Here is a 48,843-nt window from a genome sequence, read left to right on the forward strand (position 1 = left end):
GGAAGTGTCACGGGCGTTCAACCTGTCACTCAAGCGCCAGCTGGATGAAGCCGGGCTGGACCTGGCGACACCGCGCCTGAGCGTGCAGGTGGTGACCGCCGGTACGGTGCAGGAGAAAGATCAACAACAATAAACAAGGAGAGGTCTGTATGCGTTTGAACGGTCTGACACACCCATGGGTTTTCGGCATGCTCTGCGGGCTCGCCAGCAGCGCGGTGATTGCGGCCAGCAATGGCCAGGGCAATGACCTGGAGAGTGCCCGGGAAGCAATCGCCACCCAAGCCAAAATCCTCGAACCGGCGTTACTGGAAACCCGCCGCGATATCCACGCCCACCCCGAGCTGGGCAATACCGAAACCCGCACCGCTGAACTGGTCGCCAAACAACTGCGCGACCTGGGCCTTGAAGTCAAAACCGGCGTGGCCCGCACCGGCGTCGTCGCCATTTTGAAAGGTGCGCTACCCGGCCCGACCGTGGCCCTGCGTGCCGACATGGATGCGCTGCCGGTCAAGGAAGTCGCCGACCTGCCCTTCGCCTCCAAAGCCAAAGGCACCTACCTGGGCAAGGAAGTCGACGTGATGCACGCCTGCGGCCACGACGCCCACACGGCGATCCTGCTAAGCACAGCGAAAATCCTCACCGGCATGCGCGAGCGCCTGCCCGGCACCGTGGTGTTTTATTTCCAGCCGGCCGAAGAAGGCCCGAGCGACTTTATCCCCGATGGCAAAAACACCTGGGGTGCGAAAATGATGGTGCAGGAAGGCGTGATGAAGGCGCCCAAACCGGACGCGGTGTTCGGCCTGCATGTCTGGGCTGGTGTGCCTGCCGGGCAGATCGCCTATCGCCCTGGCCCGACCCTGGCCAGCTCCGATGACCTGCGCATCAAGATCCTCGGCAAACAGACCCACGCCGGCCGCCCGTGGGACGGCATCGACCCGATCACCGTCGGCGCGCAGACCATTGTCGGTTTGCAAACCGTGGTGAGTCGGCGCACCGACATCTCGTCATTTCCGTCGGTGGTGAGCATCGGCACCATCAATGGCGGCACCCGCTACAACATTATCCCCGAGTCGGTAGACATGAGCGGCACCCTCCGCTCCTACGACTACGGCATTCGCCAGAAGCTGCACGCGGACGTGCGCCAGACCGTGGAGAAAATCGCCGAAAGCGGTGGTGCCAAGGCCGAGGTCACGATCATCGAAAAATACGACCCGACCATCAACAACCCGGCACTCACCGAAAAAATGCTGCCAAGCCTGCGTTGGGCGGCCAAGGATGATGTGGTGCAAGGCCCACTGGTGGGCGGCGCCGAGGACTTCTCGTTCTACGCCAAGGAAGCGCCGGGGCTGTTTGTGTTTCTGGGGGTGACGCCGAGGGATCAGGACATGAGCAAAGCGGCGCCGAACCATAATCCGGGGTTCTTCGTGGATGAGTCGGCGTTGGTGGTGGGGGTGCGGACGCTGGCGTCGTTGGCGACGGATTACCTGTATACCAACACACCGCAGTAAGGCTTTTCTGTGGGAGATTCTCTGGCTGAGAGGCAACCCTCAACCATAGAATCTCCCACAGTTGCTCTGGGGTGTGTCAGCCGGCCAGCGCAGCGCCATCCATCTTCTGGCGCAGGCTCAGCGGGCGCATGTCAGTCCAGACTTCTTCGATATAAGCCAGGCACTCTTTCTTCATCCCGCTCTTGCCCACGGTGCGCCAGCCTTCGGGCACAGCCTTGTAGTCGGGCCAGATGGAATACTGTTCTTCGTGGTTGACCACTACCTGAAACAGGATGTCGTCGCGGTCAAATACTGAGGTCATTGCTGTTCTCCATCGCTGAAAAGCCGGCTGCGCACCACGCGCAGCACTGATATCTGTAGAAACGTACCAGGCCCGCTAAAAATTAGACGCTGGCGACCGCTGCCGTCAGCGCGCGCCCGAAGATCTCGGCCACGCGGTCGACTTCAGCGGCAGTAATCACCAGTGGCGGCAGGAAGCGCACCACGCTGCCGTGCCGGCCGCCCAGCTCCAGGATCAAGCCACGCTTGAGGCATTCGCGCTGCACCCGCGGCGCCAGTTGGCGATGCACCGGCGGGTGGCCCTGGGTATCGGGCGTGCCGTCGGGGTCAACCAGCTCAACACCCAGCATCAGCCCGCGCCCACGAATATCGCCCAGGTGCGGGAAGTCGCGTTGCAGGATGCGCAGGTGCTCAGCCAGGCGCTCGCCCATGGCTGCCGCGTGGCCGGCCAGGTCGTGTTCCTTGAGGTAGCGCATCACCGCCGAGCCTGCCGCCATCGCCATCTGGTTACCCCGAAAAGTCCCGGCATGGGCGCCCGGCAGCCAGGTGTCGAGCCAGTCGCGATACACCACCACCGCCAGCGGCAAGCTGCCGCCGATGGCCTTGGACATCACCACCACGTCCGGGATGATGCCCGCATGTTCAAAGGCAAACATCTTGCCGGTACGACCGAAACCACTCTGGATTTCATCGACGATCAAGGCCACTCCGGCCTGCTCGGTGATGCGGCGCAGGCCGCGCAACCAATCGAGATCGGCCGGGATCACACCGCCCTCGCCCTGCACCACCTCGACAATCACCGCCGCCGGCAAGAGCACACCGGCTTCCGGGTCGTTGAGCAGGTTTTCCAGGTAATGCAGGTTGACCCGCACGCCTTCCGCGCCGCCCAGGCCGAATGGGCAGCGGTAGTCATAGGGGTACGGCAAAAATTGCACGCCATTACCCAGCAGAGCGCCCAAGGGCTTTTTCGGCCCCAGGCTGCCCATCAGGCTCAGCGCGCCCTGACTCATGCCGTGATAACCGCCCTGGAACGACAACACCGTGCTGCGACCGGTGGCGGTGCGCACCAGCTTCAACGCGGCTTCCACCGCATCAGTGCCGGTGGGGCCGCAAAACTGGATTTTCGCTTCCTGTGCAAGCGTTGCCGGCAACAGGCCAAACAGATCCTGGACGAATTGGTCTTTGACTGGCGTAGTGAGGTCGAGCGTGTGCAGTGGCAGCTCGTCGCTCAGCACCTGCCGGATGGCTTCGATCACCACCGGGTGGTTGTGGCCCAATGCCAGGGTGCCAGCACCGGCCAGGCAGTCGATGAAGCTACGGCCTTCAACGTCTTCCACGTAGATGCCCTTGGCCCGCTTGAGCGCCAGCGGGATACGCCGAGGATAGCTGCGGGCGTTGGATTCCTGCAGGCGCTGGCGGGCCAGCAGCGGGGTTTCTTCGAAGTGGTAGAGCGTTTCCACCGGTGCTGCGCCTGCATGCACCGGTGCGTCTTCGATACGGCTGGTAGCGACTGACATCTCTCGATCCCTCAATACGCGGGTAGGGGTGACCAAACGGGCGATCCGCGTAGGTGCGGATTTCATGTTCTGGAGACGCACCAGCTCAGGGGGGATTTAGGCTTGTTATGGTTTTTGATCGAAAGCGGGACGCAGAGCGTCCGGGGCGGCATTCCCACGCTGAGCGTGGGAACGATCAAATCCCCCGGTAGCGCTCATTCAACGCATACAAAATCGCACACGTCTCCCCATCCAGCACTCCGCCATAATCGCGCGGCCGAAAGTGCATCTGAAACGCCCGCGTCCGCCATTCAAACGCTTGGCGATTCCAGGCCGGCTTATACCCGAACCGCTGAAACGCCCGCTCAACCTCCACCTCCGGCGGCAACCCCAGGCAAAACCGCCGCTGGTACATCGCCCGTGTTGCCTCATCAAACCAGGCGCCGATCCCGGCCTCGAACAAGCACCGCCAGGGCAACCGAGGCCCCGGATCACTCTTGCGCCAATACGCCACATCCGAATGCCCGAGCACATCCATAGGCCCCACTTGCGGGTAACGCTCAAGAATGTCGCGAACCAACGCGATCAACGTAGCAACCTGCTCACGGCCATACTCGGGAAAGGTAAACACTCCACCATCGTCCCGCGCCAGATTGACAATCTCGATGCCAATAGCACGGCTGTTGAGGTGATCACGCCCACCCCAATGGCTAACCCCGGCATGCCAGGCACGCTTATCTTCGTCCACCAGGCGAAACACCCGCAGCTCGTCATAACCGGCAGCGTGGTAGCTGGGTTCATCAGGATCAGGGAGCAAATAGTGCGCACTGACGCCCCCTCGGGTCAGCGTGCGTAAAGACGTTGCAAAGGGCGCTGCGGTGTAATGCAGGATGATCTGCCGCACGGGTTCGCCGTTGCGTTGATTAAAATCCTGGGCGGGGAAACTGCTGTCGATCACTAACACAAGAACCATCCTTTTCAATACAGGCCGAGTCATTCAGCCCGTTCAAACGCAAAAAAATTACCGCCATCCTGAAGGGATGGTTTTCAGGCTGGCGGTAACTATTTAAGGTTTGAAGAAAAGTATTCAACGCCGCAGCGGCATGCCCAAGTCGACCCGCAGGCCGTCCGGTTGACTGTCGAATTTCAGCGAGCAGGAGCAGCGCTGCACAATGGCTTGCACGATCGCCAGGCCCAAGCCACAGCCCTCGCTGCTGCCATTGCGCCAGAAACGTTGGGTGAGGTATTGCAGGTCTTCGGCAGAAATCTGCTTGCCATGGTCGCGCACGCGAAACACCACGGTGTCGGCGCTGGTGAACACGCTCAGCTCAACGCGAGTGTCGCCCGGCGTATGGCGCAACGCGTTATCCAACAGGTTACGCAGGGCCGCTACCGCCAGCGCCACCGGCATCTCCACCGGGGATTGTGTGAGGTTTTCCGCCAGGATCAGGTCGATACGGCGGTTATCACCCGCATTGGCATCCTGAATCGCCAGCCGCGCCACTTGTTCGGCGCTTGACTGCAAGCCATCGTCAAACGACAGACTGCCCTCGACCCGCGCCAGCAGCAGTAACTGCTCCAGGGTGCGATGCAAGCGGTCGGCGCCCTCTTCGGCGTGGGCCAGGGACTGGTCCCGGGCCGCGCCGTCGGTCATGCGGGCCACTTGCAGGTGGGTCTTGATCGCCGTCAGCGGGCTGCGCAGTTCGTGGGCGGCATCGCCGGTCAGGCGGCGCTCGCGCTCAATGGTCTTGGCGATGCGCTGCAACAGTTGGTTCTGGGTGTCGAGCAGCGGTTTCAATTCGCTGGGCAGCGGGTGAATCTGCAGCGGTTCGAGGGAATCGGCACTGCGGCGCATCAGGGCATCACGCATGCGGTTAAGGGGCAGCAGACTTTGGCCGATGCCCAGCCACAACAGGCACAGGCAACCCAGCAGGGCCACGCCCACCGGCACCGAGGCCGCCAGCAGGATCGACAGGTTCAGCGCCTCACGCTCCACCTGGCGGTCGGCGGTGGTGATCAGCAGGTCGCCACGGGACAAGGTGAAGCTGCGCCAGCCCACACCGTCAATCATCTGGTCGCGAAAGCCGCTTTTGCGCGACTCCAAACCTTCATCCGGGGTCATGTGGCTGCGCGCCAGGATTTCCCCGCGCAGGGAGCTGACCTGGCAGGCCATGCCGCCTGGCACGTTGAGTTGTTCAGTGCGCAAATGCGTAGGCGCGCCGCTCACACTGGCCAGGCCGGGCATCTGCTCGGTCAGCCCGGCCACCATGCGCGCCGATGCCACCAGGCGCTGGTCGAGGGAAAACATCATCTGGTTGCGCAGATCGTTGAGCATCCAGGCAGCTGCCAGGACCCAGATCAACACAAAAGCAGCGCCCAACTTGAACGTCAGGCGCAGGCGCAAACTCATCACGACGCGTCCTCTCCCCCATCCGCCGTGCCCAGGCGATAACCCAGGCCGCGCACGGTTTCGACGATGCCGTTACCCAATTTGCGCCGCAGGTGATGGATGTGCACGTTGAGGGCGTTGCTTTCCAGTTCGTCGTTGAAGCCGTAGACGCTGTCTTTGAGTTGCTCGCTGGACAGCACGCGGCCCTTGTTATGCAACAGCGCCTGCAACAAGGCTTGCTCGCGACGTGACAGGTCGACCGGCTGGCCGGCCAGGAAGGTTTCGCGGCTGCTGGGGTCGTAGGCCAGTTGGCCATGTTCGATCAGGTTGACCCGACGCCCCGCCACCCGACGCAGCAACGTTTGCAGGCGTGCGGCAAGTTCACGCAGGTCGAAGGGCTTGAGCAGGTAGTCGTCGGCACCGGCTTGCAGGCCGTCGACACGGTTGGTGACCGAGTCGCGGGCGGTGAGGATCAGCACCGGAATTTCCAGGCCCTGGCTGCGCTGTTGTTGCAGCAACTTGAGGCCGTCTTCATCGGGCAAGCCCAGGTCGAGCACCATGATGTCGAACGTGGCGGCCTTGAGCATCGCGCGTGCGGCGGCGGCCGAGGCCACGCGCTCGACGGTAAAACCCTGGGCGCCAAGCCCGGCCACAATGCCGCTGGCGATCAGTTCGTCGTCTTCACAGACCAGTACGTGCATGGTTAACCCTTCATGAAAGATGGGGGAATTAAAGGTCGGGCGGATTAAGCGCCGATTATGCCGTGAAAACCGACAGGCTCAGTTTAGAATAGCGCCCGGTTAATCATCGGTTAATCAACACCACACATTGTGTGCCTAACTTGCATCGAACTAAGGCTTGACCATGCGGCATCTGTTTACCTTTCTGCTGGTGTTATTCGCAGGGTTCGCCCAGGCCGCGCCGGGCAATCCATTCGAGACCAAACCCGACTTCCTGCCGGTGGGCAAAGCGTTCACCTTTACCTCCGAGCGTCTTGAAAGCGGCGAAACCCAGCTGTATTGGCAGATTGCCGACGGATATTACCTTTACCAGCAACGCATGAAGTTCGACGGCCTGGCCGAAAAACCCGTGCTGCCGCAAGGCGAAGCCCATAGCGATGAGTTTTTCGGCGAGCAGCAAGTGTACCGCCAGGGCCTCGAAGTGAAGATCCCGGCCGGTGCCACCGGCCAGGTCAAGCTGGGCTGGCAGGGCTGCGCCGATGCGGGCCTGTGCTACCCGCCGCAGTCGATCACCGTGGACCTGGGCGGCAACCCGGCCGTAGCGGCCACCGCACAAGCCCAGGACCAAAGCCTGGCCAGCGGCCTGCAACAGCGCAGCCTGGGCTGGAGCCTGCTGGTGTTCTTTGGCCTGGGCCTGCTGCTGGCATTTGCCCCGTGCTCGCTGCCGATGCTGCCGATTCTCGCGGGCCTGGTGGTCGGCAGCGGTGCCAGCCCGCGTCGTGGTTTTGCCTTGGCCAGCAGCTACGTGGTGTGCATGGCGCTGGTGTATGCGGCGCTCGGCGTATTGGCCGCGCTGCTCGGCGGCAACCTTGCCGCCCTGCTGCAAACGCCGTGGATCCTTGGCAGCTTCGCCGCGCTGTTTGTGATCCTGGCCCTGCCGATGTTCGGCTTCTTTGAACTGCAACTGCCGGCTTTCCTGCGTGATCGCCTGGACAACGTCAGCCGTCAGCAAAGCGGCGGCAGCCTGGTCGGCGCCGGGATTCTCGGTGCGCTGTCCGGCCTGTTGGTCGGCCCGTGCATGACCGCACCACTGGCCGGTGCCCTGCTGTATATCGCCCAGAGCGGCAACGCGCTGCACGGCGGTTTGATCCTGTTCGCCATGGGCATCGGCATCGGTATTCCGCTGTTGCTGCTGGTGACCGTAGGTAACCGTTTCCTGCCCAAGCCGGGCACCTGGATGAACGTGCTCAAGGGTGTCTTCGGTTTCCTGTTCCTCGGCACCGCCGTGCTGATGATTCGCCCGGTGGTCGGCGAAAGCCTGTGGCTCGGCCTGTGGGGCGTCTTGGCGCTGGTGATGGCCTACTGCGGCTGGACCCTGGCCCGCGAATACGGCCTGGCGGCCAAGGTATTCGGCGCCGGCTCCCTGGTGCTGGGCCTGTGGGGCGCGCTGCTGGTAGTCGGCGCGGCCGGTGGCAGCGACGACCTGTGGCAACCGTTGAAGGTCTACAGCGGCTCGAAGATGGCTGCTGCGCCCAGCGCCCACGACGCCTTCATGACCATCAACGACCCGGCCGTGCTGCAAAGCCAGCTCGACAGCGCCAAGGCCCAGGGCCAATGGGTGCTGGTGGACTACTACGCCGACTGGTGCGTGTCGTGCAAGATCATGGAAAAACAAGTCTTCGGCCAACCCCAGGTGATGGACGCGCTTAAAGACGTGCGCCTGTTGCGCCTGGACGTCACCGCCGACAACGCCGCCAGCCGCGAACTGCTCGGGCGCTACAAGGTGCCGGGGCCACCTAGCTTCGTGTGGATCGGCCCGGACGGTGAAGAACGTCGCGCCCAACGCATCACCGGCGAAGTGGATGCCGCCGCCTTCCTGCAACGCTGGACGCAAACCCGAGACGCGCGCTGATGCTGACCCTGACCATCGGTACGTTCGCCATCGCCCTGAATCACATCCTGCTGATCAGCGCGCTGATCCTCGCCACGCTGGTGGGCTGGCGCGTGGCCAAGCGTGGCGGTGAAAACCCCGAATCGGTGCTGTTCAGCCTGTTTTTGCTGGGCATGCTGGTGGCACGCTTAAGCTTTGTACTGATGTACTGGAGCGACTACAGCCACGACCCACTGCAAATGGTCGACCTGCGCGACGGCGGCTTCCTGGCCTGGCCCGGCGTGATCGCACTGGTGCTGGGCGCCGTGTTCTACGGCTGGCGCCGCCCGGCCATGCGCACCCCGCTGAGTGCCGGGGTGGTCACCGGGCTGGTGTTCTGGGGCCTGACCAGCGTGTCCCTGAGCCTTTACGACAAGGGCTCGCAACTGCCGGACATCACCTTGCGTAACGCCAATGGCGACGTGGTGCAACTGGCCGACTACAAAGGCGGCCCGCTGGTGATCAACCTCTGGGCCACCTGGTGCCCGCCGTGCCGCCGCGAGATGCCGGTGCTGGAGCGTGCGCAACACCAGCGCCCGGACGTGACCTTCCTGTTCGTCAACCAGGCCGAAAGCATGCAAAGCGTCAGCACCTTTCTCGCCACCCAGGGCCTGACCCTCGACAACGTGCTGTTCGACGCCAGTGGCCGTCTTGGCCAAGCCGTGGGCTCCATGGCCCTGCCGACCACCCTGTTCTACCAAGCCGATGGGCGCCTGATCAACAGCCACCTGGGCGAGTTGTCCCAGGCCAGCCTGGCCCGTGCCATGGAACCCTTCGACACTGCCCCTGCTGCCACAAGGAAACCGACATGCCAAGACTCCGCCACCTGCTGACCCTGCTGCCGCTGACGCTTGCGGCCACACTGGCCCAGGCCGAAGACTGGCCGGCGCCGATCAAACAGATCGAAGCCAAGGGTGCCAAGATCCTCGGCAAGTTCGACGCGCCCAGCGGCCTCACCGGCTACGCCGCGCAATACCAGAACCGTGGCATGGCCCTGTACCTGACCGCCGACGGTAAAAGTGTGCTGGCCGGTAACCTGTACGACGCCCAAGGCAATGACCTGAGCAGCGCGCCCCTGGAAAAACTGGTGTACGCGCCGATGGCCAAGGAAGTCTGGGCCAAGATGGAACACAGCAACTGGATCCAGGACGGCGACAAAAACGCGCCGCGCATCGTCTACCTGTTCAGTGACCCCAACTGCCCGTACTGCAATATGTTCTGGGAACAGGCACGCCCGTGGGTCAAGGCCGGCAAGGTGCAATTGCGCCACATCATGGTCGGCATCATTCGCGAAGACAGCCCAGGCAAATCCGCCGCGCTGCTGGCCGCCAAAGACCCGCAAAAAGCCCTGGAAGCACACGAAGCCGCCGGCAAGGGCAGCAAATTGCAGGCGCTGGACAAGATCCCGGCAGATATCGAAGCCAAGCTCGATGCCAACATGAAGCTGATGGAAGAGCTGGAACTGTCGGCAACACCGGCAATTTTCTATCGCGATGACAAGGGCGGTTTGCAGCAACAGCAAGGCGCGCCGTCGCCGGACAAGCTGGTGAAGATTCTCGGGCCAAAATAGCCCATCAGATCGTTCCCCACGCTCTGCGTGGGAATGCCTCAGGTGACGCTCTGCGTCACGCTTTGGGACGCAGAGCGTCCTGGGCTGCATTCCCACGCAGAGCGTGGGAACGATCAGTTACAAGCCTTCCAACTCCGCCATCAAATCACTCAACCGATCCACCTTTTCCGCACTGATCTCATTGGCCGCCAGCCCGTCGATGTACTCGGCCAACTCCGCCACCGTGCTGCATTCGAACATCGCCCGCAGCGGCACATCCCGTTGCAGGGTTTTCTGCACCCGCGAAGCAATCTGCGTGGCCAGCAATGAATGCCCGCCCAACTCGAAGAAGTTGTCCTGCACGCCCACCCGTTCAACCTTCAACACCTCGGCCCAAATCGCCGCCAAGGTGGTTTCCAGTTCGTTGCGCGGCGCCAGGTAGTCCTGGCTGTGCAGTTGGCCAATATCCAGGGCCGGCAGAGCGTTGCGGTCCAGCTTGCCATTGGCGTTCAGCGGCAAGCGGTCGAGCCATAGCCAGTGCAGCGGCACCATGTATTCCGGCAATTGCGCGCGCAGACGTTGCTTGATACGGTCCATGCGCTCACCTGGGTTCAAGGCTTCATCGGCCGCCACCAGGTAACCCACCAAATGCTTGCCGTTGACGCCTTCCTGCACGCCGACTGCCGCGTCCCGCACTTCTGGCTGTTCATGCAGGCGGGCTTCGATTTCACCCAGTTCGATGCGGTAACCGCGAATCTTCACCTGATGGTCGATACGCCCGACATATTCCAGCACGCCATCGCTGCGGCGCCGCGCCAGGTCGCCGGTGCGGTAGAGCCGCTGGCCCGGCGCGCCAAACGGGTTCGGCACAAACACCTGGGCGGTGCGCAATGGGTCGCTGACATAACCACGCCCTACGCCCGTGCCTGCCACACACAACTCGCCCACAGCCCCTTGCGGCACCAACTCCAGCGCACCGTCGAGCAGGTACAAACGGTTGTTGTCGGTTGGCGTGCCAATCGGCAGGTACGTGCCACGGGTCGACGCCAGGTCAACGCGGAAGAACGCCACGTCATCCGAGCACTCCGCCGGGCCATAAGCGTTGACCAAGCCGATCTCGGGGTAACGCAGCAACCACTGGTGCGCCAGCTCCGGCGGCATGGCTTCACCCGTCGGCAGCATCCAGCGCAAGCCGTCCAGGCTCATGCGTTCTTGAGCGAGCATGCCCTGGATCAGCGACGGCACACTCTCCAGCACAGTGATGCCCTGGGCCTGCACATGCGCCAGCAAACCCTGCGGATCATGGGCGATGCTGTTCGGCACAATATCCACCCGCGCGCCAAACAGCGGCGCGGCGAGGAACTGCCACACGGAAATATCGAAGCTCTGCGAAGCGGTCTGCGCGATCACATCTGCCTCTTTCAGTTGCAGATACGGCACCTTGCTCAACTGGTTATTGAGCATGCCGCGCTGTTCCACCATCACGCCTTTGGGCAACCCCGTGGAGCCGGAGGTGTAGATCACATAGGCGAGGTTATCCGGCGCGCTGTAGATGCCCGGGTTTTGCCCACGGCCGGGCACTTCTTCCCAGACCAGCAGCTGGCAGTCGGTGCCGTCCAGCAATTCAATCGCCTGCTCGCGGCACGCTTCAGTGCACACCAGCAACGGCGTGCGGCTCAGGTCGATGATGCGGCTCAAACGCTGGCTTGGCAGGCCAGGGTCCAGCGGCAGGTAACCGGCACCGGCCTTGAAGCTGCCGATGATCATGCCGAGCAAATCCAGGTTACGCTCGGCCAGCAGCGCCACCGGCTGATCCAGCCCGACACCGGCCTCAATCAGCGCGTAGCCCAGGCCGTTGCTGCGGCGGTTCAATTCATCGTAGGTCCATTGCTGGTCGAGGCAACTGGCGGCGATGCGCTGCGGATGCTGCGCCACCTGCGCTTCGAACAGCTCGATGTAACTGCGCGCCAGCGTGTAGTCATGCTCGCTCTGGTTGCAACCGTCGACCAGGAACGCCCGCTCCTGCTCACCGATCAGCGGCAGGTCGGCCATATCACCATGGAAGCCCTGCACCAACGCCAGCAACAGACGCTTGAACTCGCCGAGCATGCCTTGCACGGTGGTTGCATCGAAATAACGCTGGTCGTAGGACAGGTGCAAGCCGAGGTCATCGCCCGGATAACACACGGCCGTCAACGGGAAGTTGGTGTGGGTGCGGCCGGAATCCGAGGTGGCATTCAGGCTTTGCGCACGGTCCAGCACCGACACTTCCACCGGCGCGTTTTCAAACACGAACAGGCTGTCGAACAGCGGCTGGCCCTTGGGCAGTTCGCTGTGTTCCTGGATAGTCACCAGCGGCAGGTACTCGTATTCGCGCAGTTGCATATTGCTGTCGAGCAGGCCGCTCAGCCACTGGCGCACGCTGCAAGGCTGGTCGTCTTGCGGCAGTTTCACCCGCAGCGCGATGCTGTTGATGAACAGGCCGACGGTGCGTTGCATCTCGGGCATTTCCACTGGGCGCCCGGCCACCGTGACGCCGAACAACACGTCTCGCTCACCGCTCAATCGCCGCAGCACCAAGGCCCACGCCGCCTGGGCGAAGGTGTTGACGGTGAGTTGATGGGCCTGGGCCAGTTCGCGCAATTGCGCACCGTCGCGGGCATCCAGGCGGGTGTAGCAATCGCCCACCACCATGCCGCCGCTGTGGCCGGCGTGTTCACGCAGGAACGGCCGGTCGCTCGGGATCGGCGTGGTGCGCTCAAAGCCTTGCAGGTTCTGTTGCCACCACTGGCGTGCTTCATTCAGGTTCTGGCGTTGCATCCAGGCGATGTAATCGCGGTAGCGCGGCGGCGTGGCCAATTGGGCATCGCGACCCTCGCCCAAGGCCATGTAGATATCGAAGAAATCATTCATCAGCAACGAGCGGCACCAGGCATCGATGAGGATGTGGTGGTTGCTCATCATGAACCAGTAGCGCGCTTCACCGACGCGGATCAGGCGCAGGTGGAACGGCGCCTGGTTGAGCAGATCAAACCCGGCCTCGCGCTCGGCCTTGAGCAAGGCTTGCAGACGCGGCTCCTGTTCGGCTTCGGGGTCATTGCTCCAGTCCAGGTAGTCAATCGGCGTGCTGCCCGGCTTGTGGATCACTTGCAGCATGTCCTCGCCGACGTTCCAGCAGAACGACGCACGCAAGGCTTCATGCCGGGCGATCACCGCCTGCCAGGCTTGGGCGAAACGCTCGGGGTCCAGAGCGCTGTTGATGCGGTAGCGGTCCTGCATGTAATAGAGGCCGGTGCCCGGTTCCAGCAAGGTGTGCAGCAGCAGGCCTTCCTGCATCGGCGTCAGCGGGTAAACGTCTTCGATGACATTGGCCGGCACCGGCAGGCTGTCGAGCTGTGCTTGAGTCAGGTGCGCCAGCGGGAAGTCGGACGGCGTCAGGCCGCCCGCCTCGTCGTTGAGGCAATGCGCGATCAGGCTTTGCAGCTCGCTCAAGTACGCCTGCGCCAGTTCACGGATGGTCTGTGGGTCATGGCGCTCACGGCTGAAGGTCCAGCGCAGCAGCAACTCACCGCCATACACCTGGCTGTCGACACTCAGCTCATTGGGCAGCGGCGCATCCGGGTCGTGGGCCAGGCCCGCCGATTCATCCAGCGGGTGGAACAGTGCATCGGCGCCGAAGCTCTGGTCGAACTGGCCGAGGTAGTTGAAGGTGACCTGCGCCGTCGGCAGCGCGGCCATGGCCTGCTTGCACTGGTCGTCCGCCAGGTAGCGAAGCACGCCATAACCCAGGCCTTTATGCGGCACGCCGCGCAGTTGTTCCTTGATGGCCTTGATCGAGTCGCCCTGCCCGGCGTGCGGTGTCAGGCGCAGCGGGTAAGCGCTGGTGAACCAGCCGACGCTGCGGGTCAGGTCGATCTCATCGAACAGGGGTTCACGGCCATGGCCTTCCAGTTGAATCAAGGTCGAGGCGTGCCCCGTCCAGCGGCACAGCACGCGGGCCAAGGCGGTCAGCAGCAGGTCGTTGACTTGGGTGCGATACGCGCTCGGCGCCTGTTGCAATAACTGGCGGGTGTGTTCGGCGCCCAGGCGCACGCTGACGGTCTCAGCCTCGCGGTTGCGCAGCGAACCCTGTGCCCGCGCCACTGGCAGTTCCACCGCAGGACCGGCCAGTTGGTCTTGCCACAGGCTCAACTCTTCACGCAGGGATTCGCTGCCGGCATAAGCGCGCAAGCGCGCAGCCCAATCGCGCAATGCGCTGGTTTTGGCCGGCAGGCTGACGGACTGGCCGTCGCTCAACTGGCGGTAAACCGTTTGCAGGTCCTCCAGCAGAACGCGCCACGACACGCCGTCCACCACCAGGTGATGAATCGCGATCAACAGGCGTTGCTGGCCTTGCGGGCCGTCCACCAGCAAAGCCCGTAACAGGGGGCCATGCTCAAGGTTCAGGCTGCGTTGAGTGTCAGTGAACAGCGCGGTGCAACCCTGCATGTCGCGCACTTGCGCCTGCATCAGCACGCCGCCTTGGGGCACGGCCAAGTGCTCGGCATGCCAGTGTGCGTCGCGCTTGGAGAAGCTCAGGCGCAAGGCGTCGTGATGTTCCAGCACCGCCAGCAGCGCTTGCTCCAGGCGATGGGGCTCCAGCAATTGCAGGGGCTTGAGCAACAATGCCTGGTTCCAGTGCTGACGGTTGGGGATCTCGGTATCAAAGAACCAGTGCTGGATCGGCGTCAGGCCCGAGCTGCCGGTGAGCAGGCCTTGCTCGGCGGTCACCTGTTCGGTACGCGTGGCCACAGCGGCCAGGGTTTGCACGGTCTGGTGCTGGAACAAATCCCGTGGGCTGAAATGAATCCCGGCCTGCCGCGCACGGCTGACCACCTGGATCGACAGGATCGAGTCACCGCCCAGCTCAAAGAAGTTATCGTCCAGGCCGACTTGCTGCACGTTCAACACCGCGCACCAAATGGCCGCCAGGCTTTGCTCCAGCTCATTGCGCGGCGCCACGTAGGTTTGGCGATTGGCCTCAGGGTCGGGCTGCGGCAAGGCGCGACGGTCGAGTTTGCCATTGGCGGTCAGCGGCATGCTGTCGAGCACGATCAGGTGCGCGGGCACCATGTAGTCCGGCAGCTGCGCCTTGAGGTGCGCCTTGAGTGCATCACGCAAGGCAGCAGGGTCGGCGTCGCTGACCAGGTAGGCCGCCAGCTGTTTACCACTGGCTGAATCCAGCGCCAGCACCACGGCTTCGCGCACGGCTGCGTGCTCCAGCAGCCGGGTTTCAATTTCGCCCAGTTCAATACGGAAACCGCGAATCTTCACTTGATGGTCGATACGGCCCAGGTACTCCACCAGGCCGTCGGCGCGTTGGCGCACCAGGTCGCCGGTGCGGTACAAACGGCCGCCATCGGCAGCAAACGGATCGGCGACAAACCGCTCGGCCGTCATGCCCGCACGTTCGTGATAACCCTGGGCCAGACCTGCCCCGCCGACATACAGCTCGCCGGTCGCGCCTTGGGGCACCAGCGCCAGGTCGGCATCGAGGATATAGGCCACGCGAGCACCGATGATGCTGCCGATCGGCACGCTGGCGGCGCCCTCTTCCAATACCTGCGGCGCCAGGCTGGCCAGCGGCATCACCACGGTTTCGGTCGGGCCATAGGCATTAAAAAATAGCTCGGGCTGGAACGCTGCACGGATGCGCTGCAAGTGCTCGCCGGTCAGTGCCTCGCCGCCGGTGATGCACATGCGCACCGGCAGAGTCTGTTGCTGGGTCGCCAGCCATTGCGCCAACTGGCTGCCGTAGCTGGGGGTAAAGCCGAGAATAGTGATGCCATGGGCGCGGATCAGCGCGCAGATTTCTTCGGCATCCCACTGGCCTTGGGCGCGCAACACCACCTGCGCACCGCTGAGCAGCGGCACCAGCAAACGCTCGGTGGCGGCGTCGAAGTTGATGGAGTAGAAGTGCAGCTCGCAATCATCCGCGCGCATGCCAAAGCGCTCGATCACGGCCTGGCAATGCATGGCGATTTCACCGTGGGACACCACCACGCCTTTCGGCTTGCCGGTGGAGCCGGAGGTGTAGATCAGGTACGCCTGATGTTGCGGCAAGTTGATAAACGGCAGCGCGTCGGCAGGGTAATTGGCCAACACCGGCAAGTCATCTTCCAGGCACCAGCACGCGACCGTCGCCGGCAATTCGCCAAGGGCTTCGAACATCGCCGCATCGCTGAGCAGCAGGCCGATGCCGCTGTCTTCGATCATGTAGTGCAGGCGGTCGAGCGGGTATTCCGGGTCCAGCGGCACATAAGCGCCGCCGGCCTTGAGAATCGCCAGCAGGCCGATGACCATTTCCAGCGAGCGCGGCAGCGCCAGGCCAACCCGCACCTGCGGGCCAACGCCGCGCTCGCGCAGCATCCACGCCAGGCGGTTGGCGCGCTCGTCCAGTTCGCGATAGCTGAGCGTCACCCCGGCAAAGGTCAACGCCGGTGCATCGGGCCGGGCCAAAGCTTGTTGGCTGAACAGCGGGTGAAGGCACTGATCCAAGCGGTGTTCACCCGCCTCGATACCCAGGCTGCTCTGCAAGGCGCGCTGCTCAGTGGCGGTCAGCAAGGGCAACTCGCTCAGTCGCTGTTGCGGATCGGCGATCAACGCGTCCAACAGGTTTTGCCAATGAGCGGCCATCCGCGCAATGCGCGGCTCGTCGAACAAGTCGGTGCTGTAGGTCAGGCAGCAACCCAGGCGATGGTCGAGGTCGGTGACTTCCAGGTTGAGGTCGAACTTGGTCGCCCGCGCATCGTTGACCAGGTACTCAACCGTCATGCCCGCCAGTTGGCGGCTCTGCTGGAATTCCCAGCGCTGCACGTTGCACATCACCTGGAACAGCGGGTTATACGCCGCGCTGCGCGGTGGCTGCAGGGCTTCCACCAGATGATCGAATGGCAGGTCCTGGTGCGACTGGCCTTCGATCACGGTATGGCGCACCTGCTCGAACAACTCGGCCACATTCATCTGCCCATCGAGCTGGCAACGCAGCACCTGGGTGTTGAGGAACGCGCCGATCAGCCCTTCGCTTTCCGGGCGAATGCGGTTGGCCACCGGCGCGCCGATGCGCAGGTCGGTCTGGCCGCTGTAGCGGTAGAGCAGCACCGCCAGGGTGGCGGTCATGGTCATGAACAAGGTCAGGCCGCGTTCGGCATTGAAGGCACGCACGCGAGCGGCCAAATCATCGCTCAGGTCAAAGCGGTACAGCTCGCCCTGATGGCTTTGCACCGGCGGGCGTGGGCGGTCGGCGGGCAGTTCCAGCAAAGGATGCTCGTGACCCAGCTGTGCGGTCCAGTAGTCCAGTTGACGCTGGCGCTCGCCAGCCTCCAGCCACTGGCGCTGCCACACGCTGTAGTCGAGGTATTGCACCGCCAGCGGCGCCAGCGGCGAATCGCGTTCGTCGATAAACGCCTCGTACAGCGCGCCGAGTTCACGGGCAAAGATGTCCATGGCCCAGCCTTCGGTGACGATATGGTGCAGGGTCAGCACGAAGTAGTGCTCCTGCTCGCCGGCCTTGACCACGCAGGCGCGCAACAGCGGCCCGGTTTCCAGGTTGAACGGCGTGTGGGCTTGTTGATCGGCGAAATCCCGCAGGCGCTGCTGACGCTCAGCGTCGGTGAGCGCGGAGAAATCCTGCCAGTCCATGCGCAGGCCGGTTTGCGCCGCGACCTTTTGGTACGCCACGCCATCGACGCTCGGAAAGGTGGTGCGCAGGGTTTCGTGGCGCATGATCAAGGCTTGCAACGCGGCCTCAAAACGCCCCACATCCAGCACGCCACGCAGGCGCGCCATGCCGCCGACGTTGTAGGCCGGGCTGTCGGGTTCCATCTGCCAGAGGAACCACATGCGTTGTTGGGAATAGGACAACGGCACCGGCGCGCTGCGGTCGACCCTGGCAATAGCGGTTTGCTGATTGCGTTGGCCAGAGGCCTGGATCAAGCCGACCTGCTCGGCAAATGTGCCCAGCTCGCTGGCTTCGAACAAGGTGCGCAACGGCAATTCGACGTCACAGGCCTGACGGGTGCGCGAGATGATTTGCGTGGCCAGCAACGAATGGCCACCGAGGGCGAAAAAGTCGTCGCCCAGGCCGATACGTGGCAAGCCCAGCACTTCGCGCCAGATCGCGGCGATTTGTTGTTGCAGCGGCGTTGCAGGCTCGATGTGTTCACGGGTTTGCCACACCGGTTCGGGCAAGGCCCGGCGGTCGAGTTTGCCGCTGGGGCTCAGGGGCATGGCGGCCAGGCGCATCAGCAAGGCGGGCACCATGTACTCCGGCAGATCAGCGGCCAGGGCGGCTTTTACGTCCTGCTCGGCAAGCTCCATCTGCGCGGTGTAGTAGCCAATCAGTTGTGCGTCACGCACCAGCACTACGGCTTGAGCGATGCCGTCCAGCGCCAGCATACGGGCTTCGATTTCTTCAGGCTCTACGCGAAAGCCACGCAATTTAACCTGCTGATCAAGGCGGCCGAGGTATTCGAGCACGCCATCGGCGCTCCAACGCACGCGATCACCGGTGCGATACAGGCGTGTGCCGGGTTCGCCCAACGGGTCGGCGACAAAACGCTCGGCGGTCAGCCCGGCGCGGCCCAGGTAACCGCGCGCCAGGCCGATGCCGCCGATGCACAGCTCGCCCGGCACAGCGGCCGGCAACGGGTTGAGTTGCTCATCCAACACGCGGCAGATCACATTGCCCAGCGGCCGACCGATGGGCGAGCGCTCGCCGTCCTCGGCGTGACAATGCCAGTGGGTCACGTTGATCGCGGTTTCGGTCGGGCCATATCGGTTGTGCAGTTGCACCGCCGGCAACTGCGCCAGCACGCGGTTACGCAGCTCGGCAGGCAAGGCTTCACCGCCGGAGAACAGACGCCGCAGGCTGGTGCACTCAGCCACCAGTGGCTCATCGATAAACAGCTGCAACAGCGGCGGCACAAAGTGCAGCGTGGTCACGCCATGTTCCTGTACCAGCTGCGCAATGCGGTGCGGGTCGCGATGTTCGCCAGGGCCGGCCAGCACCAGGCGGCAGCCGGTGATCAGCGGCCAGAAGCACTCCCACACCGACACGTCAAAACTGATCGGCGCCTTTTGCATCAGCACATCGGTGTCGTTCAGTTGATAGGTGGCCTGCATCCACTGCAAGCGTTCGGCCAGCGCCGCATGGGTATTGCCCACGCCTTTGGGCTGGCCGGTGGAGCCGGAGGTGTAGATAACGTAAGCGAGGTTGTCGCCATTCAAATGCAGGCCCGGCGCCTGGGTCGGCCAGCTGTCCAGGTGCAGGCTGTCCATGGCGATCACGCACACGCCTTCGGTGGCCGGCAGCAGTTCAAGCAGTGCGGTTTGAGTCAGCAGCAGGTGCACGCCGCTGTCCTTGAGCATGTAGGCCAGACGCTCGGCGGGGTAATCCGGGTCGAGGGGCACATAGGCGCCACCGGCCTTGATGATTGCCAACAGGCCAATCAGCAGTTGCGGCGAACGCTCGGCGGCGATGGCCACGCACACATCCGGGCCGACGCCTTTGTCACGCAGGTAGTGAGCCAGGCGGTTGGCCTGAGTGTGCAATTGGGCGAAGGTCAGGCTGCCGTCTTGCCAGACCAGCGCGGTGCTGTCCGAAGTCTGTTGGCCGAGCAATTCGGGTAACCACTGCTGAGCCGGGGCACACGGAGCTTCGCTCCATGGTTGCTGCTCGTCTGTGTGCATCAGCTTGAGGTCGCCGATGGCTTGCTCGGGCTGCTCGCACACTGCTTGCAGCAGGCTGATGAAGTGCTCGGCCAGGCGCTGGATGGTCGCGCTGTCGAACAGCTCATCGGCGTAGTCGAACGCCAGGCTCAGGCGCCCGTTGCGGTCTTCTTCAGAGTGCAGTTGCAGGTCGAACTTGGCTTCGCGGCTATGCCATGGCAGCTCATCGGCAAGCATCCCCGGCAAGCGGCGCAAGGCGCTCAGGTCGCGCTGCTGGTGGTTGAACATGACCTGGAACAGGCCTTGTTCGCGAGCCTGGGGGAAGGCTTCCAGCAGCTGTTCGAAGGGCAGGTCCTGGTGGGCCTGGGCACCCAGTGCAGCCTGGCGCGTGGCAGCCAACAGCTGATTGAATGGCAGGCGCCCGTCCAGTTCGGCGCGCAGCACCAAGGTGTTGATGAAGAAGCCGATCAGGCCTTGGGTTTCCTGGCGCGGGCGGTTGGCGTTGGGCACGCCGATACGGATATCGCGCTGGCCGCTGTAGCGGTAGAGCAGGCTCTGGAACGCCGCCAGCAACACCATGAACGGGGTGGACTCATGGGCTTGAGCCACCTGGCGAATCGCTTCGCTGAGCGCTGCGTTCAAGCGCACGCTATGGCGCGAGGCACTGTTGATGCGCGGCGCAGCGCGTGGATGGTCGGTGGCCAGGCTCAGGGCCGGGTGCTCGTCACCCAATTGCGCCTTCCAATAAGCCAATTGCCGCTGGCCTTCGCCTTCGGCCAGCCATTGGCGTTGCCAGCTGCCGTAGTCGGCGTATTGCAGGGCCAGTGGCGGCAGCTTCAGGCTTTGGCCCTGGATCGCGGCGGCGTAGAGGCGCGAGAATTCGTCGATCAGAATGTTGAGCGACCAACCGTCGGCGATGATGTGATGCAGGGTCACCAACAGTTGGTGATCTTCATCGTCCAGGCGCACCAGCGTTACCCACAGCAACGGGCCTTTTTCCAGGTCGAACAGGGTGCGCGCCTCGTCTTCGCGGATCTGCTGCGCGCGGGCTTCGCGTTCGGTGGTTGGCAGGTCGCTGAGGTCGATCACTTGCAGCTCGAAACCCGTGCTGGCCTCGACACGCTGGAAGGCTTGACCATCGCGCTCATAGAAGCGTGTGCGCAAGGCTTCGTGGCGCTGGATCAATTGCTGGAAGCTGGCGCGCACCGCATCCTCGTCCAGCTCGCCGCGCAAACGCAGGGCGCCGGGGATGGTGTAGGCGCTGCTGTGGGGGTCCAGTTGCCAGGTGATCCACAGGCGGTTCTGTGCCAGGGATTGCGGCAGGTCATCCTGGCGTGACAAGGCCTGGATCGCGCCTTGAGCAATGCCGCCGTCCTGCTGCAGCTGCGCCACCTTGGCGGCGAACGCCGAGAGCGTCGGCGCTTCGAACAGCAGGCGCAGGTTCAGCTCCAGGCCCAGGGTTTCACGCAGGCGCGCGACCACTTGGGTGGCAGTGATGGAATTACCGCCAAGCAGGAAGAAATGGTCATCGGCCGCGACCGTTGCGACCTGCAACTGTTCGCACCAGATCGCTGCAATCTGCTTTTGCAGCTCGGATTCAAGCAGCGATTGACTGGCCTGGGCTTGCAGATTCGGGAACTGCGCGTAGCTGTCGAGGCTGCCATCGGCATGACGCAGCGCGCAGGCCGAACGCTGCACCTTGCCGCTGGAGGTTTTGGGCAAGGCGCCGGGGTTGAGCAGTACCACCACGCTCGGGGCTTCTTGATACGCCTCGGCCACCGCTTGGCGAATCGCCTTGATCAAGGCGTCGGGCGGCAGAATTTTCTGCACGCTGCGGCTGATTTCTGCGGCGATGCCGATGCCTTCCAGGCCTTGGTGATTCACGGCAAACGCCGCGACCCGGCCTTTGCGCACCACCTCGACGTCGCGCTCGACGGTCTGCTCGATGTCCTGCGGATACAGGTTGTGACCGCGCACGATCAGCAGGTCTTTGAGGCGGCCGGTGATGTACACCTCGCCGTCGCGGATAAAGCCCAGGTCGCCGGTGCGCAGCCAGGTGCGGCCGGCGTGTTGCACGAAAGTTTTGGCGCTGGCCTCGGGGTTGCGCCAGTAGCCGTGGGCGATGCTTGGGCCGGCGGCCCAGAGTTCGCCGACACGGTTGTCGGGCAGTTCGGTGAGGGTGTGCGGATCGACGATCAGCACCGCATGCTCCGGCTGGCTGGTGCCGCAACTCATGATCGCGCTGCCCTGCCCCGGTTCGGCACGGTTGGCGGCCAGCGCCTGCTCATCCACACGCAACGCGGGGATGCCTTGACCACGGGAGCCACCGGCAACGAACAAGGTCGCCTCGGCCAGCCCGTAGGAGGCGAAGAAACTGTTCGGGGTGAAACCACAGACCGCGAACTTTTCGGCGAAGCGTTCCAGGGTGTAGAGGCGGATCGGCTCAGAACCCGAATAGGCCACGCGCCACTTGCTCAAATCCAGACGTTCCAGCGCGGTTTCACTGACCCGCTCACTGCACAGCCGATAGGCGAAATCCGGCCCGCCGCTGATGGTGCCGCCGTATTCGCTGATCGCTTCGAGCCAGCGCAATGGCCGGCCGAGGAAGTACGCCGGCGACATCAACACACAGGGCACGCCACTGAAGATCGGTTGCAGCAAGCCGCCGATCAGGCCCATGTCGTGGTACAGCGGCAGCCAGCTGACGATCACATCATCCGGGTGCAGATCAATGCCGAAGCCGCGACGGATCAGCACTTCGTTGGCCACCAGGTTGCCGTGGCTGACTTGCACGCCTTTAGGCAGTGCGGTGGAGCCGGAGGTGTATTGCAGGAAGGCGATGTCGTGCGCTTGCAGCTCGGGTTCGACCCAATTGCCGGCGTTTTCGAGCGTATCGACGCTCAATACCGGTGGCGCGTTTTCGATCTGCGCCAGGCCGTCCGCCAGGCTGGCGATGGTCAGCAGCAGGCGTGGTTCGGCATCGCTGATGATCGACAGCAGGCGCTCCTGATGATGGCGCTTGGTGGACTCCGGCGGATAGGCCGGCACCGCGATAACCCCGGCGTACAGGCAACCAAAGAACGCCGCGACGTAATCCGGGCCGCTGGGAAACAACAGCACCGCACGGTCGCCCAATGCCGCATTGGCCTGCAAGGCGGCGGCGATGGTGCGGGCGCGCTGGTCGAGGTCGCGGTAACTGAGCACAACGCTGTCTGCGGCGGATTCGGCCAGGAAGCGCAGGGCCACCTGGTCCGGGGTCTGCGCGGCGCGGTGTTGAAGGGACTGGACCAGGGTGCGGGGAAGTTCGAAGGCGTCCATCATGGGGTTCCTGCCTGAAATCGGCTTACGGGAAAATCGGGAATTGGGGCTGTGCTAAACGGCAGCCAGTTGGCGCGCCGCATCATTGCGCCAGCGGGCCAGGTGCTCGTCGGCATAGCGGCGCAGGCAGCGCAGCACCGCGCTTTCGTGCTGCACGAGGAAGAAGTGGTGACCGTCGAACATGTCGAGGGAAAAGCCGCTGGCGGCATCGAGCTGCCAGTCGAGCAACTGGTCGGCGCGTACGCTGTCCTGCTTGCCGCCAAATACGTGGATCGGCATGCCCAGCGGCGCGCGCTCGCCATAGGTGAAGCTGCCGCACAGCAGGAAGTCGGCGCGCAGAATCGGCAGCATCAACTGCATCAATTCCGGGTTTGCCAGGGCCTCTTCGGCGGTGCCCTGCAGCTCGCGCAGGCGGGCGATCAGTTGTTCATCGGTCTTTTCAATCGCGTATTCGCTGACATCGCGGCGCGCCGGGCCGGCGGTACCGGAGGCAAATAACGCCAGCGGCGCGGGCAGATTGCGTGCCTTCAGGGCATGCGCCAGTTCAAATGCCAGCAGGCCGCCCAGGCTGTGGCCGAACAGTGCATAAGGGCTACCCAGGTCACGACCGATCTCGTCGGCAAGCTGCGCCGCCAAGGTTTTGATATCGCGCTGCAACGGCTCATCCATGCGCATGCCGCGACCCGGCAGCTCCAGCGGGCACACCTGCAACCAGTCAGGCAGCGCCCGGCGCCAGCGCACATAGACCATCGCGCTGGCACCCGAGTAGGGCAGGCAGAACAGGCGCAATCGCGTGGAAACGCTCATTGGTCGCGGCCTCCAAACTGAAACACGCGGCCTGCACGATAAAAACCCATTTCGCCCTCCTGCGGGTGCTGATCCCTGGCCGTTCGCTAACGGACCTGTCACCCAGAAGAACGGACGGCCCCGGCAAATAATTAGTCGCCGGGGGCGAGCGAGACGTGGTTCACACCCAACAAGAAAGCATAAGATTAGTTCGTCTTCTCATTTGACAATCATTATCATTCAGCATAATTTGTTGCCCGATGTGTAGGAGGCCTCAGCCAGGACGCCCTCCCCCAACTCTTTCGCAACAAGGTGATTTCCATGACGGAACAAGTATCCACAGGCAGGTGCGACTCACCCCTTTTGCAGGCATTCGTCGACAATCGACTTATTTTGGTGAAGATCGCCGCCCGGATTACCGGCTGCCGCTCACGTGCCGAAGACGTCGTGCAGGACGCCTACTTTCGGCTGCAATCAGCGCCGACCATCACCTCGTCGTTCAAGGCGCAATTGAGTTACCTGTTCCAGATCGTGCGCAACCTGGCCATCGATCACTACCGCAAGCAGGCCCTGGAGCTCAAGTATTCGGGGACGGAAGAGGAAGGCTTGAATGTGGTTATTCACGGCGCTTCACCGGAAACCTCGCATATCAACTTCAATACCCTGGAAAACATCGCCGACGCCCTGACGGAGCTACCCCAGCGCACCCGCTACGCGTTCGAGATGTACCGCCTGCACGGCGTGCCGCAAAAGGACATCGCCAAGGAGTTGGGCGTGTCCCCAACCCTGGTCAACTTCATGATTCGTGATGCGCTGGTGCATTGCCGCAAGGTGTCGGGCAGCCATAGCGATACGTTTGCGCGCAGGGTGTGAAGCTGTAGGGATATGTGGCGAGCAGGCTTGCCCTGCGTTGGGCGCGAAGCGGCCTCAATAAGGCCACCGCGTTCTTCCAATTAGTACCGAGTGTCTGGTTTTAGGGCCGCTTCGCAGCCCAACGCAGGGCAAGCCTGCTCGCCACAAAAAGCCTGCTCGCCACACCAAGCGTGCTCAACCCAGATAATCAGGGCACCGGCATCACATCAATGCGATACGGCTCGAAGATCTTCAACAGCTCCCCGCTGTCACGCAGGTGTTTGAGCAGCTCAGCGAACGCAGGCCCTGTGATCGGCGCTTTGGGGCGTACCAGCGCGTAGTGGTGATACACCTGGTCAATCCGCTCCGAGACCAGGAACTGCCCGGCCATGTCCGCGTTACGCACCATGAAATCGCTCAGGTACGAACGCGTGACCAGCGCAATATCGGCACGCCCGCGCGCCACCATCAGCAGGTTGCTGTCATGGGAGTAGGTCAACGTGGCGTTGAAGTGTTCGGCCATGTTCCTGGGGTCGGGGTTGAAACCGGCAAAGGCGTAGTGATAACCGCTGAACACCGCCAGGCGCTTACCGGCAAGGTCGGTGAAATAGCCTTGGTCGCGGCCGGGTTTACGTTGGGCGACGAAGATTTCTGCATCTTCCAGGCCCATGTCGACACTGGTGTGGGGAATACCCTGCCAACCCCAGTCGGGGTTTTCGAAGATGGCCATGTCGACCCGGCCTTGCTCGAAATCACGAAAGCGCCGTGGAATCGAGGTAGGCACCAGCACAAACCGGTAGTCGGTTTGCGCAGCGTTCAGGGCTTCTATCAATTGCGGCAATAAACCGGTGTCGGCGCCCTGCTCGGGCCGAACGGTGTAGGGCGGGAAGTGTGCGGCGCCGATCCTGACCCATTGCGCGGCCGACACCGGCAGCCACCACGCGGTGCCCAGTGCCCATATAGTCAGTCCTGCAGCCAGCCGCCATGGCGAAAACATTGAGGCACACACCGTTTAACACTCTGATGGCAATAAGCTAGGCGTTTTTGTCAGGTGAGACAACTTTCCGTCGGCAAATTAATAGCTTGCGCCTCAATCGGCTTTAAGCACCATCAACAGCGCCTGCTCGGCCAACTGCTCGAGGGTCAGGCTGCCTTCGGCGCGAAACCAGGTGGTGGTCCAGGACAAGGCGCCGGTCAGGAAGCGCCGAGTGATAAACACATCCCCGCGGATGTAACCCGCCGCCTTGGCCTCGCCCAGCACTTGCAGCCAGATGTCCTCATACACATCGCGCAGCGCCAGCACCTGGGCCTGGCCCTCGGCCGACAGTGAACGCCATTCGTAAACCAGCACCGCCATCGCCTCGCCACTGCCGCCCATGATCGACTGCAACTCGCAGCGGATCAGCGCCAGCACGCGTTCGCGCACGTTGCTGGCCTCTTCAAGTGAAGCGCGCATCATCGCGGTGTTGTAGTGGATGGTTTCCTCCATCACGGCACGCAGGATCTCGTCCTTGCTCTTGAAGTGATGAAAGATACTGCCGGACTGAATGCCCACGGCACTGGCCAGGTCACGCACGGTGGTGCGCTCGAAACCCTTGTTGCGAAACAGGTGAGCCGCGGTTTGCAGCAACTTGCCCCGGGCACTGTCGGGGTCGGTCAACTGGCCGCCGTCGACCATGGTGCGCATCACCCGCAGGGCTTTGTGCTCATCCATGCTGCTCTCCTTCATCTCTACTGACGTCTTGGGCGGCAATTTAGGCCGTGGCCGTCAGCCAAGCAAGCGCTTGGGCAAAACTTATGTCAACGGTTTACAAACCAAGCGCTTGCTTGGTAGTCTCGATGCCAGCCATCGGAGGAAGGATTTCTCATGAGCAAGACGGTTCGTATCGGCTGCGCCAGCGCCTTCTGGGGCGACACCTGCACGGCTGCCGCCCAACTGGTGCACGGCGGCGCCCTGGATTACCTGGTGTTCGACTACCTGGCGGAAGTCACGATGTCGATTCTTGCCGGTGCGCGGATGAAAGATCCCCAGGCCGGTTACGCCACGGACTTTGTCGAGGTGCTCACGCCGTTGCTCGGCGATATCCAGCGCCAGGGCATCCGCGTGATCAGCAACGCCGGCGGTATCCACCCCCACGCCTGCGCCGCCGCCCTGCAAGCGGCCTGCGACAAGGCCGATGTGCCGCTGAAAATCGCGGTGCTGCTGGGCGATGACCTGCAACCTCAACTCAAGCAACTGCACAACATCACCGATATGTTCAACGACGCGCCCCTGCCGCCAGTGTGCGTCTCGGCCAATGCCTACCTCGGCGCACCCGGCATTGCCCAGGCACTGGCGCTGGGCGCCGATATTGTGATTACCGGGCGCGTGGTCGACAGCGCCGTGGTCAGCGCCGCGTTGGTGCATGAATTCAACTGGTCGTGGCAGGACTACGACCGCCTCGCTCAAGCCGCGCTCGCCGGGCATATCATCGAATGTGGCGCGCAGTGCTGCGGCGGCAACTTCACCGATTGGCGTGATGTACCGGACTACGAGCACATCGGTTTTCCCATCGTCGAGGTCAGCGCCGACGGCCAATTCAGCGTGAATAAAGTCGCCGGCACCGGCGGGCTGATCAGCGAACTCAGCGTGGCCGAACAGTTGCTGTATGAAATCGGCGACCCGCGTGCGTATTTACTGCCCGATGTAATCTGCGATTTCAGCCAGGTCAACCTGCAGCAGCAAGGCAAAAATTGCGTGCGCCTGCACGGCGCCAAGGGTTTGCCGCCCACCGACCAGTACAAGGTCAGCGCCACTTACCCCGACGGTTTCCGCTGCACCGCCAGTTGCCTGATCGCCGGTATCGACGCGGTGGCCAAGGCCGAGCGAGTCAGCCAGGCGATCATCAACAAGACCTCGGAGCTGTTCAGCCAACGCGGTTGGGCGCCTTACACTGAGGTCAATATCGAACTGCTTGGCAGCGAAGCCACCTACGGCGCCCACACCCAGCGCCAGGATTGCCGCGAGGTGGTGGTGAAATTGGCGGTACGCCACCCGAGCAAGCAGGCCTTGGTGCTGTTCGCGCGCGAGATCGCTCAGGCGGCGACCGGCATGGCGCCCGGCTTGACCGGCATCGTCGGCGGCCGGCCGACGGTGTACCCGCTGATCCGGCTGTTTTCATTCCTGATCGACAAGTCATCCTGTACGCCGCTGGTCGACTTCCAAGGCGAGCGTCACGCCGTTGCGTTGCCTTCATCAGTGCCCATGCGCACACCCGCCGCACCGATCGATCCGCCCAAGCCCGAAGGCCGCGCCGACGCCAGTGTGCCCCTGGTGAAACTGGCCGTGGCGCGCTCCGGCGACAAGGGCAACCACAGCAATATCGGCGTGATCGCCCGCCACCCCGACTACCTGCCCTGGATTGCCGAAGCACTCACGCCGGAGGTGATCGTCGACTGGATGAGCCACGTGCTCGACCCACTTCACGGCCGTGTCGAGCGCTGGTACTTGCCCGGCAGCCACAGCTTGAATTTCCTGCTGGAAAACGCCTTGGGCGGCGGCGGCATCGCCAGCCTGCGCATCGACCCGCAAGGCAAGGCTTTCGCCCAGCAGTTGCTGGAAATTCCCATCGCCGTGCCGCAATACCTAGCCGATCAACTTTCCTAAAGGACCGTCGCCGTGGCCTTCGACTCGATCTTCAAAGCCGACCTGTTCCAGGGGCAAACCGTGATAGTCACCGGCGGCGGCAGCGGCATTGGCCGCTGCACCGCCCATGAACTGGCGGCCCTTGGCGCCAGCGTGATACTGGTGGGGCGCAAGCCGCAAAAGCTGCAAAACGTCGCGGCCGAAATCGCCGAAGACGGCGGCACCGCGCACTGGCAAGCCTGCGACATTCGCGATGAAGAAGCGGTGAAAGCGCTGGTCACGCAGATCCTCCGCGAGCACGGGCCGATCCATGGGTTGGTCAACAACGCCGGCGGCCAATACCCGTCGCCACTGGCGTCGATCAATCAAAAAGGCTTTGAAACCGTGCTGCGCACCAACCTGGTCGGCGGTTTCCTGATGGCGCGGGAAGTGTTCAACCAGTCGATGAGCAAGCACGGCGGCGCCATCGTCAACATGCTCGCCGACATGTGGGGCGGCATGCCCGGCATGGGCCACTCGGGCGCAGCACGTTCAGGGATGGACAACTTCACCAAGACCGCCGCCTTCGAATGGGGTTACGCCGGGGTGCGCGTCAACGCCGTTGCGCCGGGCTGGATCGCCTCCAGCGGCATGGACACCTACGAAGGCGCGTTCAAGGCGGTGATCCCCACCTTGCGCGAACACGTGCCGCTCAAACGCATCGGCACCGAATCGGAAGTCAGCGCGGCCATCGTGTTTTTGCTCAGCCCCGCCGCCGCCTTTATCAGCGGCAGCACCTTGCGCATCGACGGCGCCGCCAGCCTGGGCAGCCGCGCCTGGCCGCTGCACAAAGCGCAGCCGCCGAGCGAGGCGTTCAATGGTTTCCACCGTGCGTATTTGCCCGATGTGCTGAAGACGGAGCCCTAAACCATGCCGGTGATTGAAAGCCTGATCGACGCCCACAGCCCACAGTTCGCGCAAAACCGCGAAGCCATGCTCGCAAGCATCCAGCAGTTACGCCAGCTGGAGCACAACCTGCTCGCCAAAGCCCAGGAAGCCAAGCCCAAGTTCGACAAACGCGGCCAACTGTTGCCCCGCGAGCGCCTCAACCTGCTGCTGGACCCCGGCGCGCCGTTTCTGGAGTTGGCCAGCCTGGCCGGCTACAAACTCCACGACGACAAAGACGGCAGCGCCGCCGGTGGCGGTCTGATCGCCGGCATCGGCTACGTCAGCGGCGTGCGCATGCTGGTGGTAGCCAACAACAGCGCGATCAAGGGCGGCACCATTTCGCCGTCCGGCCTGAAAAAATCCCTGCGCCTGCAACAGATCGCCATGGAAAACAAACTGCCGGTGGTGACCCTGGCCGAAAGCGGCGGTGCCAACCTCAACTACGCGGCGGAGATTTTCGTCGAAGGCGCGCGCAGCTTCGCCAACCAGGCGCGCATGTCGGCCATGGGCTTGCCGCAGATCACCGTGGTGCACGGCTCGGCTACCGCTGGCGGGGCGTATCAGCCGGGGCTGTCGGATTACGTGGTGGTGGTGCGCGGCAAGGCCAAGCTGTTTCTGGCCGGGCCGCCGCTGCTCAAGGCCGCCACCGGCGAAGTCGCGACCGACGAAGAATTGGGCGGCGCCGAGATGCACGCGCAAACCGCCGGTACGGCCGAATACCTGGCGGAAAACGATGCCGACGGCGTGCGCATCGTGCGCGAAATCGTCAGCCTGCTGCCTTGGGATGATCGCCTGCCGCCTGTTCCACAACGGGCTTACAAGGAGCCGCTGTATCCGATTGATGAGTTGCTGGGACTGATCCCCGACGACCCGAAAAAACCCTACAACGTGCGCGAAATCCTCGCACGCCTGGCCGACGGCTCACACTTCCTCGAATTCAAAGGCGAATTCGATGCCCATACCGTCTGCGGCCACTTGCATATCCAGGGCCGCGCCGTCGGTGTGATCGGCAACAACGGCCCCATTACGCCCAAGGGCGCGAGCAAGGCGGCGCAATTTATCCAACTGTGCGACCAGAGCCGCACGCCGCTGTTGTTCCTGCACAACACCACCGGCTTTATGGTCGGCACCGAGTCGGAGCAACAAGGCGTGATCAAGCACGGCGCGAAGATGATCCAGGCGGTGGCCAATGCGCGGGTGCCTAAACTCACGGTAGTGGTCGGCGGCTCTTATGGTGCAGGCAACTATGCGATGTGCGGCCGTGGCCTGGACCCACGGTTTATCTTCGCCTGGCCCAACAGCCGCACGGCGGTGATGGGCGGCGCGCAGGCGGGCAAGGTGCTGCGCATCGTGACTGAGGCCAAGCAATTGAAAGACGGTTTGGTGCCCGACCCCAAGATGCTGGACATGCTCGAACAGGTCACCGCGCAGAAGCTCGACAGCCAGTCCACCGCGCTGTATGGCAGCGCCAACCTGTGGGACGACGGGCTGATTGATCCACGCGATACCCGCACGCTAGTGGGGTTCTTGCTGGACATCTGCCACGAGGCCGAGGTGCGCCAACTGCAGCCCAACAGTTTTGGTGTAGCGCGCTGATCGTTCCCACGCTCCGCGTGGTAATGCAGCCAAGGACGCTCCGCGTCCCAACAAGGAGAACAACCATGATCTTCACCCAGGAACACCAGGAACTGCGCCGCACCGTGCGTGCCTTCGTCGACCGCGAGATCAACCCGCATGTGAACGAGTGGGAAAAAGCCGGGCGCTTCCCCATTCACGAGATCTTCCGCAAGGCCGGCGACCTCGGCCTGCTGGGCATTTCCAAGCCGGAACAATTTGGCGGCATGGGCCTGGACTACAGCTACTCAATCGTGGCCGCCGAAGAGTTCGGCACCATTCACTGCGGCGGCATCCCCATGTCCATCGGCGTGCAGACCGACATGTGCACGCCCGCCCTCGCCCGCTTCGGCTCCGATGAGCTGCGCGATGAGTTCCTGCGCCCGGCCATCAGCGGCGAGCAGGTGGGCTGCATCGGCGTCTCGGAAACCGGCGCCGGCTCCGACGTGGCGGGGCTTAAAACCCACGCGCGCAAGGACGGCGACGACTACGTGATCAACGGCAGCAAAATGTGGATCACCAACTCGCCCAGCGCCGACTTTATTTGCCTGCTGGCCAACACCTCCGACGACAAGCCGCATATCAACAAATCACTGATCATGGTGCCGATGACCACCTCAGGCATCAGCGTCAGCCCGCCGTTGGAAAAGCTCGGCATGCACAGCTCCGAGACCGCCCAGGTGTTTTTCGACGGTGTGCGCGTGCCGCAACGCAACCGCATCGGCCACGAAGGCGCGGGGTTCATGATGCAAATGCTGCAGTTCCAGGAAGAACGCCTGTTCGGCGCGGCCAATATGATCAAGGGCCTGGAGCACTGCATCGACAGCACCATCGAATACTGCAAAGAGCGCCAGACCTTCGGCAAGGCGCTGATCGACAACCAGGTCATCCACTTTCGCCTGGCCGAGTTATCCACCGAAATCGAATGCCTGCGCGCGCTGGTCTACCAGGCCACCGAGCAATACATCAAAGGCCAGGATGTGACCCGCCTGGCCTCCATGGCCAAACTCAAGGCCGGGCGCCTGGGCCGTGAAGTCAGCGACAGCTGCCTGCAATACTGGGGCGGCATGGGCTTTATGTGGGACAACCCGGTGGCCCGCGCCTACCGTGATGTGCGGCTGGTGTCGATTGGCGGCGGCGCCGACGAAATCATGCTGGGCATCATCTGCAAATTGATGGGCACCCTGCCCGGGAAAAAATCATGAACACCCTGCTGCTCGAACCACACAACGGCGTGCTGCACATCACCCTTAACCGCCCCGCCAGCCGTAATGCGATGAGCCTGGAGATGGTCAACGAACTGCAGGCGGTCTTGGCACAATTGGACAGCCAGGTGCGCGCCGTGGTGATCAGCGGCGCCGGCGGGCACTTCTGTGCCGGGGCGGATGTGAAAGACATGGTCATGGCGGGCGGGCAGTTGCAGGCGCTGAACCGCGCCTTCGGCACCCTGTTGCAAGCCGTCGAAGCCGTGCCGCAAGTAGTGATCGTGGTGCTGCAAGGCGCCGTGCTGGGCGGCGGGTTTGGGCTCGCGTGCGTCAGTGATATCGCGATTGCCGACCACCAGGCGCAGTTCGGCCTGCCGGAGACCAGCCTGGGCTTGTTGCCGGCGCAGATTGCGCCGTTTGTGGTCAAGCGCATTGGCTTGACCCAGTCGCGGCGGCTGGCGCTGACAGCGGCGCGGTTTGATGGGGTTGAGGCACAGCGATTGGGCGTGGTGCATTACGTCGAGCGCGATGCACAAGCCTTGGCAGAGCGGCTGGATGAAGTGCTGGGGCAGGTGTTGCGCTGTGCGCCGGGGGCGAATGCGCGGACTAAAGCGCTGTTGCTCGCCAGCGTGGAACAGCCGGTCGGCCCGCTGTTGGATCAGGCCGCGCAGTGGTTTGCCGAGGCGGTGAGCAGTGAGGAAGGGATTGAGGGGACGCAGGCTTTTGTACAGAAGCGTAAGCCTGGGTGGTGCAAATGACGCTTTCGCGAGCAAGCCCGCTCCCACATTTTGATGTGTGAACCCCTTCAAATGTGGGAGGGGGCTTGCTCCCGAAGAGGCCAGCACGAACACCCCATCATCCAAGGGATAACCCCATGCCTGCATTCACCAAAATCCTGATCGCCAACCGCGGCGAAATCGCCTGCCGCATCCAGCGCACCGCCCAGGCCCTGGGTTACAGAACCGTCGCCATCTACAGCGACGCCGACGCCCAGGCCCTGCACGTGCAAATGGCCGACGAAGCCGTCCCTGTCGGCCCCGCACCCGTCAACCAGTCGTACCTCAACATTGCGGCCATTCTCGACGCCGCCAGACGCACAGGCGCCGACGCCATCCACCCAGGTTACGGTTTCCTCTCCGAAAACGCTGGATTCGCCCAAGCCTGCCTGGACGCCGGCCTCACCTTCATCGGCCCCAGCGTGGCCGCCATCGAGCTGATGGGCAGCAAACGCCAGTCCAAACTCGCCATGCTCGACGCGGGTGTGCCGTGCATCGCCGGTTACCAAGGCACTGCCCAGGATGACGCGACCTTGCAGCAAGAGGCTGAGCGCATCGGCTACCCGTTGATGATCAAAGCCAGTGCCGGCGGTGGCGGGCGTGGCATGCGCCTGGTCCACGGCAGCAGCCAACTGCTCGACCAACTGCGCACAGCACGCTCCGAAGCCCTCAACGCGTTTGGCAGCGACGAACTGATCCTCGAACAAGCCCTGATCGACCCGCGCCACGTTGAAATCCAACTGTTCGGCGACAGCCACGGCCACCTCATCTACCTGGGCGAACGCGACTGTTCGATCCAGCGCCGCCACCAGAAAGTCATCGAAGAAGCGCCCTGCCCGGTGATGACGCCCGCGCTGCGCCAAGCCATGGGCGAAGCGGCGCTGAAGGCCGGGCGTGCGGTCAATTACGTCGGTGCAGGCACGGTGGAGTTTCTGCTCGACCGCAACGGCCACTTCTACTTCCTGGAAATGAACACCCGCCTGCAAGTGGAGCACCCGGTCACCGAACTGATCACGGGGTTGGACCTGGTTGGGTTGCAACTGAACATCGCCGCCGGCGAACCGCTGCCGTTGCAACAGGCCGACGTGACCCTGACCGGCCACGCCATGGAAGTACGCCTGTACGCCGAAGACCCGGCCCAGGGCTTTTTGCCGCAAACCGGCGATGTGCTGCGCTGGGAACCGGCTGGCGGCGTACGCATCGACCATGGGGTGCTGGAAGGCCAGCGCATCAGCCCGTTCTATGACGCGATGCTGGGCAAAATCATCGCCCATGGCGCCACCCGGGAAGAGGCCCGGCGCAAATTGCTGCGCGCAGTGCAAGACACGGTGTTGCTGGGCATCACCACCAACCAGGCTTTGCTGGTGGACCTGCTCAGGCACGCGGACTTTATCGCGGGCGAGTTCAGCACCGGGTTTATCGCCGAGCACTTCAATCACATTCCGCGTCAGGCCGCGACAGAGGAGCAGGTCGCGCTGGCCGCCGCGCTGTTTTACCAACACAGCGCCAGCACCCACCGACAAGGCTTGTCGGGATGGCGCAACAACGCCGCCTGGCGCTATCGCCTGACGGTGAATGACGAGATGCAGGAGCTCGACCTCAGCGTACTGGAGGGCAACCACCTGCACGCCAACGGCATCGAGATCCACGACCTGACCACCGACGGCCGCTGGGCCACGCTGGTGATCAACGGCGTTCGCCGGCGCCTGCCCTATCACCTGGACGACACTCAACTCTGGCTGCCGGGCGTGAAGATCATCAACCACACCCAACAGGTCGCCAGCCGCCAGGCCGACGCCAGCACCGGCGTCGTCAAGGCGCCGATGGACGGCGCGATTGTCGATATCCGCGTGAGCGCCGGTGAACGCGTCAGCAAAGGCCAACTGCTGCTGGTGCTCGAAGCCATGAAAATGGAGCATCCGCTGACGGCCGGCATCGACGGTGTGATCAAGGGTGTGCAGGTCGTCGCAGGTGATCAAGTGCGCAATCGCCAGGTTTTGCTGGAGATCGAATAACCCCCTAGGCGGAACTACACGGCCCAGCTACGCTCTATCCCCATCAGGAAAGGACGAGTACGGGAACCTGCACCATGCCCCATTGGCTGATTATTGACCTTGAAGCCACAACGGATGAAGGCGGCTGGCCCGTGACGGAGATGGAAGTCATCGAGATCGGCGCCAGCCTGGTGAACCGCCAGGGCCGCGAGCTGGATCACTTCCAGCGCTTCGTGCGGCCGCTGCGCCGGCCCCTGCTGACGCCGTTCTGTCGCCAACTCACGCATATTACCCAGGCCAACATCGACGCGGCGGCGCCGATCACCGAGGTGTGGCCGTTGTTCGAGCGTTGGCTGGGCCAGCATCAAGCGCGCCTGGAAGGCTGGGCCAGCTGGGGCGACTACGACCGCGCGCAGCTTGAACTTGAATGGCAACGCCATGGCCTGACCAGCGCGCTCGCGCAGACGCCGCATGTGAACCTCAAGCAGCGTTTCGCCAAGGCCCGCCGGCTGGACAAGCCCCTGGGGCTCAACGGCGCGCTGCAATTGGCGGGGATGCAGTTCCATGGCCAGCAACATCGGGCACTGGAAGACGCGCGCAACACCGCACGCCTGCTGCCGTTGATTTTGCCGGTCTAGGCAGCTCCCCTGGCCTTGGGCATACTGGCTGACCTTTACAGACCCTTTTCCGAGGATTCACCCATGTTCAAAGTCAACGAGTACTTCGACGGCACCGTCAAGTCGATCGCTTTCGGCACCGCAGAGGGCCCTGCGACCATCGGCGTGATGGCCCCGGGTGAATACGAATTCGGCACCGCCCAGCGTGAAATCATGCACGTGGTGTCCGGCGCCCTGTCCGTCAAGCTGCCAGACGCCAACGCCTGGGAAACCTTCGCCGCCGGCAGCCAGTTCAATGTGCCGGCCAACAGCAAGTTCCAGCTGAAGGTCGCCGTAGACACCGCTTACCTGTGCGAATACCGCGGCTAAGGGTTACAGCGCAAAAAAAATGCCCGTCTCGCAGGAGACGGGCATTTTTTATTCCAGGATCGTCACGGGCATGCCGACGGCTAACTCGCCGATGCCGTCGTTGACCAGGTTCTGACCGAACATCACGTTACCGTCCTGCTCACGGTAGGTCTTGAGAGTCGCCAGCGGTTCGCGGTCGTCGTTGCGCTCGCCGCTGGCCGGGTCGATGGTGGTGAGGATGCAGCGCGAGCACGACTTGACCACGCGCAACTCCACATCGCCGATACGCAGGCGTTTCCAACCGTCTTCGGCGAAGGCCTCGCTGCCTTCAATCACTAGATTGGGACGGAAACGCAACATCTCCATCGGGCGGCCGATGCGCTGGGACAAGTCGTCCAACGAGGCCTGGCCGATCAGCAGCAAAGGGAAACCATCGGCAAAACCGACCTGATCGTCGTCCTTGCCATAACCCGCTTCAGTGGTACGTGCGCGTGCCAGCGGCACCTGCACCAACCGTGTGGGCTTGCCGATAAAGTCACTGACCCAGGCCGCCGCCGCATCGCCGGCATCCGGCACGCGCAGGGTGTCGCGCCAGATAGTGACGCCGCGCAACTCGGCATCGCTGCCCGGCAGCGCCACGTCCAGCGCGGCAAAGCCGGGTGAATTCAAGGTCAGGCCTCCGGCGCTGTTCCACAACGCCGACAACTGGCTCATCTTCGCCACCGCCCGCTGGGTCAGGAATCGCCCACTGGCTTCGTCCACCAGCATCCAGCGTCGATCCCCGTCCAGCCCGAGTTTGTCCAGGCCGATGCGTTGCAAGGTTTCGGCCTTGCCGGACTTCAAGGGGTAACGGTACAGCGCGCTGAGACGAAGCATGGGCCTGCATTCCTGGGAAACAAAGTGTCATCCTAAAGTCAGGCGGGCACTTCGTCCAACATCAAGCGTTGGCGCACCACATCCACCAGCTTGTCGGGCTGGAATTTGGACAGGAAGTTGTCGCAGCCGACCTTCTTGACCATCGAGTCGTTGAAGCTGCCCGACAGCGAGGTGTGCAGCACCACGTAAAGGCCACGCAGGCGCGGGTCGTTGCGGATTTCGGTGGTCAGGCGGTAGCCATCCATCTCGGGCATTTCGGCGTCGGTGAAGATCATCAGCAACTTGTCGGTCATGACCTGGCCGCTGTCGGCCCAGGCCTTGAGCATGTTCAGGGCCTTGAGGCCGTCGCTGGCAATGTGCATCTTCACGCCGAGTTGCCCCAGGGTGTCGCGCAGTTGCGAGAGGGCCACATTGGAGTCGTCCACCAGCAGCACTTCGCGGCCACGGGCACGTTCCAGCACCGGGTCTTCAAGTTTTTCACGCGAGACTTTGGCGTTATACGGCACGATTTCGGCGAGGACTTTTTCCACGTCGATGATTTCCACCAACTGGTCATCGACCTTGCTGATGGCCGTGAGGTAATGCTGGCGCCCGGCGCTGGCCGGTGGCGGCAGGATGGCTTCCCAGTTCATGTTGACGATGCGATCCACACCGCCCACCAGGAACGCCTGCACCGAACGGTTGTACTCGGTGACGATAATTGTGCTGTTCGGCCCCGGCACCAGCGGGCGCATGCCGATGGCCTGGGACAGGTCGATCACCGGCAGGGTCTGGCCACGCAGGTTGACCACGCCGCAGACAAACGGGTGACGCTGGGGCATCAGGGTCAACTTGGGCAGTTGCAGGACTTCCTGAACCTTGAACACGTTAATCGCAAACAGTTGCCGCCCGGCCAGGCGAAACATGAGGATCTCCAGGCGATTCTCACCCACCAATTGCGTGCGTTGATCTACCGTGTCGAGAATGCCGGCCATTAAAAGCTCCTGATGTGGGATTGTGCAGCTCACTTAAGGCTTGTTATCGGCGGCAAGCGCCAGACCTTGACCCTGGTAAAATGCCATGTAAATTCATTGATGTCACACTGACATCATGGTTTACTGCAATCTGCTCTCCAGACGGCAGTACAGCGACCTTGCGCGACCTTCAAATCGGCGCAGGGTTCCGCTGCGTAAGGGATTCCCCTATGCACAATCAGGCCCGACCTGATATTCGCGATATCTAATAGCCATTAATGTGACGCCATTCTCATTGCATGAATGGAGTCAGGCTTTTGTTTGCCATACCAAGCCCTCGGCCCACGGGTCTTCCAGACTTATACGTGGCGGCAACCAAAGTTGTGCAAATGACCCGAATGACCAGGGCCTTCCACGGATACTCTGATCATTCAAGTAACGGTCCTACTGGAATTTCAGAAGCAGGCTACAGATCTCAGTCACATTTCAGCGGTAGTTTTACGCCATTCACCCAGTGCGGCATCTCATCACCCGACCTTATGTTGCGGAGACTTGTATGATGAATAGCGCAAACGAATGGCAAACTGCACTTCCCGAGTTTCTGCTCGAAGCCGAAAAGCTGTTGGCCAAGTCAGAAGAGTGCTTGCACCATTTACATCTGATTCGCAATGACAGCGATGCCGTCGACTGCATAAAAACCAGCCTGGCCAAGCTCGCGGAAAAGGCCGAAGGCCTGGCCCTGCAGGCAATCAGCGAGTTTTCCCGACATATCCAATGCCTGATCGCCAACGCCGCCAGCCCCATGGAGCTGCATGACCAGGCGCTGAATGCCCTGCATGACTGCCTGACGTTACTGGCCTGGCAACTGGAACTGATCGACATCCGTACGGGCGAACTGACGCTGGACGACAGCGAACAAACCACACTGATCGCGACCGTCACCTTGCAGATCCCACAGAAAGACTTCACGCATAAACCACAACAGCGCGTACATCACGCGTCCTGAGTGCCGGCAGGTCGTATTTGATCGTCGAGTTATCTAAAAACGACCGTACATTAAGCGGTCGACAATGATGCGCGGGCTATATATCAATTAGCCATCACCGCACTATCGATACAAACAAACCCAATTAATATAATTACCCTGGGTAAACGGCTGACTCTTTTAACTACAGAGTCAGGTTCCTCGGCGTTTGGCGCAGATTAAACCGCACCGGGTAAGGCGCCAGGCGACCAACGGTAATAGTGGTGGTACTATGCCCCGCTCGAAGTGACTCAACTTCATCATGTATAAAAAAACGTTCCAGCACCGCATTCCACACAGAGCCCTGTCAGCCGCCATGACCGGTCTTCCCGCAGCGAACCTTCAGTGGCTCCATCCGCTATGTACGCCAGCCTAAAGTCACTCGTCGCATGGTCCGTGTCCCGCAGCAATGCCCGCCGCCTGGTCCTCGCCCTGTGCCTTTGCTCGCTGTTGGTCAGCCTGTGGGCCTACACCCGCGCCGCGCCGCTGCCCTTGCTGATACTGCTGCTCAACCTGGCCACCCTGGTGGTGGTGGGGCTGCAGCAGTGGCGCTCGCGCAAGTCGATCAAGTTCCAGCCGCAGGAACTGGCCGACCGTCTGCTGCAGGTCCAGGAAAACGAGCGCCACCGCCTCAGCCGCGAATTGCATGACGATATCGGCCAACTGCTGACCGCCGCCAAACTGCAAAGCGAATGGCTCAAGCGCCGCCTGCCCGACGACCTGCAAAGCCAATGCACGGTGTTATGCAATACCTTGAACGAAACCCTGGCCAAAGTGCGCGACGTGTCCGCCATCCTCAACCCCCGCCAGTTGGCCAGCCTGGGCCTTGAGGCAAGCCTGCGCGCGCACTTGCTCAAGACCCTGGAAAACACCTCGGTACACTGGAGCCTGGAATGCCAGCAGCGCCTGACCGGCATCCCGGAAGAAATGGCCGTGGCAGCCTTTCGCATCACCCAGGAAGCGGTGACCAATATGTTGCGCCATGCCCAGGCGCAGAATCTGCTGGTACGCCTGCAACGCCTGCCCGAAGGCCTGTCGCTGATGATCTGCGATGACGGCCTGGGCTTTTCACCGGCAATCAACCCAAGCCTGGAAGGCCAACGGGGCATGGCCGGTATGAGCGAGCGCATCGACCAACTGGGCGGTGCGTTGTCTGTCAGCAGCCAGCCAGGCAAAGGCACGCGCATCGAAGCGCTTTTCCCCTGGGCGCCCCGCGCCCTCGAACGGGCCAATTCCCCTAAGGTTCTCGAGTGACTTGCAACTTACTCCTGGTGGATGACCACGCACTGATCCGGGCCGGCGTACGCGCGCTGATCCAGGACATCCCAGGCTACAGCGTGATCGGCGAGGCCAGCGATGGCGCGCAATTGCTGGAGACATTCAGCGCCCTGCAGCCGGATATCGTGCTGCTCGACCTGTCGATGAAATACACCGGCGGCCTCGACGCGCTACAGCAACTCAAGGCGGCGTACCCCAAAAGCAAGGTGCTGATCCTGTCGATGCACACCGACCCGGAGCTGATCATGCGCGCGCTGGAGTCCGGCGCCCATGGCTACCTGCTCAAGGACACCACCGCCAGCGAGCTGGAACACGCTCTGCTGGCCTTGCGTAACAACGAGCGCTACCTGAGCCCTGCGATTGCCCACACGGTGATCAACCAGGCGCTGATCCGCAGCCAGGGGCCGATCTCCCCCGCCGCCGACAGCCACAACCTCACGGCGCGCCAGCTGGAGATCCTGCGCCTGATCGTGCGCGGCAAGTCCACGCGGGAAATCGCCCAGGGCCTGGGCTTGAGCATCAAAACGGTGGAAGCGCACCGCTCGCAGATCATGAAACGCCTGCAGATCTTCGACGTGGCGGGCCTGGTGTTATTCGCCGTTCGCGAGCAGATCATCAGCCTGGACGACTAACGGCGAACCCAGCGGCAAATGCACGCGCAGGGCCTTGGGCAGCGCGGAAAAACGCAGGTCATCGCCTTTCAATGGCTCGCCATCAAGGTTGATATACAGCCCTTCGGCCACCTTGATCTCGACCCAGGGCAGACGCGCACGCACAAACATATTGTCCAGGCCCCAGCCGTCACTCATCAGGGTCATCAGCGTGCCCACCACTTCCTGGGGCGCCGGCAAAATACTGATATCAAGCAAGCCATCATCGGCCAGCGCGCCGGGGCACAGCACATGCCCACCGCCCGCCTGGCGGCCGTTGCCGATACCCAGCGCAAGCAAATCGCCCTTCCAGTGAAAGCCCGGCCCTTCCAGCTCGCCATACGCCGCCTTCAACTCGCTGAAACGCGACAGTCCGGTGAACAGATACGCGGCGCCGCCCAACACTTTTTTCAGGTCTTCCGACGTATTGGCGGTGACCTGGCTGCCAAAGCCGCCGGTGGCCATATTGAGGAACATCTGCCCACCGGCCTGGCCGAGGTCGATGGCCCTGGGCGGCACATCCAGCAGCGCCAGCGCACTTTGAGGTTCCAGCGGCACACCGGCGGCGCGGGCGAAGTCATTGGCGGTGCCCAGCGGCATCAACACCAGGCTGGCGTCGGTCTTGGCCAGGGCCATGGCCTCGGCCACGTCGCGCAAGGTGCCGTCACCACCACCGGCGATCAAGTGGGTATAGCCGTCGGCCAAGGCTTCATTGACCAGGCGCTGGGCATCGCCGCCCTCCCACGTCACCCGCACCGCCAGCTCCCAACCCTGCTCGCGCCGGGCCTGCACGGCAGCGCGCACGTCCTCATTGAGGGCTTGCTTGCCGTGCAGGATCAACAGTGCTTTGGGGGTGGTCATGGGGTCATTCTCCTGGGTTCAAGGGTTCCTGAAGGATGTGGACCTTTGCGGAGGAGAAAAAAGTCATTCGCTTGAAAATTAATTTGCCGCTGGGTTACGCCCATTTCCAAGCCTGCGATTAAAAACCGACTACATTAAAACCATTGGTGCAGCGTTTACCGCTGGTGAGTCGCCACAATTTTTGCTCAGGAGAGCCGGAATGAAGGACGACTCAACAGACGATAAACCTGCAATCACCGCCCCTTTGGCCCGCCGGGACTTTCTCGGCAAAACCGGCCTGCTGGTTGGCAGCGCGGCAATCGGTGCGGCGTTTGGCCCGCTGGCACGCGCGGCACAACCCACCGCTTTTGCAGATGAACAACTGGAAGTGCCGGCCTGGACCAAAAACTTGGGCGGCCCCACCGGTGTGCCCTACGGTAAACCGTCCAGCTTTGAGACGCAGACGGTGCGCACTCTCTACCCTGGGCTTACCGAGCGCATGTCGGCCTACAGTACTTCGCCTTTGCAGGAACTGGACGGCATCATCACGCCCAACGGGCTGTTTTTTGAACGCCACCACGCCGGTGTGCCAGCGATTGACCCGGCCAGGCACTTCCTGGTGATTCATGGGCTGACCGACACTGCCCTGCTGTTCACCCTGGATGAGCTACGCCAGTTCCCTGCCGTCTCACGCATCCACTTCATCGAATGCTCGGGCAACCCTTCATTCCTGCCGCCCTGGGGCAAAACCGCCGCTGAAGTCGCAGGCCTGGTCAGCTGCGCCGAGTGGACCGGCGTGCCGTTAAAAGCCCTGCTGCACGCGGCAGGCCTCAAGCCTGAGGCGAAATGGATTGTGGCAGAGGGCGCCGATGGCGCCGCCATGAACCGCAGCCTGCCGCTCGACAAATGCCTGGATGACGTATTGGTGGCCTACAGCCAGAACGGCGAAAGGCTGCGCCCCGAACAGGGTTACCCCCTGCGCCTTATCGTGCCGGGTTACGAAGGCAATACCCACATCAAGTGGCTGCGCCGCCTGCATGTCACCGATGCCCCGGCGTACAGTCGTGAGGAAACGGCCAAATACACCGACTTGATGCCGGATGGGCGGGCCAGGAAGTTCTCCTTCGTGATGGAATGCAAGTCAATCATCACTGCCCCGTCCGGCACCCAGACACTCACCCGCAAAGGCCTGCATGAACTACGCGGAATCGCCTGGAGCGGCAACGGCACAATCACCCGCGTGGACGTGTCCGTCGACGGTGGGAACAACTGGTATGCGGCCACGCTGCAGGCGCCGGTGCTGAACAAATGCCTGACGGTGTTTCGTGCGCCCTTCGAATGGCAGGGCAAAGCAATGCTCATCATGAGCCGCGCCATTGACGAGACCGGCTACGTGCAACCCAGCCTGGAACAACTGAAAGCCGTGCGCGGGGACTTTTCGTTTTACCACAACAACGCCATCCAGCCCTGGCGCATCAACGCCAATGGGGAGGTGAGCAATGGCCGTGCATAAGCTTACCGCCATCGCATTGGGGTTACTGGGCATCGGCGTGGTTGCGTGCGCATCGACGGCGCCGAAATCCGACTTAGGGCAGCCGGTGACAGAGCACTACATTGCCAGTTGGACCATCGACGTCGCGCCCGATGGCAAAAACCTGCCCGCCGGGCAAGGCACGGTCATGGAAGGCGAAAAGGTCTATCAAACCGCCTGCCTTGGCTGCCACGGCGCCCACCTCGAAGGCGGCACAGGCCCGGCATTAGTCGGCGGTGCCGGCTCGCTGCCCACGCCCAAACCGGTAAAAACCGTCGGCAGTTACTGGCCCTACGCAACCACCCTGTTCGACTATGTCAGGCGCACCATGCCCTTTCAGCAACCACAGTCGTTGAGCAATGATCAGGTGTACGCCGTGGTGGGTTATATCCTCAACAAAAACCAGATAGTGGAAGCGAACGCCACGCTGGATGCTGCCACCCTCACCCATCTGAAGATGCCCAATCGCGATGGATTCTACGTCGACGACAGGCCGGATGTGCGTGTGGAGCCTTGCTATAAGGATTGTCTCGGTAACCCGAAAACACGTTGATGTGCTTTTGGGCTTGGTATTGTGCAGGTTGAGTGGTGTGCATATCCGTTGCTGCGGTAACGGCGGCTTAGGGTTCCGCCCTGACGGCGGCTCACTTTTGCAAGGACGCAAAGTAAGCAAAAGGTCCTCGCCCCAACACTCGGTGCCTCGCTATGCCTCGGCATGCCGGCAATCCGACAGCAACAGCAACAGCAACAGCAACAGCAGAGCCATACTCGGTCAAAGGTGGGAGCGGGCTTGCTCGCGAATGCGGTTTATCAGTGACAGATGAATTGACTGACACACCGCATTCGCGAGCAAGCCCGCTCCCACATTTAGACCGCGTTGCATCAGGTAGATAGGCTTTTGCTTCAACCACTCAGGTCGGCTTTCAGGCCGCCGTGCTGTAGATCTTGATCTTGATTTTGATCTGAGGCGCCCCGTCAACCACGATGGCCGAACGCAGGCTTGAATCCGTGGGTAACCCGGCAGGACGCCGGGTTAGCCGCGGATTCAAGCCTTCGTTCTGGCATGCCGAGCCTAGGCGAGGCACCGAGTGGTGGGGCGAAGACTTTTTGGTTACTTTTGTCTGGGCCGGCATTCCGGTCTTTACAAAAGTGACCCGCCGTCAGGGCGGAACCCTAAGCCGCCGTTACCGCAGCAACGGATATGTACACCGACGAACCGCCATCGCAGGCAAGCCAGCTCCCACAGTTGGACAGAGATGTCTCAATGGATCGGGCCAATCAGCTCTTGTGCAACTTGCTCATCAACTGCGCCTCAGCCTGGGTCAACCCACACGACTGCGTCAACTCATCCACCGTCGCACCCATGCCGACCAATTTAGCCGCCTGGGCAAACGACAAGCTTGAAGGATCACGCTGCTCAATCTGCGCCAACTTATCCGGCAATGGCCCAAGAATCGCGCGCAGTTCATGCACCTCATCCCCAACCTTCACCGCAGTTTGCTGGAAGTGATCCACACGCTTGACCAGATCCAGAATCCGCCGGTCACGCACCGCATCGCGCTCGGCCTGTTGCACGGCCAACTCCCGTTGCTGGCGCATATAGCGCAGCAGGAATGCCAACGTCCCGGCCCACAGCAGGGCCAGGACAATCACCACCGCATCAAGAAACAATCAGATGTTCTCCAGATCCGACCATTCTTCTTCGCTCATCATCTTGTCCAGCTCAACCAGAATCAGCAGTTCGCCGTTCTTGTTGCACACGCCCTGGATAAACTTGGCCGATTCTTCATTGCCCACGTTCGGCGCGGTCTCAACTTCCGACTGACGCAGGTAAACCACTTCAGCCACGCTGTCGACCATGATCCCGACCACTTGCTTGTCGGCTTCGATGATCACGATACGCGTGTTGTCGTTGACCTCGGTCGGCACCAGACCAAAACGCTGGCGGGTGTCGATCACCGTTACCACGTTGCCGCGCAGGTTGATGATGCCCAGCACGTAGCTCGGCGCACCCGGCACCGGAGCGATCTCGGTGTAGCGCAGCACTTCCTGCACGCGCATCACGTTAATGCCGTAGGTTTCATTGTCCAGTTTGAAGGTAACCCATTGCAGGATCGGATCATCCAAACCTTGTGCGGACGCTGACTTGTTCATACCCCTGACCCCTTCAGTGTGTGCTTCTTCGACCGCGCAACCGCACGGCCCTTATTGTTCAATCAACTGCGTTTGTTCTGTGGCATCGTCTTGACCGCACCGCTGGCGATCAACTCGGCCAGTTCGGCGACGTCGAGCAACGCGCACATATGTTCAATCACGGTGCCCGCCAGCCAGGGCCGTTGGCCCCGTTGGCTGCGCCACTTGATTTCATTCGGGTCCAGGCGCAACGAGCGGCTGACTTGATGCACCGCCAGCCCCCATTCGTAGCCCTGCACCGAGATCACGTATTGCAAGCCCTGGCGAAAGTCATCGCGGTAGCGGTCGGGCATCACCCAGCGCGCCGTGTCCAGCACCTTGAGGTTGCCGGCCTGGCTGGGCAGGATGCCGAGGAACCACTCCGGTTGCCCGAACAGCGGCGTCAACTCCTGGCCTTCCAGCGAGTAAATCGACCCCAGGCATACCAGCGGCACCGCCAGGGTCAACCCGGCGACGTCGAACAGCAGGCACTCGAACGGCTCGGCCGCCCACGCCGGGCGACCATCGCCCGTGGCCGGTGGTGGCGTGATGCTCGGCGGCAAATGCACTTCCACCACCGGTTCAACCACCACGGGCGCAACCACCACGGCCACTGGCACAATCGGCACCACCACATGGGCATCACGCGCCTGCTCTTCCAGCACCGCCAGTTGGAATTCATCCAGAGCGCTTTCAGGTTCGATTACAGCAGGTTCAAGTACCAGAATCGGTTCCGGCAACTCCTCGGCCGTCGCTTCCTGCAACAAGGCGTCCAGGTAGGACTCCAGTGCCAGTTGCGGCCGGGTCTTAAGCTCAACGGGACGGTTCATCACGCCACCTGCGCCACAAGTTGCTGGGACAGCAAATGTTTGAGCAACGCACGGTAAGCCAGTACGCCACGGCTCTTGCCGTCGAACTGCGACGGCGTGAGCCCGGCACGGCTGGCGTCACGCAGGCGCGTGTCCACCGGAATGTAGCCGTTCCAGATCGTTTCCGGGTACGCATCGCGCAACACCCGCAAGGTGCCCAGCGACGCTTGGGTACGGCGGTCGAACAGAGTCGGGACAATGCTGTACGGCAGCGCCTGTTTGCGCGAACGGTTGATCATCGCCAAGGTGCTGACCATGCGCTCCAGGCCTTTGACCGCCAGGTGTTCGGTCTGCACCGGGATCACCAACTGCTGGCTGGCCGCCAAGGCGTTGACCATCAGCACGCCCAGCAACGGCGGGCTGTCGATAATTGCGTAGTCGAAGTCCTGCCACAGTTGCGCCAGGGTCTTGGCGATCACCAGGCCCAGGCCGCTCTGCCCTGGCGACTGGCGCTCAAGGGTCGCCAGCGCGGTGCTCGACGGCAACAGCGAGATGCTCTCGTTGCTGGTGGGCAGCAGCAATTGCCCCGGCAAATCTGCCGGTACGCTGCCCTTGTGCAGGAACAGGTCGTAGCAGCTGTGCTCCAGCGCATCCGGGTCATAGCCGAAATAACTGGTCATCGAGCCGTGCGGGTCCAGGTCGACCACGACCACACGCTTGCCCGCCTCGGCCAGCAAGCCGGCCAGGGCGATGGACGTGGTGGTCTTGCCGACTCCACCCTTTTGATTGGCAACTGCCCAGACTCTCATTCAGTTGGTTCCTCCCGGTAGGCTAAGGCGCGACCGAGACATTACATAACATTATTGAGCCGGCGACGGAGAATTGACGGCGCTCTGACGAACCGGCGGCTTAACGGTTGGCGGTGCAGTTTGTGTGCCAGCCCGCTTCAAGGCCGCATCCGGTGTTGCATTGGCAGTACCGGTGCCGGTCAGGCTGCGGCGTACATCCAGGTTACGTGACACCACCAGCACCACCCGGCGGTTGCGCGCGCGGCCTTCGGCGGTGGCGTTATTGGCCACCGGCTGGAACTCACCGTAGCCCACCGATGCCAGGCGCCCAGGGTTAATGCCCTGCATCGCGAGCATGCGCACGATGCTTGAGGCCCGTGCCGAGGACAGCTCCCAATTGGTCGGGTACTGCGCAGTGCTGATCGGGAAGTTGTCGGTAAAGCCTTCGACGTGGATCGGGTTCTCAAACGGTTTGAGAATCGCCGCCACCTTGTCGATGATGGTAAACGCCTGATCGCTCGGCAACGCATCGGCGCTGGCGAACAGCAGGCTGGAATTAAGCTCGATCTCCACCCACAACTCGTTGCCGCGCACGGTCATCTGGTTGGATTTGATCAAGTCGCCAAACGCTGCGCTGATGTCATCGGCGATGCTTTTGAGCGGGTCGCTGGTGCCACCGATGCCGGCGGCGGTTTCGTCGCTGTCATTGACCAGCGGCTTGGCCGGCGTCACGGTCTTGGGCCGCTCGTCGCCAATCGGGATCGGCTTGAGCGAGCGGTCGGTGTCGTTGAATACGCCCACCAGCGCCTGGGAAATAATCTTGTACTTGCCTTCGTTGATCGACGAGATGGAGTACATCACCACAAAAAACGCGAACAGCAAGGTGATGAAGTCGGCGTAGGACACCAGCCAGCGTTCATGGTTGACGTGCTCTTCAGGCTCGCGGCGGCGACGGCTCACAATCGACTCCCTCCCATCAATCCATGAAGCCCTGAAGCTTCAATTCGATGGAGCGCGGGTTCTCACCCTCGGCAATCGACAAAATGCCTTCCAGCAGCATTTCGCGGTAACGCGACTGGCGCATGGCGATCGACTTGAGCTTGCTGGCCACCGGCAACAACACCAGGTTGGCACTCGCCACGCCGTAGATGGTCGCGACAAAGGCCACGGCAATGCCGCTGCCCAGCTGCGACGGGTCGGCCAGGTTGCCCATCACGTGGATCAGGCCCATCACCGCACCGATGATGCCGATGGTCGGCGCATAGCCGCCCATGCTTTCAAAGACTTTGGCGGCGTTGATATCGCGGCTTTCCTGGGTGTAGAAATCCACTTCCAGAATGCTGCGAATCGCCTCGGGTTCGGCGCCATCGACCAGCAGTTGCAGGCCTTTGCGCGCGTAGCTGTCGGGCTCGGCATCGGCCACGCCTTCCAGGCCCAGCAGGCCTTCCTTGCGCGCGGTGAGGCTCCAGTTGACGACACGGTCAATGCCGCCCGGCAAGTCCACGCGTGGCGGGAAGATGATCCACACCAGAATCTGCATGGCACGCTTGAAGGAACTCAGCGGCGACTGCAACAGCGCCGCGCCCACGGTGCCGCCAATCACGATCAGCGCCGCCGGGCCATTGGCCAAGGCGCCGAGGTGGCCGCCTTCCAGGTAATTGCCGCCGATAATCGCGACAAACGCCATGGTGATGCCAATCAGGCTCAAGACATCCATCAGAGGCAGGCCTCCACCAGATGTTTGCCGATGTCGTCCAGGCTATAAACCGCGTCAGCCAGGTCCGCCTTGACGATGGCCATGGGCATGCCATAGATCACGCAGCTGGCTTCGTCCTGGGCCCAGATCGCGCTGCCGCCCTGCTTGAGCAGGCGTGCGCCTTCACGGCCGTCGGCGCCCATGCCGGTGAGTACCACCGCCAGAACTTTGTCGCCGTAGGACTTGGCCGCCGAACCGAAGGTGATATCCACACACGGCTTGTAGTTCAGGCGCTCATCGCCCGGCAGGATTTTGATCGCGCCACGACCATCGACCATCATCTGCTTGCCGCCCGGTGCCAGCAGCGCCAGGCCAGGACGCAGGATGTCGCCATCCTCGGCTTCCTTGACGCTGATGCGGCACAGCTTGTCCAGGCGCTCGGCGAAGGCCTTGGTAAAGGCGGCGGGCATGTGCTGGATCAACACGATCGGCGCCGGGAAGTTGGCCGGCAGCTGGGTCAGCACGCGCTGCAAGGCAACCGGGCCGCCGGTAGACGTACCGATGGCCACCAGCTTGTAGGCTTTGCGCTTGGGCGCAGGCGAATGCGCGCTCGCTGCCGGGGCAC

The 48,843-nt window shown here is 62.6% G+C and carries 38 protein-coding genes (1 of these 38 running past the window's edge); 19 read left to right on the forward strand and 19 right to left on the reverse strand.

Annotated features, from left to right (window positions below; translation table 11 throughout):
* Both BFP92_RS02375 and BFP92_RS02380 read left to right on the forward strand, forming a co-directional pair.
* On the forward strand, positions 1-133 hold the final stretch of the coding sequence (locus tag BFP92_RS02375) for a mechanosensitive ion channel family protein (protein WP_065911494.1). 2,033 nt of this gene lie to the left of the window's left edge; the window shows 133 of its 2,166 coding nt (coding positions 2,034-2,166); its start codon lies beyond the left edge, outside the window; the stop codon is at positions 131-133.
* A 16-nt stretch (positions 134-149) separates the two neighbouring features.
* On the forward strand, positions 150-1,508 hold the full coding sequence (locus BFP92_RS02380) for an amidohydrolase (RefSeq protein WP_065911496.1): 1,359 nt from the start codon (positions 150-152) through the stop codon (positions 1,506-1,508).
* 76 nt (positions 1,509-1,584) lie between these two features.
* On the opposite strand, the gene BFP92_RS02385 is transcribed toward BFP92_RS02380, so the two are convergent.
* From BFP92_RS02385 to BFP92_RS02405, 5 genes are all read right to left on the reverse strand, one after another.
* Positions 1,585-1,809, reverse strand: coding sequence for an MbtH family protein (locus tag BFP92_RS02385; protein WP_028617283.1), 225 nt, complete (start codon positions 1,807-1,809; stop codon positions 1,585-1,587).
* A gap of 82 nt (positions 1,810-1,891) precedes the next feature.
* Complete coding sequence (locus BFP92_RS02390) at positions 1,892-3,304, reverse strand: aspartate aminotransferase family protein (RefSeq protein WP_065911498.1); 1,413 nt, start codon at positions 3,302-3,304, stop codon at positions 1,892-1,894.
* 175 nt (positions 3,305-3,479) lie between these two features.
* Positions 3,480-4,247: an N-acetylmuramoyl-L-alanine amidase gene (locus BFP92_RS02395; RefSeq protein ID WP_065911557.1), complete on the reverse strand. Its 768-nt coding sequence runs from the start codon at positions 4,245-4,247 to the stop codon at positions 3,480-3,482.
* Between the two features lie 123 nt (positions 4,248-4,370).
* Positions 4,371-5,693: an ATP-binding protein gene (locus tag BFP92_RS02400; RefSeq protein ID WP_065911500.1), complete on the reverse strand. Its 1,323-nt coding sequence runs from the start codon at positions 5,691-5,693 to the stop codon at positions 4,371-4,373.
* Positions 5,693-6,373 (reverse strand): response regulator, encoded by a 681-nt coding sequence (locus tag BFP92_RS02405; RefSeq protein ID WP_017134987.1) that lies wholly within the window; start codon positions 6,371-6,373, stop codon positions 5,693-5,695. The genes BFP92_RS02400 and BFP92_RS02405 overlap by 1 nt, the downstream gene beginning before the upstream one ends.
* A 163-nt stretch (positions 6,374-6,536) precedes the next feature.
* On the opposite strand from BFP92_RS02405, the gene dsbD reads away from it, so the two are divergent.
* From dsbD to dsbG, 3 genes are read left to right on the forward strand one after another with little or no spacing between them, the layout of a single operon-like run.
* Entirely contained in the window at positions 6,537-8,264 is a 1,728-nt protein-coding gene (dsbD, locus tag BFP92_RS02410; protein WP_065911504.1) for a protein-disulfide reductase DsbD, read from the forward strand.
* Positions 8,264-9,115: a TlpA disulfide reductase family protein gene (locus tag BFP92_RS02415; RefSeq protein ID WP_065911506.1), complete on the forward strand. Its 852-nt coding sequence runs from the start codon at positions 8,264-8,266 to the stop codon at positions 9,113-9,115. The genes dsbD and BFP92_RS02415 overlap by 1 nt, the downstream gene beginning before the upstream one ends.
* The gene (gene dsbG / locus BFP92_RS02420) at positions 9,091-9,852 is read left to right on the forward strand and encodes a thiol:disulfide interchange protein DsbG (RefSeq protein ID WP_065911508.1); all 762 of its coding nucleotides are present in this window, start codon (positions 9,091-9,093) and stop codon (positions 9,850-9,852) included. The genes BFP92_RS02415 and dsbG overlap by 25 nt, the downstream gene beginning before the upstream one ends.
* A 117-nt stretch (positions 9,853-9,969) precedes the next feature.
* Here dsbG and BFP92_RS02425 read toward each other — a convergent pair whose 3' ends face one another.
* Together BFP92_RS02425 and BFP92_RS02430 are read right to left on the reverse strand one after the other, a co-directional pair.
* Positions 9,970-22,860: a non-ribosomal peptide synthetase gene (locus tag BFP92_RS02425; RefSeq protein WP_065911510.1), complete on the reverse strand. Its 12,891-nt coding sequence runs from the start codon at positions 22,858-22,860 to the stop codon at positions 9,970-9,972.
* A gap of 51 nt (positions 22,861-22,911) precedes the next feature.
* On the reverse strand, positions 22,912-23,664 hold the full coding sequence (locus BFP92_RS02430) for a thioesterase II family protein (RefSeq protein ID WP_065911512.1): 753 nt from the start codon (positions 23,662-23,664) through the stop codon (positions 22,912-22,914).
* Between the two features lie 300 nt (positions 23,665-23,964).
* On the opposite strand from BFP92_RS02430, the gene BFP92_RS02435 reads away from it, so the two are divergent.
* Positions 23,965-24,516: an RNA polymerase factor sigma-70 gene (locus tag BFP92_RS02435; RefSeq protein WP_005789991.1), complete on the forward strand. Its 552-nt coding sequence runs from the start codon at positions 23,965-23,967 to the stop codon at positions 24,514-24,516.
* 187 nt (positions 24,517-24,703) lie between these two features.
* On the opposite strand, the gene BFP92_RS02440 is transcribed toward BFP92_RS02435, so the two are convergent.
* Entirely contained in the window at positions 24,704-25,492 is a 789-nt protein-coding gene (locus tag BFP92_RS02440) for a substrate-binding periplasmic protein (protein ID WP_065911514.1), read from the reverse strand.
* Positions 25,493-25,585: 93 nt separating this feature from the next.
* Complete coding sequence (locus BFP92_RS02445; RefSeq protein WP_065911516.1) at positions 25,586-26,209, reverse strand: TetR/AcrR family transcriptional regulator; 624 nt, start codon at positions 26,207-26,209, stop codon at positions 25,586-25,588.
* Between the two features lie 153 nt (positions 26,210-26,362).
* Between BFP92_RS02445 and BFP92_RS02450 the strand changes: the two genes are divergently transcribed.
* From BFP92_RS02450 to BFP92_RS02485, 8 genes are all read left to right on the forward strand, one after another.
* On the forward strand, positions 26,363-28,141 hold the full coding sequence (locus BFP92_RS02450; protein WP_065911519.1) for an acyclic terpene utilization AtuA family protein: 1,779 nt from the start codon (positions 26,363-26,365) through the stop codon (positions 28,139-28,141).
* 12 nt (positions 28,142-28,153) lie between these two features.
* Positions 28,154-29,026, forward strand: coding sequence for an SDR family oxidoreductase (locus BFP92_RS02455; RefSeq protein WP_065911520.1), 873 nt, complete (start codon positions 28,154-28,156; stop codon positions 29,024-29,026).
* A 3-nt stretch (positions 29,027-29,029) separates the two neighbouring features.
* Positions 29,030-30,643 carry a geranyl-CoA carboxylase subunit beta gene (atuC, locus tag BFP92_RS02460; RefSeq protein WP_065911522.1) on the forward strand — a complete coding sequence of 538 codons (1,614 nt, stop codon included), beginning with the start codon at positions 29,030-29,032 and terminating at the stop codon, positions 30,641-30,643.
* Positions 30,644-30,708: 65 nt separating this feature from the next.
* Positions 30,709-31,866 (forward strand): citronellyl-CoA dehydrogenase, encoded by a 1,158-nt coding sequence (gene atuD, locus BFP92_RS02465; RefSeq protein ID WP_065911524.1) that lies wholly within the window; start codon positions 30,709-30,711, stop codon positions 31,864-31,866.
* The gene (locus tag BFP92_RS02470; protein ID WP_065911527.1) at positions 31,863-32,624 is read left to right on the forward strand and encodes an enoyl-CoA hydratase/isomerase family protein; all 762 of its coding nucleotides are present in this window, start codon (positions 31,863-31,865) and stop codon (positions 32,622-32,624) included. Before atuD ends, BFP92_RS02470 begins: the two co-directional genes overlap by 4 nt.
* A 116-nt stretch (positions 32,625-32,740) precedes the next feature.
* Positions 32,741-34,657 (forward strand): acetyl/propionyl/methylcrotonyl-CoA carboxylase subunit alpha, encoded by a 1,917-nt coding sequence (locus BFP92_RS02475; protein ID WP_065911528.1) that lies wholly within the window; start codon positions 32,741-32,743, stop codon positions 34,655-34,657.
* Between the two features lie 74 nt (positions 34,658-34,731).
* A complete protein-coding gene (locus tag BFP92_RS02480; RefSeq protein ID WP_065911530.1) occupies positions 34,732-35,274 on the forward strand; it encodes a 3'-5' exonuclease in 543 nt (180 codons plus the stop codon).
* 63 nt (positions 35,275-35,337) lie between these two features.
* Positions 35,338-35,622, forward strand: a complete 285-nt coding sequence (locus BFP92_RS02485; protein ID WP_010566373.1) for a pyrimidine/purine nucleoside phosphorylase — start codon at positions 35,338-35,340, stop codon at positions 35,620-35,622.
* A gap of 48 nt (positions 35,623-35,670) precedes the next feature.
* On the opposite strand, the gene BFP92_RS02490 is transcribed toward BFP92_RS02485, so the two are convergent.
* On the reverse strand, positions 35,671-36,477 hold the full coding sequence (locus tag BFP92_RS02490; RefSeq protein WP_065911532.1) for an MOSC domain-containing protein: 807 nt from the start codon (positions 36,475-36,477) through the stop codon (positions 35,671-35,673).
* 38 nt (positions 36,478-36,515) lie between these two features.
* Positions 36,516-37,451 (reverse strand): chemotaxis protein CheV, encoded by a 936-nt coding sequence (locus tag BFP92_RS02495; RefSeq protein WP_017134971.1) that lies wholly within the window; start codon positions 37,449-37,451, stop codon positions 36,516-36,518.
* Between the two features lie 535 nt (positions 37,452-37,986).
* Between BFP92_RS02495 and BFP92_RS02500 the strand changes: the two genes are divergently transcribed.
* The 3 genes from BFP92_RS02500 to BFP92_RS02510 all read left to right on the forward strand — a co-directional run bounded on the left by BFP92_RS02500 (position 37,987) and on the right by BFP92_RS02510 (position 40,364).
* Positions 37,987-38,436, forward strand: a complete 450-nt coding sequence (locus tag BFP92_RS02500) for a hypothetical protein (protein ID WP_170875815.1) — start codon at positions 37,987-37,989, stop codon at positions 38,434-38,436.
* A 378-nt stretch (positions 38,437-38,814) separates the two neighbouring features.
* Positions 38,815-39,708 (forward strand): sensor histidine kinase, encoded by an 894-nt coding sequence (locus BFP92_RS02505; protein ID WP_065911534.1) that lies wholly within the window; start codon positions 38,815-38,817, stop codon positions 39,706-39,708.
* Positions 39,705-40,364 (forward strand): response regulator transcription factor, encoded by a 660-nt coding sequence (locus BFP92_RS02510; protein WP_056861073.1) that lies wholly within the window; start codon positions 39,705-39,707, stop codon positions 40,362-40,364. The genes BFP92_RS02505 and BFP92_RS02510 overlap by 4 nt, the downstream gene beginning before the upstream one ends.
* Here the strand turns inward: BFP92_RS02510 and yegS are convergent.
* Positions 40,323-41,243 carry a lipid kinase YegS gene (yegS, locus tag BFP92_RS02515; protein ID WP_065911540.1) on the reverse strand — a complete coding sequence of 307 codons (921 nt, stop codon included), beginning with the start codon at positions 41,241-41,243 and terminating at the stop codon, positions 40,323-40,325. The two genes, BFP92_RS02510 and yegS, sit on opposite strands and share 42 nt — an antisense overlap.
* A 199-nt stretch (positions 41,244-41,442) precedes the next feature.
* Here yegS and soxC point away from each other — a divergent pair, with 199 nt between their 5' ends.
* Together soxC and BFP92_RS02525 are read left to right on the forward strand one after the other, a co-directional pair.
* Entirely contained in the window at positions 41,443-42,735 is a 1,293-nt protein-coding gene (soxC, locus tag BFP92_RS02520; protein ID WP_065911542.1) for a sulfite dehydrogenase, read from the forward strand.
* Positions 42,722-43,306: a c-type cytochrome gene (locus BFP92_RS02525; protein ID WP_065911544.1), complete on the forward strand. Its 585-nt coding sequence runs from the start codon at positions 42,722-42,724 to the stop codon at positions 43,304-43,306. The genes soxC and BFP92_RS02525 overlap by 14 nt, the downstream gene beginning before the upstream one ends.
* 725 nt (positions 43,307-44,031) lie before the next feature.
* Here BFP92_RS02525 and BFP92_RS02530 read toward each other — a convergent pair.
* The 7 genes from BFP92_RS02530 to cheB all read right to left on the reverse strand — a co-directional run.
* The gene (locus tag BFP92_RS02530) at positions 44,032-44,424 is read right to left on the reverse strand and encodes a DUF2802 domain-containing protein (RefSeq protein WP_065911546.1); all 393 of its coding nucleotides are present in this window, start codon (positions 44,422-44,424) and stop codon (positions 44,032-44,034) included.
* A complete protein-coding gene (locus tag BFP92_RS02535) occupies positions 44,425-44,907 on the reverse strand; it encodes a chemotaxis protein CheW (RefSeq protein ID WP_056861068.1) in 483 nt (160 codons plus the stop codon). It abuts the gene before it with no gap.
* A 62-nt stretch (positions 44,908-44,969) separates the two neighbouring features.
* Complete coding sequence (locus tag BFP92_RS02540) at positions 44,970-45,755, reverse strand: CheW domain-containing protein (RefSeq protein ID WP_065911548.1); 786 nt, start codon at positions 45,753-45,755, stop codon at positions 44,970-44,972.
* Positions 45,755-46,543, reverse strand: coding sequence for a ParA family protein (locus tag BFP92_RS02545; RefSeq protein ID WP_065911550.1), 789 nt, complete (start codon positions 46,541-46,543; stop codon positions 45,755-45,757). Before BFP92_RS02545 ends, BFP92_RS02540 begins: the two co-directional genes overlap by 1 nt.
* A gap of 51 nt (positions 46,544-46,594) precedes the next feature.
* Entirely contained in the window at positions 46,595-47,482 is an 888-nt protein-coding gene (motD, locus tag BFP92_RS02550) for a flagellar motor protein MotD (RefSeq protein WP_065911552.1), read from the reverse strand.
* A gap of 16 nt (positions 47,483-47,498) precedes the next feature.
* Positions 47,499-48,239, reverse strand: a complete 741-nt coding sequence (locus tag BFP92_RS02555; protein ID WP_005790033.1) for a flagellar motor protein — start codon at positions 48,237-48,239, stop codon at positions 47,499-47,501.
* On the reverse strand, positions 48,239-48,843 hold a 605-nt coding region (gene cheB, locus BFP92_RS02560), incomplete at its 5' end, for a chemotaxis-specific protein-glutamate methyltransferase CheB (RefSeq protein WP_139114025.1). The genes BFP92_RS02555 and cheB, both read right to left, overlap by 1 nt.

Source organism: Pseudomonas sp. 58 R 3, assembly GCF_900006605.1.
Classification (GTDB): Bacteria; Pseudomonadota; Gammaproteobacteria; order Pseudomonadales; family Pseudomonadaceae; genus Aquipseudomonas; species Aquipseudomonas salomonii.

What these genes read in the sequence shown, in the direction of transcription:
- BFP92_RS02380 (WP_065911496.1), top strand. Translation starts at nt 150, where the DNA reads ATGCGTTTGAACGGTCTGACACACCCATGGGTTTTCGGCATGCTCTGC.
- BFP92_RS02385 (WP_028617283.1), bottom strand. Translation starts at nt 1,809, where the DNA reads ATGACCTCAGTATTTGACCGCGACGACATCCTGTTTCAGGTAGTGGTC.
- BFP92_RS02390 (WP_065911498.1), bottom strand. Translation starts at nt 3,304, where the DNA reads ATGTCAGTCGCTACCAGCCGTATCGAAGACGCACCGGTGCATGCAGGC.
- BFP92_RS02400 (WP_065911500.1), bottom strand. Translation starts at nt 5,693, where the DNA reads ATGAGTTTGCGCCTGCGCCTGACGTTCAAGTTGGGCGCTGCTTTTGTG.
- BFP92_RS02405 (WP_017134987.1), bottom strand. Translation starts at nt 6,373, where the DNA reads ATGCACGTACTGGTCTGTGAAGACGACGAACTGATCGCCAGCGGCATT.
- dsbD (WP_065911504.1), top strand. Translation starts at nt 6,537, where the DNA reads ATGCGGCATCTGTTTACCTTTCTGCTGGTGTTATTCGCAGGGTTCGCC.
- BFP92_RS02415 (WP_065911506.1), top strand. Translation starts at nt 8,264, where the DNA reads ATGCTGACCCTGACCATCGGTACGTTCGCCATCGCCCTGAATCACATC.
- dsbG (WP_065911508.1), top strand. Translation starts at nt 9,091, where the DNA reads ATGCCAAGACTCCGCCACCTGCTGACCCTGCTGCCGCTGACGCTTGCG.
- BFP92_RS02425 (WP_065911510.1), bottom strand. Translation starts at nt 22,860, where the DNA reads ATGATGGACGCCTTCGAACTTCCCCGCACCCTGGTCCAGTCCCTTCAA.
- BFP92_RS02430 (WP_065911512.1), bottom strand. Translation starts at nt 23,664, where the DNA reads ATGAGCGTTTCCACGCGATTGCGCCTGTTCTGCCTGCCCTACTCGGGT.
- BFP92_RS02435 (WP_005789991.1), top strand. Translation starts at nt 23,965, where the DNA reads ATGACGGAACAAGTATCCACAGGCAGGTGCGACTCACCCCTTTTGCAG.
- BFP92_RS02440 (WP_065911514.1), bottom strand. Translation starts at nt 25,492, where the DNA reads ATGTTTTCGCCATGGCGGCTGGCTGCAGGACTGACTATATGGGCACTG.
- BFP92_RS02445 (WP_065911516.1), bottom strand. Translation starts at nt 26,209, where the DNA reads ATGGATGAGCACAAAGCCCTGCGGGTGATGCGCACCATGGTCGACGGC.
- BFP92_RS02450 (WP_065911519.1), top strand. Translation starts at nt 26,363, where the DNA reads ATGAGCAAGACGGTTCGTATCGGCTGCGCCAGCGCCTTCTGGGGCGAC.
- atuC (WP_065911522.1), top strand. Translation starts at nt 29,030, where the DNA reads ATGCCGGTGATTGAAAGCCTGATCGACGCCCACAGCCCACAGTTCGCG.
- atuD (WP_065911524.1), top strand. Translation starts at nt 30,709, where the DNA reads ATGATCTTCACCCAGGAACACCAGGAACTGCGCCGCACCGTGCGTGCC.
- BFP92_RS02470 (WP_065911527.1), top strand. Translation starts at nt 31,863, where the DNA reads ATGAACACCCTGCTGCTCGAACCACACAACGGCGTGCTGCACATCACC.
- BFP92_RS02475 (WP_065911528.1), top strand. Translation starts at nt 32,741, where the DNA reads ATGCCTGCATTCACCAAAATCCTGATCGCCAACCGCGGCGAAATCGCC.
- BFP92_RS02480 (WP_065911530.1), top strand. Translation starts at nt 34,732, where the DNA reads ATGCCCCATTGGCTGATTATTGACCTTGAAGCCACAACGGATGAAGGC.
- BFP92_RS02485 (WP_010566373.1), top strand. Translation starts at nt 35,338, where the DNA reads ATGTTCAAAGTCAACGAGTACTTCGACGGCACCGTCAAGTCGATCGCT.
- BFP92_RS02490 (WP_065911532.1), bottom strand. Translation starts at nt 36,477, where the DNA reads ATGCTTCGTCTCAGCGCGCTGTACCGTTACCCCTTGAAGTCCGGCAAG.
- BFP92_RS02495 (WP_017134971.1), bottom strand. Translation starts at nt 37,451, where the DNA reads ATGGCCGGCATTCTCGACACGGTAGATCAACGCACGCAATTGGTGGGT.
- BFP92_RS02500 (WP_170875815.1), top strand. Translation starts at nt 37,987, where the DNA reads ATGATGAATAGCGCAAACGAATGGCAAACTGCACTTCCCGAGTTTCTG.
- BFP92_RS02505 (WP_065911534.1), top strand. Translation starts at nt 38,815, where the DNA reads ATGTACGCCAGCCTAAAGTCACTCGTCGCATGGTCCGTGTCCCGCAGC.
- yegS (WP_065911540.1), bottom strand. Translation starts at nt 41,243, where the DNA reads ATGACCACCCCCAAAGCACTGTTGATCCTGCACGGCAAGCAAGCCCTC.
- soxC (WP_065911542.1), top strand. Translation starts at nt 41,443, where the DNA reads ATGAAGGACGACTCAACAGACGATAAACCTGCAATCACCGCCCCTTTG.
- BFP92_RS02525 (WP_065911544.1), top strand. Translation starts at nt 42,722, where the DNA reads ATGGCCGTGCATAAGCTTACCGCCATCGCATTGGGGTTACTGGGCATC.
- BFP92_RS02535 (WP_056861068.1), bottom strand. Translation starts at nt 44,907, where the DNA reads ATGAACAAGTCAGCGTCCGCACAAGGTTTGGATGATCCGATCCTGCAA.
- BFP92_RS02540 (WP_065911548.1), bottom strand. Translation starts at nt 45,755, where the DNA reads ATGAACCGTCCCGTTGAGCTTAAGACCCGGCCGCAACTGGCACTGGAG.
- BFP92_RS02545 (WP_065911550.1), bottom strand. Translation starts at nt 46,543, where the DNA reads ATGAGAGTCTGGGCAGTTGCCAATCAAAAGGGTGGAGTCGGCAAGACC.
- BFP92_RS02555 (WP_005790033.1), bottom strand. Translation starts at nt 48,239, where the DNA reads ATGGATGTCTTGAGCCTGATTGGCATCACCATGGCGTTTGTCGCGATT.